The sequence below is a fragment of the Enterobacter cloacae complex sp. P14RS genome (genome assembly GCF_014895895.1).
GTDB lineage: Bacteria > Pseudomonadota > Gammaproteobacteria > Enterobacterales > Enterobacteriaceae > Enterobacter > Enterobacter bugandensis.
On sequence record NZ_JADBQM010000008.1, the window covers coordinates 1 to 57,671 of the forward strand.

Here is a 57,671-nt window from a genome sequence, read left to right on the forward strand (position 1 = left end):
ATAAATTGTTAAAGAGCAGTTGCAACGCGGCTTTCAGCTCACCGTTGCGAGGTCCCGTATATTACGTTTTCCTCATTCAGAGTCAAGCGATTATTTTCACTTTTCTCTGTTGGCGTTCATCTCTGAACCCCGCTAACCCGGCGGCCTGTAAGCCGTTGTTCCGTGTCAGTGGAGGCGCATTATAGGGAGTTCTCAGACGTTGACAACCCCTCTTTTAAAAAAAACTTTCAACCGTCTCTTTTTTGCTCAAAACCGTGCTACAGCGCCAGTTTTTCGAGCGTTTCAAAGCCATAACGGCGTAAAACGGGTAAAAGTTGCTCAGTCTCTTTCGTGATAGCCATGCAAAATGCGATATTTGCATCGGTAGATTTCGCATCCGGCGCTTCATGCTCCAGCAGCCAGGCCGTACGACGGGCGATCGCCGCACCAGAATCCACCAGCCGCGTCCCCTCCGGAAGCACTTCTAATAGCTCTTCCTGCAAGAGAGGGAAGTGGGTGCAGCCCAGCACAACCGTATCCGGTGGTTCGGGCATCCGCAGCCACGGACGAAGAATACGACGCAGCTCTTCGAGCGATACCGTCTCGCCGTGCAGTTTCGCTTCCGCCATCTCCACCAGCTCTGCGGAGCCAAGCATTGCAATCTGGCATTCGTTAGCAAAACGGTCGATCAGCTCGCGGGTATAAGGACGCTTCACCGTGCCACGCGTGGCCAGCAAGCCCACGATACCGTTCGCCGTCAGGCGCGCGGCAGGCTTTATGGCAGGAACAACGCCCACAACCGGGAACTGGAATTTTTCACGCAGGGCGGGAAGAGAAACGGTGCTCGCCGTATTACAGGCAATGACCGCCAGCGCAAGGGGATAGCGCTTTTGTACCGCGGTGACGATTTCAACCACGCGCTCAACGATAAAGTCCTCACTCTTTTCCCCATACGGAAAAGCGACGTTATCGAAGGCGTAGATGTAATGGAGATCCGGCAGGAGATGCCGAATCTCATCGTAGACCGAAAGCCCACCGACGCCGGAATCAAACACCAGCACGGTAGGGCGCGGATTAGAAGGTGTAGCTGCCAGACAAGGTGTATTCCCGTCCTGCAGTTTGGTAGCCATAAACTGTCTCGTAATCTTTATCGAACAGGTTGGCTATTTTACCACGAACTGTGAGGTGTGAGGTGACCGGATATGAAACTGCGACATCCCACAGGCTCACACCGCCCATTTTCACTTTTTCTGACGGATAAGAACCAAAGTCAGTGTCGTAACGCGTGCCGAGATAGTGATACGTCAGGCTCCAGTCGAAATCATAGATCTGCGTATCGAGCTGATATTTCACCTGCTGCTTAGCACGCCGGTCCAGAAGTTCGTTGGTCGCCGCATTTCGGGCATCCACATAGTCGTAGCCAACGGTATGCGTCAACGGACCTGTATCAAACGACGCCGTCGCTTCCACACCCTTAATGCGTGCTTTACCGACGTTGTAATATTCCTGAAGGTTATTATTGAAGTCGATGAGATTATCAACGTCATTACGATAGCCAGACACGCGCCAGCTCACGCCTGCCGTCAGGCCTTCAAACGCCCCTTCCCATTGCTTGCTCTCTTCTGGATCAAGATGGTCATTGCCATAGAAGCCATAGAGTTGACCCAGATTCGGGGCTTTGTAGGCCGTACCATAAGAAGCAATGAAGCGGTAGCCGTCCACGAACTCCCACGCTGCACTGCTTTGCCAGGTGCCATGGCGACCAAACTGAGAGTTGTCATCGCTGCGAACCGCCCCTTCCAGAGTGAAATCGCCCAGCTGCTGCAGCCCGGTCAGGTAGACGCCGGTGTTACGCAGGTTGTAGCCGTTGGTCACGTAGTTTGTACCCGGCTCGGTGCTCTGCTTCTGCCAGTCAACGCCTGCACCAATGTTCCCGTGCCCCACATCAACGGAGTTGAGCCACTGAACGTTGTACTGTTTGATTTCATCCAGCGTGGCCGTCGAATCGTAACGGCCCAAATTAGGGTCGTAGTTATAGTCTTTGCTGTGGCTATAGCTGGTGAGCAGCTGTGAATGGAAGATGTCCTCGTTGAAGCGTAATCCTGCGTCCCAGGTCTGGCTATAGAGCTGGCGGGTATCGACCAGAACGTCAGGGGTAAATGAGCTGTAGTAACCGTCATAGGCCGTACGGTTGCTGTAGCCAAAGCCGCGAACAAATCCGCTCCACTGGTCTGAGAATGCGTGATCCAGTGCGCCGTAGAGCGTTTTATTCATAAATCCGTCGCGATCGGTCTGGGCAAGGCCACCATTGTTGCCGTCCGCAACCACATCGAAACCTTTGGTATAGGTGTAATCCCCCGCCAGCGTGACGCGCGTGCTGTCGCCCAGCGTTTGCTGGGTACTGCCGCCATAATTCTGGTAACCGTGCGACCCTACGCCGGCATTCAGCGTCGTACCGTCCTTCGTGCGGGTGGTAATAATGTTGACTACACCGCCAATCGCATCCGAGCCGTAGACCGCCGAACGCGGTCCACGCACATATTCGATACGCTGCACCAGGGAGATCGGGAACTGGCTGAGATCGGATGACCCCGTGACGCCCGCCTGGTTAAGGCGGATGCCGTCAACGAGAATCAGGACGTGGCTGGAGTTGGTGCCACGGATAAAGAGAGAAGAGAGTTGCCCCATCCCGCCATTTTGCGCCGTGTCCACACCGGGCAGGCGACGCATAACGTCCAGCACCGAGGTTGATTGCCAGCGGTCAATATCGGCACGCGTAACCACCGACGTTGCTGCCAGAATAGTTTTTTCAGGTTGTTCAAAACGATTTGCCGTCACCACCAACGAGTCAGCGCTATCCTGCGCCCAGCCCGAAAATGCCGTGACGGACAGCGCCGTCAACAGCGATACTTTTTTAATCATTGTTAAAGCATCCACAATATAAGAAGGATGCCGCAGGCCTCATCTATAGCACGCGATGATGAAACCAAATGCGACGTGATCCCGGCAGGTCTTCGGGCTAGGTGGCGTTATACGGATGAAGACTTCCCATTTTCACAGTGTCTACAGCTCTCATCCCGCCAGTCTTTACCGCTGCGCGTCAGCTCCAGATTTTCACTGGATTCCCTTTTCACTCTCAGGAGACCGGAAACAGAATGCTACAATTAGACACGTATAGATGTCCAGACAGCTATTGGCCATTAAATCTGGACATCCCCTGAACAATCCCTACAATCCCCGCGTAATTCTTTATCACTCAGGACGCATCATGACCCCAGAACACCTCCCGACAGAACAGTACGACGCGCAGCTGGCCGAGAAAGTTGTCCGCCTGCAAAGTATGATGACGCCTTTCAACGCGCCCGTTCCCGAGGTGTTCCGCTCCCCTGTCAGCCACTACCGCATGCGCGCCGAGTTCCGCATCTGGCATGACGGCGACGACCTGTACCACATCATTTTCGATCAGCAGACCAAATCGCGCATTCGCGTGGACAGCTTCCCGGCAGCGAGCGAGCTTATCAACCAGCTGATGACGCTGATCATTGAAGGCGTACGCAACAATCCGGTGCTGCGCAACAAGCTGTTCCAGATTGACTATCTGACCACGCAAAGCAATCAGGCGATTGTCTCTCTGCTGTACCACAAAGCGCTGAACGACGAATGGCGCGAGCAGGCCGAAGCCCTGCGCGATGCGCTGCGTGCGCAGAACATCAACGTACACCTGATTGGCCGCGCGACCAAAACCAAAATCATGCTGGATCAGGATTACGTCGACGAGCGTCTGCCGGTGGCAGGTAAAGAGATGGTTTACCGTCAGGTGGAAAACAGCTTCACCCAGCCGAATGCCGCGATGAACGTGCAGATGCTGGAGTGGGCGCTGAAGGCGACGGAAGGGTCTAAGGGCGATCTGCTTGAGCTGTACTGCGGTAACGGCAACTTCTCGCTGGCGCTGGCGCGTAACTTCGAACGCGTGCTGGCAACGGAAATCGCCAAGCCGTCGGTAGCGGCCGCGCAGTACAACATCGCCGCTAACCATATCGATAACGTGCAGATCATTCGCATGGCGGCAGAAGAGTTCACCCAGGCCATGAACGGTGTACGCCAGTTTAACCGCCTGGAAGGGATCGATTTGAAGAGCTATCAGTGTGAGACGATTTTTGTCGACCCGCCGCGCAGCGGCCTGGACAGCGAAACCGAGAAGATGGTGCAGGCGTACCCGCGTATTTTGTACATCTCCTGTAACCCGGAGACGCTGTGCAAGAATCTGGAAACATTAAGCCAGACGCACAAGGTTGAACGTCTGGCGCTGTTCGATCAGTTCCCGTATACGCACCATATGGAGTGCGGTGTACTGCTCACGGCGAAGTAACTAGCCGGCGTTTTTGGCAGGTGGCGCTTCGCTTACCTGCCCTACTCAGACCTCATTACTCTGGCAGTTGACTCTTGCGGCTACGCATGCGCGAGCCAATCCAGAACACCAGCGCCACGGACAGTACCGCAGGGAAGAAGTTAGAGCCGATATCCGGATACTCCGCGCGCACCACGGTGCTATACAGCAATACGCCCAGAATAAAACAGGCAGCGGCCAGCCCCGGTAACCCAACCGGCATCGTACGGTTCAGGTAACGCTGATGCAGGCAGTAGACCGTCAGCACCAGCGCAATAAGCGGGAAAATCGAAAATGGCACGATGGAGCTAAAAATAGCGGCAAACGTGCCATTAATGGATAAGCCAGCGATCAATGCCAGCAACAGCGTCCCTTTATCCTGACCTGACTGTTTCATTACTCACCTTCACTCTTCGGTTTGATGTGCCAGTTTCTCTTGTTCACGGCGATACCAGTAGTACGCGCCTTTGGAGATCATCCTGAGCTGCAATACCAGTCGCTCTTCAAGCTGCTTGCGTTGTTCAATGCTGACGTCCAGCGCTTCGGCACCCGCGCTGAACACAATCGTCACCATCGCCTCGGCCTGTGCTTCAGTAAAGGCACGCGGCATATGGTTTTCGAGTTCAAGATAGTCGGCAAGTTCCGCGATGAAGTGCTGAATTTCCCGCGCGACGGCGGCACGAAACGCTGCCGATGTGCCCGAACGCTCGCGCAGAAGCAGACGAAACGCGTTGGGGTTATTGCCGATAAATTCCATAAACGTCGACACGGAGGTGCGGATCACGCTGCCGCCTTTGGCGATACGCTGACGCGCCTGGCGCATCAGCTGGCGCAGCATCAAACCGCTCTCGTCGACCATGGTCAGGCCCAGTTCATCCACATCACGGAAGTGACGATAGAAGGACGTTGGCGCAATCCCGGCCTCGCGTGCGACTTCGCGCAGGCTCAAACTGGCAAAACTCCGCTCAGCACTCAGTTGACTGAATGCGGCTTCCACCAGCGAACGCCGGGTTTTCTCTTTTTGTTGTGCTCTTACGCCCATCACGATAGTTGAATCCTTCCAAAGGCCTGATGGCACTATACCAGAGAATAAAATTAATCTGTTTGCTCAGCTTTGTGAATGATTGTTTACGTGCGGTTTGTGCTCCACTGCCGGAAAAAAGCACAACGATAATTGGGTTACCCTGGCAATGATGTTATGATTCTGTTGCTTTTATGTATAAGAACAGGTAAGCCTTGCCATGCCACATTCCTACGATTACGACGCAATAGTTATTGGTTCCGGCCCCGGCGGCGAAGGTGCTGCTATGGGTCTGGTGAAACAGGGAGCCAGAGTAGCGGTCATCGAGCGCTACCACAATGTCGGCGGCGGTTGCACCCACTGGGGCACCATCCCATCGAAAGCCCTCCGCCACGCCGTTAGCCGCATTATCGAATTTAACCAGAACCCTCTTTACAGCGACCACTCCCGACTTCTTCGTTCCTCCTTTGCCGACATCCTGAATCACGCGGATACCGTCATTAACCAGCAGACGCGCATGCGTCAGGGCTTTTATGAGCGTAACCATTGTGAAATCCTGCAGGGCAACGCGCATTTTGTGGATGAACACACCCTGGCACTCGAATGCCACGACGGTTCGATTGAGACGATCACCGCTGAAAAATTTGTGATTGCCTGCGGTTCACGCCCTTACCATCCGGCCGACGTCGACTTCTCACACCCACGCGTCTACGACAGCGACTCCATTCTGAGCCTGCACCATGAACCCCGCCACGTCATTATCTATGGCGCAGGGGTCATCGGCTGCGAATACGCGTCGATCTTCCGCGGAATGGATGTCAAAGTTGACCTGATTAACACCCGCGACCGCCTGCTGGCGTTCCTCGATCAGGAAATGTCAGACTCTCTCTCCTACCACTTCTGGAACAGCGGCGTGGTGATTCGCCACAACGAAGAGTACGAGAAAATAGAAGGCTGCGATGACGGTGTGATCATGCACCTGAAGTCCGGTAAGAAGCTGAAAGCCGACTGCCTGCTGTACGCCAACGGCCGTACCGGCAATACCGATTCACTGCGGCTGGAAAATATCGGGCTTGAAACAGACAGCCGCGGTCAGCTGAAGGTCAACAGCATGTATCAGACCGCGCTGCCGCACGTATACGCGGTGGGCGACGTAATTGGCTACCCGAGCCTGGCCTCCGCCGCTTACGATCAGGGCCGCATTGCCGCTCAGGCGTTGGTGAAAGGCGAAGCGACGGCGCATCTGATCGAAGATATCCCGACGGGGATCTACACCATTCCGGAAATCAGTTCTGTCGGGAAAACCGAGCAGCAGCTGACGTCAATGAAGGTGCCTTACGAGGTAGGTCGTGCCCAGTTTAAACATCTGGCGCGGGCGCAGATCGTGGGGATGAGCGTAGGTACGCTGAAAATTCTGTTCCATCGCGAGACGAAAGAGATCCTCGGGATTCACTGCTTTGGTGAACGCGCGGCGGAAATCATTCATATCGGCCAGGCAATCATGGAGCAGAAAGGCGGTGGTAACACCATTGAGTACTTCGTTAACACCACCTTTAACTACCCGACCATGGCAGAAGCCTATCGGGTAGCCGCGCTGAACGGCTTAAACCGCCTGTTTTAACGCGCTGTCGAAATGGCCATCCATCGCACCGCGGATGGCCTCTGCCAGCTGCTCATAGCGGCTGCGCAGCGGTGACCCTGGGCGATACACCAGGCCAATGGTGCGACGCGGCTCCGGCTTAATGCACGGAAGGTACACCACGCCATCACGCTTACGCTCGCGCGGCACGGCCAGCGCAGGCAGCAACGTAATACCGCTTCCCGCCGCCACCATATTACGCAGCGTTTCCAGACTGGTTGCGCGGAAGTGGGTATCTTCGTCAGCGCCCGCTTCGAAGCAGAAGCCCATCGCCTGATCGCGCAGGCAGTGACCGTCTTCCAGCATCAGAAGCTTTTCCCCGGCCAGATCGGCCATCGGCACGCGATCGCGGTTCGCCCACGGGTGATCTTCATAGATCGCCAGCATCATCGGCTCATCGAACAGCGGTACTTCAATAAACGCTTCGCTCTCTTTTACCAGCGCCAGAATGGCGCAGTCGAGCTTGCCGCTGTCCAGCTGCGCCAGCAGCTGATGGGTTTGCGCTTCGTGCAGATACATTTCGAGTTTCGGGAACGTCTGGTGCAGCATCGGAATGATGTGCGGTAACAGGTACGGGCCAACGGTTGGGATCAGGCCAATATGCAGCGGGCCGGACATGGCCTCTCCCTGCTGGCTTGCCATTTCCTTGAGCACTTTGACCTCGCGCAGCACGGTGCGCGCCTGATCCACCAGCAGAAGACCGGCCTGGGTGAACAGCACCTTACGGCTGGTGCGCTCCAGCAGCATCACGCCCAGCTCGTCTTCCAGCTTGCGGATCTGCCCGCTCAGCGTCGGCTGGCTGACGTGGCAGGAATCTGCCGCGCGGCGAAAGTGACGATGCTCGGCTAACGCTACCAGGTATTCAAGATCACGAATATTCATTATTCATCCTCCGTCGCCACGATAGTTCATGGCGATAGATAGCATAGCAATGAACGATTATCCCTATCAAGCATTCTGTTGAATAATACGCCACATAGACGAGGCGGCCGTGTTTGACCCTTGACGTCCCCGCACCGTCAGCGAGTTTCTCTCAAAACTCGAACAACTAAAGCCAACGTGAACTTTTGCGGACCCCGTGGTCCGCTTTTTTTTTGCGTAAAAAAGCCTGGCGCTAAGCCAGGCTCCGTTTTTCTCCCTCTCCCTGTGGGAGAGGGCCGGGGTGAGGGCACCAGCCCGCACGGTTCAAATCAGGCGGTTTTTCGCATCCGCAATCGCCTGCGCCACCTGCTTCGGCGACACGCCGCCTTTCGCCGCACGCTTATCCAGGCAGGACTGCAGCGCCAGAATCGGGTACACATCCTCCCCGATCGTCGCGCTGAATTTTTGCAGGTCGGCCAGCGCCAGATCTTCCAGCGGTTTACCCTGACGAATCGCTTCCACTACCGCTTCGCCCACAATATGGTGCGCCTCGCGGAACGGTACGCCCTTCGCGACAAGGTAGTCCGCCAGTTCGGTAGAGTTGGCATAGCCCTGCTGCGCCGCTTCCTGGCAGCGCGGACGTTTCACCTGAATGCCGTCCAGCACCAGCGCGCCCATGTGCAGACAGTCCAGCCAGGTGTCGAGCGCGTCGAACAGCCCTTCCTTGTCTTCCTGCATATCTTTGTTGTACGCCAGCGGCAGCCCTTTCAGGGTCATCATCATGCCGGTCAGCGCGCCCTGCACGCGACCGCACTTGCCGCGGATCAGCTCCAGCGCGTCCGGGTTTTTCTTCTGCGGCATCAGGGATGAGCCTGAGGTCACGCGGTCAGACAGCTCAACGAAGCCCGCTTCACCGGAGTTAAAGAAGATCAGGTCTTCGGCAAAGCGCGAAAGATGCACCATCCCGATAGAGGCATTGGAGAGCAGCTCCAGCACATGGTCACGGTCAGATACGCTGTCCAGGCTGTTGCGGGTGGCGGAAGCAAAGCCCAGCCATCCTGCCAGCTGCTCGCGGTCGATTTCATACGCCGTACCGGCCAGCGCGCCGCTGCCCAGCGGGCTGACGTCCAGACGCTTCAGGGTATCCTGCAGACGGCTTTCGTCACGCGCCAGCATCTCAACGTAGGCCAGACACCAGTGCGCAAAGGTCACCGGCTGCGCGCGCTGCAGGTGGGTATAACCCGGCATCACCGCGTCCTGATTGTTCTGCGCGGTCTCTACCAGCGCACTTTGAAGCTGACGGTTGGCCGCCAGTAGTTCGCCAACGGTCTCTTTACACCACAGCTTCAGGTCGGTGGCGACCTGGTCGTTACGGCTACGACCGGTGTGCAGCTTTTTACCCAGCTGGCCGACTTTGTCGATCAGCTTGCCTTCCACCCAGCTGTGAATATCTTCGGCATCGCTCTGCAGGATTTGCTGCGGATCCAGACGCACCTCTTCCAGCAGGTTGTTCAGCGCCTCTTCCAGCTGCTGCTGTTCGTCTGCGGTCAGTACGCCAACGGTCACCAGCGCTTTGGACCAGGCCACAGAGCCGACAATATCCTGTTCGGCCAGGCGGTAGTCGAAGCGCAAAGAGTCGTTGAACTGTTTGAACCGTTGATCCGCTGCCTGTGTAAAACGCCCACCCCAAAGTGCCATAACATCGTTCCTTTATTCGTTAGTTCCGCCGGGTGGCGCTTCGCTTACCCGGCCTACGGTCATTCACTAAAAACTTACGCTAAAATACGCGTGCCAATCGGCGTGCCGTTAAACAGCGCCGGGAGCTGCTCCGCGTGACGCCAGGAGGCGATATCCACCGGGCGGCCCAGCGTGCGCGCCGCATCCAGCGCGGCGTTCACTTTGACGATCATGCCGTCGGTAATAATGCCCTGAGCGATCAGCTGCTCGGCTTTGGCGGCGGTCATTTCCGCTATGCGCTGGCCTTTACCGTCGAGAATGCCGCTCACGTCGGAGAGCAGGATCAGGTCTGCGCCCAGCGTGGCCGCCAGCGCGGTTGCCGCCTGGTCCGCGTTAACGTTCATCAGCTCGCCCTCTTCGGTCACGCCGATAGAGCTCACCACCGGCAGGAAACCGCCTTCCAGCAGGGTGTTAATCAGCTTAGGCGAACCTGGCTGCGCCAGTCCAACATGGCCGAGCGCTTCGTCGAGCTGGGTCACTTTTACGCTGTCACCGTCGCCCAGGTAGAGGCCAACGGACGCAATATGGTGTTTCTTCGCCCATGCCAGCAGCGTTTTGTTCGCCGTGCCCGCCAGCGCGCCGGTAATGATGTCAATCTGGTCAGCAGGCGTGACGCGCAGGCCATTTTTCTTTTTCACCGGCAAATTCAGCCCTTTCATCAGCTCATCCACCACGCAGCCGCCGCCGTGCACAATCACCAGCGGACGCTGGTGCGATTCGCGATAGTTCACCAGCGCGGTAAACAGGCGCGCCAGCGCTTCTTCACTGTCCAGCAGTACACCACCGAGTTTGATAATTAATGGGTTCATCATCACACCTTAAATAAGAGCCTGCGTTTCAGGGAAGCCGAAACGAATATTTGCACACTGCATTGCCTGTGCGGCAGCGCCTTTGAGTAAGTTATCTTCTGCGGCGACCACAATCAGATGCTCGCCCTGTACGGCAAAGCCGATATCGCAGAACGGCAGGCCAACCACGTTTTTGAGCGCCGGCACGCCTTTGTCGTACAGACGCACCAGCGGCTTATCCGCATACGCCTGCGTGAAGGCCTCGCTCACCTGCTCTTTCGTCACGCCCGACTTCAGGCGACAGGTGATGGTTTCGAGGATCCCGCGCGGGAAGCTACCCAGGTGCGGGGTAAAAATCACCTCCGCGCCCAGATGGGTGGTGATTTCAGGATGATGGCGGTGATTAAACACGCCATACGGCTGAAGGCTCACTTCGCAGAAGCTGTTGGAGATAGCGGCCTTGCGCCCCGCACCGCTCACGCCGCTGGTGGCGTTGATCACCGGCCACTGGCTCAGATCCAGCAGACCGGCGTCGATCAGCGGCTTCAGGGAGAGCTGCGCCGCCGTCGGGTAGCAGCCCGGCACGGCAATCAGGTTCGCTTCTTTCAGTTTATCCGCACTCCACTCCGCCAGGCCGTACACCGCTTTTTCAAGCAGATCCGGATGCTGATGAGTGAAGCCGTAATATTTTTCGTAGAACGCGCCGTCGTTAACGCGGAACGCGCCGGAGAGGTCAAACACCACGCAGCCGGCCGCCAGGAACTGCGGCGCAAGGTCGTGGCTGACCTCGTGCGCGGTGGCTAAAAACACCACGTCGACGCCGTCGGTAAACTCGCTGATGTCAGACATCGGCTGCAGCGGCAGATCGACCATGCCCTTAAGCTGCGGATGCAAATCGGAAATTAACTTTCCTGCATCATTGCTTTGCGCTGACACGGTCAAAGCGGTTATGGTCATATGAGGGTGGCGATTTACGTAGCTTACAAGCTCTGCGCCCGCATAACCGCTAGCGCCTACAATCAGCGTATTCAACATCGGGTTCCTTTATGCTCAACGTTAATGTATTTTTATTCACATTTATTGCATGAATATTGATACTATCACGACCTAAGGTGTGTCAACAATGAAAATGAACTTACCGCCATTTATCGAGATCTACCGCGCCCTGATTGCCACACCGTCCATCAGTGCGACCGAAGAAGCGCTGGATCAGAGCAATGAGTCTTTAATCAATCTGCTGGCGGGTTGGTTTAGCGATCTTGGGTTTAACGTTGAGGTTCAGCCCGTCCCCGGAACACGCCACAAATTTAACCTGCTCGCCAGCACCGGAACCGGCGCGGGCGGCCTGCTGCTGGCCGGCCATACCGACACCGTACCGTTTGACGATGGCCGCTGGACGCGCGATCCGTTCACCCTGACCGAGCATGACAACAAGCTCTACGGTCTGGGCACCGCCGACATGAAAGGCTTCTTCGCCTTTATCCTCGACGCGCTGCGTGACGTGGACGTGACGAAGCTGAAAAAACCGCTCTACATTCTTGCAACCGCCGATGAAGAGACCAGCATGGCGGGCGCACGTTATTTCTCTGAAAACACGTCGATTCGTCCGGACTGCGCGATCATCGGTGAACCGACCTCTCTGCAGCCGATTCGTGCGCACAAAGGCCATATTTCTACCGCGGTGCGCGTGCTGGGCCAGTCCGGTCACTCCAGCGATCCGGCGCGCGGCGTGAACGCCATTGAGCTGATGCACGACGCCATCGGCCGCATTATGACCCTGCGCGACGACCTGAAAGAGCGGTATCACTACGAGGCTTTCACCGTGCCGTATCCGACGCTGAACCTCGGTAGCCTGCACGGCGGCGATGCGTCCAACCGCATCTGCGCCTGCTGCGAACTGCATATGGATATCCGTCCGCTGCCGGGCATGACGCTGAGCGATCTGGATGGCCTGCTGAATGAAGCGCTGGCCCCGGTGAGCGAGCGCTGGCCGGGACGCCTGACGGTCTCCGAACTGCATCCGCCAATCCCGGGCTACGAATGCCCGCCAGACCATCAGCTGGTTCAGGTGGTGGAAAAACTGCTCGGCGAGAAAACCGACGTGGTGAACTACTGCACCGAAGCGCCTTTTATTCAAACGCTTTGCCCGACGCTGGTCCTCGGCCCTGGCTCCATTAATCAGGCCCACCAGCCGGATGAATATCTGGAAACTCGCTTCATCAAGCCCACCCGCGAGCTGATTACCCAGGTTGTGCATCACTTCTGCTGGCATTAAAACCGCACCGAAAAGTCCCCTCTCCCTGTGGGAGAGGGTTAGGGTGAGGGCAACAAATCGCATGATCACCGTCACATTTCCATAAGCATCTCTTATCTGACGCAATGCGAATTAAATTTCGTAAATTGCCCGCATTTATTCGTTTGCTGAACCGTTTTCGCAGCAATTGACGACGGGGGTTTTACGTGGCTTTATAAAGGGAGATGACAAAATAATGTCCAGAAGATTTTCGCCTGGGCATAAACAAAAATGATGGGGTGACTGGGTTTTTATGAACGAACAATATTCCGCGTTGCGTAGTAATGTCAGCATGCTCGGCAAAGTGCTTGGAGATACCATCAAAGACGCGCTGGGGGAGAACATCCTCGACCGCGTTGAAACCATCCGCAAGCTGTCCAAATCTTCCCGTGCCGGTAACGAGGCCAGTCGTCAGGAGCTGCTCACCACCTTGCAGAACCTCTCTAACGATGAGCTGCTGCCCGTTGCCCGCGCCTTCAGCCAGTTCCTGAACCTGGCAAACACCGCTGAGCAATACCACAGCATTTCGCCAAACGGCGAAGCGGCCAGCAACCCGGAAGTCATTGCCCGCACCCTTCGTAAACTGAAAGACCAGCCAGACCTCAACGAAGCCACCATCAAAAAAGCGGTGGAGTCCCTTTCGCTGGAGCTGGTGCTGACCGCACACCCAACCGAAATCACCCGTCGTACGCTGATCCACAAGATGGTGGAAGTAAACAGCTGCCTGAAGCAGCTGGATAACAAAGACATTGCCGACTACGAGCGCAACCAGCTGATGCGCCGTCTGCGCCAGCTGATTGCCCAGTCCTGGCATACCGATGAAATTCGTAAGCATCGCCCAAGCCCGGTCGACGAAGCCAAATGGGGCTTTGCGGTGGTGGAAAACAGCCTGTGGGAAGGGGTACCAAACTACCTGCGCGAGCTGAACGAACAGCTGGAAGAAAACCTGGGCTATCGTCTGCCGGTAGACTTTGTGCCGGTGCGCTTCACCTCCTGGATGGGCGGTGACCGCGACGGCAACCCGAACGTGACCGCGGAAATCACCCGTCACGTCCTGTTGCTGAGCCGCTGGAAAGCGACCGACCTGTTCCTGAAGGATATTCAGGTGCTGATCTCCGAGCTGTCCATGGTTGAAGCGACGCCGGAACTGCGCGCGCTGGCCGGTGAAGAAGGTGCCAGCGAGCCGTACCGTTTCCTGATGAAAAAGCTGCGCGGTCAGCTGATGGCCACCCAGGCGTGGCTGGAAGCGCGCCTTAAAGGCCAGCGCCTGCCGAAGCCGGAAGGTCTGCTGAGCCAGAACGAACAGCTCTGGGAGCCGCTGTACGCCTGCTATAAATCACTCCAGGCCTGCGGGATGGGCATCATCGCCAACGGCGAACTGCTCGATACCCTGCGCCGCGTGAAGTGTTTCGGCGTACCGCTGGTGCGTATCGACGTGCGTCAGGAAAGTACCCGTCATACCGAAGCGCTGGGCGAGCTGACCCGCTATCTCGGCATTGGCGACTATGAAAGCTGGTCCGAAGCCGACAAGCAGGCGTTCCTGATCCGCGAATTGAACTCCAAGCGCCCTCTGCTGCCACGCAACTGGGAGCCAAGCAACGACACCCGCGAGGTGCTCAACACCTGTAAAGCGATCGTCGATGCGCCGAAAGGATCGGTGGCCGCCTATGTGATCTCTATGGCGAAAACCCCGTCCGACGTGCTGGGTGTTCATCTTCTGCTGAAAGAAGCGGGCATCGACTACGCCCTGCCAGTCGCCCCGCTGTTTGAGACCCTCGACGACCTGAACAACGCCAACGACGTCATGACCCAGCTGCTTAACATCGATTGGTATCGCGGCTTTATTCAGGGCAAGCAGATGGTGATGATTGGCTATTCCGACTCCGCGAAAGATGCGGGCGTGATGGCGGCGTCCTGGGCGCAGTATCAGGCTCAGGATGCGCTGATCAAAACCTGCGAGAAAGCCGGTATCGAGCTGACCCTGTTCCACGGTCGCGGTGGCTCCATTGGCCGCGGTGGCGCGCCTGCTCACGCGGCGCTGCTGTCACAGCCGCCGGGAAGCCTGAAAGGCGGCCTGCGCGTGACCGAGCAGGGCGAGATGATCCGCTTTAAGTACGGCCTGCCGGAAGTGACCATCAGCAGCCTGTCGCTCTATACCAGCGCGATCCTGGAAGCGAACCTGCTGCCGCCGCCGGAGCCAAAAGAGTCCTGGTGCCGCATCATGGACGAGCTGTCAGATATTTCCTGCGACCTGTACCGCGGCTACGTGCGTGAAAACAAAGACTTCGTGCCTTACTTCCGTTCAGCCACGCCTGAACAGGAGCTGGGTAAACTGCCGCTGGGCTCGCGTCCTGCAAAGCGTCGCCCGACCGGTGGCGTTGAATCCCTGCGCGCCATTCCATGGATCTTCGCCTGGACGCAGAACCGCCTGATGCTGCCCGCCTGGCTGGGTGCCGGTGCCGCGCTGCAAAAAGTGGTGGAAGACGGCAAACAGAACGAACTGGAAACCATGTGCCGCGACTGGCCCTTCTTCTCTACCCGTCTGGGCATGCTGGAGATGGTCTTCTCGAAGGCCGACCTGTGGCTGGCGGAATACTACGACCAGCGGCTGGTGAAACCAGAGCTGTGGGCGTTGGGTAAAGAACTGCGCGAACTGCTGGAAGGCGACATCAAAGTGGTGCTGGACATCGCCAACGACTCGCACCTGATGGCGGACCTGCCGTGGATCGCCGAGTCAATCCAGCTGCGTAACATCTACACCGACCCGCTGAACGTTTTACAGGCTGAACTGCTGCACCGTTCCCGCCTGGCGGAAGAGGAAGGTAAAGAGCCGGATCCTCGCGTTGAACAGGCGCTGATGGTGACGATTGCGGGCGTTGCGGCGGGTATGCGTAACACTGGGTAATGCTTTATGCCGGGCAGGCGTTTTTAGCGCCGCCCGGCACGTTTCGGTAGTCTTCTCATGTATTCCGATATCACCCGAATTTTGGCTGACCTGGTGAACCGTACGTTACCGCTGGGTAAGATTCATTTCTCAGCGCTGGCTGAACAGCATCCCCGAACATCTCCCTGCCTCGTCATTACCCTTGCTCCCCCCTGTGAGGCGATATTTTCATCCTTTGGACACATCACGCTTCCACCGCCTAACGCCCTGAGCATACATTTCGGTAAGCAGCAGCTGACTCTCGATTTACAGCGTGACAACGCGCTTTTGCAGCAGCTGCAGGTTCCCCGGCGTGGCCCGCGAACGGGTGCTTTTCTTCTGCAAGCGCTCACCGAATTACAGATGCAGCCAGACGAGCAAGACACAGCCATGCTGGTGGTATTAAGCTTGCTCAGCCACTGCCGGGATCTGCTTGGCAGTGACATCCACACCGCTAACCGCAGCCGGGCGCTATTCGAAGCCGTTCGTAGCTATATCGAAGAAAATTACGCCTCTTCTTTAACGCGCGAATCCGTGGCACAGGCGTTCTACATCTCGCCGAATTACCTTTCCCATCTCTTTCAGAAGATCGGCCACGTGGGGTTCAACGAGTATCTGACACAAACGCGGCTGGAACATGCGCGCCAGTTGCTAAAAGGCTACGATCTCAAAATTAAAGATATTGCCGCACGCTGCGGATTTCCTGACAGCAACTACTTTTGTCGCCTCTTTCGCAAGCACACCGAGCGTTCCCCTTCCGAATATCGTCGCCAGTATCACAGCCAGCTTATCGCCAAAAAATAGCATTGTGATCGCTATCGCACTTCGCTAATGACATTACATTTGTCCAGTATTTGGCAAAATTGACCTGTATCCGCCGCACTCAGCCGGGCCTTATCCTTTATTCAACCTTTCTGACTTAAGGAAAAATAATGGAACTGTATCTGGATACCGCGAACGTGGCGGAAGTGGAACGCCTTGCACGCATCTTCCCCATCGCGGGCGTCACCACCAACCCAAGCATCATTGCCGCCAGCCGTGAATCCATCTGGGACGTGCTGCCGCGGCTGCAAAAAGCCGTCGGGCCGAACGGTACGCTGTTTGCTCAAACCATGAGCCGCGACGCCGAAGGCATGGTGGCGGAGGCCAAACGCCTGAGTAACGCCATCCCGGGTATTGTGGTGAAAATTCCGGTCACCGCGCAGGGGCTTATCGCCATTAAAGGGCTGAAAAGAGAGGGTATCACCACGCTGGGCACCGCCGTTTACAGCGCCGCTCAGGGTTTACTGGCCGCGCTGGCAGGCGCGAAATACGTTGCGCCGTACGTCAACCGCGTCGACGCACAGGGCGGCGACGGTATTGGCATGGTACAGGAGCTGCAGTCCCTGCTGGAACTGCATGCGCCGGAAAGCATGGTGCTGGCTGCCAGCTTTAAAACACCGCGTCAGGCGCTGGACTGCCTGCTGGCCGGATGCGAGGCAATCACGCTCCCCTTAGACGTAGCGCAACAAATGCTCGGTACCCCAGCGGTAGAGTCGGCCATAGAAAAGTTCGAGCAGGACTGGAAAAACGCGTTTGGTAACCTCAATCTCTAAGGGAGAACTGTTATGGACCGTATCATTCAATCGCCGGGGAAATATATCCAGGGCGCGGATGTGCTGACCCGTCTCGGCGACTATCTGAAACCCCTGGCAAACCGCTGGCTGATCGTCGGCGATAAGTTTGTGCTGGGTTTTGCCGAAGACCCCCTGCGCCAGAGTTTTAAAAAAGCCGAACTGCATGCCGAAATCGCGCCGTTTGGCGGCGAATGTTCGCAAAATGAAATCGATCGCCTGAAAAAGTTGGCCGACAGCGCCGACTGCCTGGCAGTACTGGGGATTGGTGGCGGTAAAACGCTTGATACCGCGAAAGCGCTGGCTCACTTTATGGACGTACCGGTCGCCATTGCGCCGACTATCGCTTCCACCGACGCGCCGTGCAGCGCCCTTTCCGTTATTTACACCGACAGCGGCGAGTTCGATCGCTACCTGATGCTGCCGCACAACCCGAACATGGTCATTGTGGATACGAAAGTAGTAGCAGGTGCGCCTGCACGTCTGCTGGCCGCCGGGATTGGCGACGCGCTGGCGACCTGGTTTGAAGCACGCGCCTGCTCGCGCAGCGGCGCGACCACCATGGCCGGGGGTAAATGTACACAGGCGGCATTAGCGCTCGCCGAGCTGTGCTACAACACGCTGGTTGAAGAGGGTGAAAAAGCGATGCTGGCGGCGGAACAGCATGTGGTAACGCCTGCGCTGGAACGCATTATCGAAGCCAACACCTATCTCAGCGGCGTCGGCTTTGAAAGTGGCGGGCTGGCGGCTGCACACGCTATTCATAACGGCATGACGGCGGTGCCTGACGCGCATCACTTCTATCATGGGGAAAAAGTGGCGTTTGGTACGCTGACGCAGCTGGTGCTGGAAAACGCGCCGGTAGAAGAAATTGAGACCGTCGCGGCGCTTTGCCACAGCGTAGGGCTGCCGATCACCCTGGCACAGCTGAACATCAAAGAGGATATTCCGGCCAAAATGCGTCTGATTGCCGAAGCCTCTTGTGCGGAAGGAGAAACGATCCACAACATGCCGGGGGGCGTCACGCCGGATCAGGTGTATGCGGCGCTGCTGGTGGCAGACCAGTATGGACAGCGATTCCTGCAGGAGTGGGAGTAATAAAAAAGCCGGGTGGCGCTGCGCTTACCCGGCCTACATGGCACTTTAATTTGTAGGCCGGGTAAGGCGTAGCCGCCACCCGGCACAATGGCTACTTCACGTCAAACCGATCCAAATCCATCACCTTCGCCCATGCGGCAACGAAGTCACGGACAAACTTCTCGTGTGCGTCGCTGCTGGCGTAAACCTCGGCCAGCGCGCGTAGGACGGCGTTAGAACCGAAGACCAGGTCGGCGCGGGTAGCGGTGTATTTCACTTCACCGCTGGCGCGATCGCTACCGGCAAACAGCTCGTTTGAATCGTCGGTCGCTTTCCACTGCGTGTTCATGTCCAGCAGATTCACGAAGAAATCATTGCTCAGCACGCCTTCGCGGTTGGTGAACACGCCGTTCTTACTGCCATCAAAGTTCGTGCCCAGCACGCGCAGGCCGCCGATCAGCACCGTCAACTCAGGTGCGGTCAGGGTCAGTTGCTGGGCTTTGTCGATCAGCAGCGACTCGGTGGTAGACACATCCACCTGTGCGCGATAGTTGCGGAAGCCGTCGGCAATCGGTTCGAGCAGGTTAAACATCTCGATATCCGTCTGATCCTGACGTGCATCCACACGGCCCGGCGTGAACGGCACGTTGACGTAAACGCCCGCGGCTTTCGCCGCCTGCTCAACGCCCACAACGCCCGCCAGCACGATGATATCCGCCAGCGAGGCTTTATTGGTGGTGCGCTGAATAGCTTCCAGAGCCGGTAACGCACGTACCGCCGCAGCGTTCACGTCCCAGTCGCGCTGAGGCGCCAGCGCCAGACGCGCGCCGTTGGCGCCGCCGCGCTTGTCGCCACCGCGGAAGGTCGATGCAGACGCCCATGCCACGGAAACCAGCTCGCTCACGGAGAGGCCAGAGGCCGCGATTTCCGCTTTCAGGCTTTCAATGTCTTCCTGCGTTGGATGGAACACCGGCTGAGGCAGCGGATCCTGCCAAATCAGATCTTCTTTCGGCACTTCCGGGCCGATGTACCGCGCTTTTGGCCCCATATCACGGTGGGTCAGTTTGAACCACGCGCGCGCGAAGGCTTCGTTAAAGGCCTGCGGATCGTTCAGGAAGCGACGAGAAATTTTCTCGAATTCCGGGTCGAAACGCAGCGTCAGGTCGGTGACCAGCATGGTTGGCTTACGTTTTTTCGACGGGTCAAACGGGTCAGGCATGATTTCCGGCGCATCCACGGCTTCAAACTGAATCGCGCCTGCCGGGCTGCGGGTCTGCACCCATTCGTATTTGAACAGGTTCTCGAAGAAGTAGTTGCTCCACTGGGTCGGAGTTTGCGACCAGATGACTTCCAGCCCGGAGGTGATGGCGTCAGCGCCAATACCGGTGCCGTGCGTGCTGGCCCAGCCTAAGCCCTGCGCTTCAATCGGCGAGGCTTCCGGATCGGTACCTACGTGCGTGGCTTCACCCGCGCCGTGGGTTTTACCGAGCGTATGGCCGCCGGCAATCAGCGCGACGGTCTCTTCGTCGTTCATACCCATGTTGCCAAAGGTGGCGCGGATTGCCGCCGCAGCAGACAGCGGTTCACCGCTGGCGTTTGGCCCTTCCGGGTTCACGTAAATCAGCCCCATTTCGGTGGCCGCCAGCGGGCGCTTCGCCAGTGCTTCCGGGTCACGGTGGGTCAGCCAGGCTTTTTCATCACCCCAGTTCACGTCCAGATCCGGTTCCCAGACGTCTTCACGACCGGCGCCAAAACCAAAGGTGCGGAAGCCGGAGTTCTCCAGCGCCACGTTACCCGCGAGGATAAACAGGTCGGCCCAGGAGATTTTTTGTCCGTATTTTTGCTTGATTGGCCACAGCAGGCGGCGCGCTTTATCCAGGCTGACGTTATCAGGCCAGGAGTTCAGCGGCGCAAAGCGCTGTTGGCCGCGTCCGGCGCCGCCGCGTCCGTCAACGGAGCGGTAAGTACCTGCCCCGTGCCAGGCCATGCGAATAAACAGACCCGCGTAGCTGCCCCAGTCGGCAGGCCACCACGGTTGAGAATCGGTTAACAGGGCTTTGAGATCGCCCTTGAGGGCGGAATAGTCGAGCTTGCTGAATTCTTTGCGGTAGTCGAAGTCTTCACCCAGAGGGTTCGAACGGTTGGAATGTTGGTTTAGAAGATCGATGCGGAGTTGTTTAGGCCACCACTCTTTGCTGCCGGTACCTGCGCCCGCGCTGTGATCGACGCCGCCCTGATGGAACGGACATTTGCCGGCGGATGCCGCGTTATTGGTCTCGTCTGACGTGCTCATCGCTATGCTCCCTTTACAGTGATACCGTTACGATATACACCACTAGCAATAAGATATAGTTGAATTAATCCACAGATTCGATAGTTAATACCTTTTAACTTTTTATATGATTAAAAAGCCCTCACTTTATGAGGGCTTTTTGCTGATTACGCCGGACGAACGCCCAGCGTATGACAAATGGCGTAGCTCATCTCCGCGCGGTTAAGCGTGTAGAAGTGGAAGTCCTTCACCCCTTCGCGGCTTAAGATCTTCACCATGTCCATCGCGATATTGGCCCCCACCAGCTTGCGGGTTTCCGCGTCATCGTCCAGCCCTTCGTACATTTTGGACATCCACAGCGGAATGCGAACGTTGGTCATATCGGCGAACTTCTTCGCCTGTTTGAAGTTAGAGACTGGCAGAATGCCCGGGATAATTTCGACGTCGATACCTGCCGAGACGCAGCGGTCGCGGAAGCGCAGATAGCTTTCCACGTCAAAGAAGAACTGGGTGATGGCGCGGTTGGCACCGGCCTCCACCTTACGCTTCAGGTTAAGCAAATCCGCCTGGGCGCTTTTCGCTTCCGGGTGGACTTCAGGGTAGGCGGCCACGGAGATATCAAAATCAGCAACGTCTTTCAGCAGCGCGACCAGATCGGTAGCGTACATGTCCGGCTTGCCGCTTCCCGGCGGCAGATCGCCACGCAGGGCCACAATGTGGCGAATGCCATTATTCCAGTAGTCCTGAGCGATGGCGCGCAGCTCATCGCGGGTGGCGTCAATACAGGTCAGATGCGGCGCTGCTACCAGACCGGTTCTGTCCTTAATGCCTTTAATAATGCTGTGCGTGCGGTCGCGCTCGCCGGAGTTGGCGCCGTAGGTCACGGAGACAAACTTCGGCTTAAGGCTGCTCAGGCGATCGATAGAGCTCCACAGGGTTTGCTCCATTTCACTGGTGCGCGGCGGGAAAAATTCAAAAGAGACGTTAATCTGGCCGTTTACTTCGGCCAGGCTCTGATTCAGTGCTTCCCGCTGGTTGGCGTGAAAAAAGCTCATACCTTACCTCTATCTTTCGCGTGTCATTGTCTGTTGTGTTGTGAACTTCTATACGTTTAGACGTCCAGATGTAAAAATGACGGAAAAGCGGCGTGACGTCAACAGAAATAATCACAATAACGGTGAGGTTTGCTCAGGGAAGATGAGGGGAGTTCATGATGAGGGTGAGCGCGGTCTGATGCCCTCACCCTAACCCTCTCCCACAGGGAGAGGGAAATTCACTTTTTACAGCAGCTTAGCCAGACGGTTAATATCGGACTGGATAGCCCCAGCGGTGACATCGCGCCCCGCGCCCGGGCCGCGGATCACCAGCGGGTTATCGCGGTACCAGCGGCTTTCAATGGCGAAGACGTTATCGCACGGCAGCAGGGCCGCCAGCGGATGGTCAGGACGCACCGCCTCGACACCCACACGCGCTTTACCGTTCGCCTCGAAACGCGCCACGTAGCGCAGCACCAGCCCCATCTCGTTTGCCGCTTCCAGACGCTGCACCATCTGGTCATTCAGCTCGTCGCCGTTTTCGAAAAAGTGGTCAACAGAACCTTCTTCGCAGCCTGCAGGCACCAGCGACTCGACGCGGACGGAATCCGGTTCGATGTCATAACCGGCTTCACGCGCCAGGATCACCAGCTTGCGCATCACGTCTTTACCGGAGAGGTCAACGCGCGGATCGGGCTCGGTTAAGCCCTGCTGCCACGCCTGATCCACCAGGTCGGTGAACGGTACGGTGCCGTCAAACTGCAGGAACAGCCAGGAGAGCGTGCCGGAGAAGATCCCGCTCAGCGCCAGAATGCTGTCGCCGCTTTCAATCAGGTCACGCACGGTATGGTTAACCGGCAGGCCCGCGCCAACGGTGGCATTATAGAGCCAGTGGCGGCCCGTTTTTTCAAACGCGTCGTGGATCTGACGGTATTTATCGGTGCTGCTCGCCCCCGCCAGCTTGTTGGCGCTGATGACGTGGAAACCGTGGCTGGCGAAATCCAGATACTGATCGGCAAGCTGTTCGCTGGCGGTGACGTCCAGCACCACCAGATCGTCATACGGGTGCGCGCGCATCCACAGGAACAGTGACTCTTCATCCTGCTCAACCGCTTCATCGTTAAAGAAGGCAAGCGCCCGGCTGGCGTCCAGCCCTTCGTAGTTCAGCAGGCTGCGGCGGCTATCCACCACGCCCGCAAGAATAAATTCAAACCCGGTACGCGCCGAAAGCGTGACCTGTTCGCGGGCGAACAGCTCCAGCCAGCGGGAACCGATGTTACCCTTACCAAACAGCACCAGGCCGATGCGTTTTTCCGCGCGGAACAGCGAGGTGTGCAGACCCTGAATCAGGCTTTCAGTTGGGCCTTTACGCAGCACGGCGACCAGGCTGATGCCCTCTTCCGACTGCCAGGTGAACTCCACCGGCTGGCCCTTCAGCTGCTGCCAGAAGCGGTGGCAGTGCAGCGGGTTACGGGTGACGCCCGCGCCGACCATCGCCACCAGCGCCAGCCCCTGACGCAGGCGAAGCTCGCCCGGCAGGCCCGCTTCGTCGAGAATTTTCAGCGCGCTGTCCGCCACTTCGGCGGTATAGCAGAACTGCAGCAGCTGACGATCGTTATGCACGCCAACGGCCAGCGGACGCACCTGGGCGCGTTTCAGGATCGTGTCGATATCTTTATGCGCCAGCCTGAAGTCCTGACCCGCAGGGACCTGGAACTCAATCAGGCAGATGTCGTCGTGGCTGGTGACAATGCGCGCGCCCGTGCCGGACGCCAGCACGCGCTCAATGCGGGTAGACCCCTGATCCGGCGTATAGCTACAGCGCAGCTGCAGGTCAATATCGCTGCCGGAAACCGGCTGCAGCGTACGGGCGTGCAGCACCGGGGCCGCCAGACGCGCCAGCTCGCTCGCTTCGTCGAGACGCAGCAGCGGAAGCAGGCAGGCATCTTTCACTTTACGCGGGTCCGCGCTGTAGACACCGGCCACGTCGCTCCAGATGGTAACGCGGGACACGCCCGCCAGGGCACCGATCTGCGTTGCCGAGTAGTCCGAGCCGTTACGGCCCAGCAGCACGGTTTCACCGGCGTTGCTGCGGCTGATAAAGCCGGTGACGACAATACGTTTGCCCGGATGCTGCACCAGCAGCTGTTGCAGCAACGGATAGGACAACCCTTCGTCCACCTGCGGCTGCGCGGCGCGTTCCGCACGCAGGAAATCACGCGCGTCGAGCCAGGCCGCGTCTACGCCCAGGTGTTGCAGTACGGCGGCCATCAGGCGCGCGGACCACACTTCACCGTGGCCCACCACTTCGGCATACACCGCGTCGGTAATCCCGCTATCCAGCAGAGCAGCCAGACGCTCAAGGTCATGCGTGAAGGCGCTGATCAGCCCGTCCGCCACGTCCGCAGGCAGCAGGCCGGCAATCAGCTCGCTCTGGTAACGACGTAAGGACTGTTGCACCTGATGCGCAGAAAGGCGATCGGTCTGGCTCAGTTTCAGCCAGCTAATCAACTGGTTGGTGGTGCTGCCCGCCGCCGAGACAACCATCATGTCACCCGGCTGTGAATATTCGGTCATGATCCCTGCGACGCGCAGATAACATTTCACATCAGCAAGACTACTACCACCAAACTTGTGCAGCTGACGACCCTTCGCCCCTGCCTGCGCTATCACACTCATGATTACCCCTTGGCTGCGACCCGGAAGCCATTTTCCAGATCGGCAATTAAATCTTCAGAATCTTCAATACCGGTCGAGATACGCAGCAGCGTCTCGGAAATCCCGGCGGCGGCACGTGCTTCCGGTGCCATACCTGCATGCGTCATGGTCGCGGCGTGGGAGATCAAGCTTTCAACCCCACCTAAGGATTCCGCCAGCGTAAACAATGACAGCCCGCTCAGGAAGCGACGCAGCGTTTGCTCGTCACCGTCCAGTTCAAAACTTAACATCGCGCCAAATCCCTTCTGCTGGCGCGCGGCAATCTCATGCCCCTGGTTTTCCGGCAGCGACGGGTGATAAAGCTTCTTCACCAGCGGCTGGGTTTTCAGGAAATCGACAATCGCCTGGGCATTACGCTGCGCCACGTCCATGCGCGGCGAAAGCGTGCGGATGCCGCGCAACAGCAGGTAGCTGTCGAACGCGCCCGCGGTGACGCCGATATTATTAGCCCACCATGCCAGTTCCGTGACAACGTCGGGATCATTTGCAATCACCACGCCCGCCACCACGTCAGAATGGCCGTTCAGATATTTAGTGCATGAATGCAATACCAGATCCGCACCCAGTGCTAACGGGTTCTGAAGGGCCGGACTGAGGAAGGTATTATCCACTACACTTATCGCTCCCGCATCCCTTGCGAGCTGACAAATTTTCGCAATGTCGACAACGCGCAACAATGGGTTGCTTGGACTTTCCACCAGAACCAGCTTCGGCTTCTCTGCCAGCGCCTGTTTCAGCGCCTGTTCGTCGTTTTGATCGACAAACAGCACGCGGTAGCAGCCGCGCTTTGCCAGGCTATCAAACAGACGATAGCTGCCGCCGTAACAGTCGTGCGGCGCAACCAGCAGATCGCCAGGCTTCAGGAACACCGTGGTCACCAGGTGAATGGCAGACATACCGGTATTGGTTAATACCGCACCCGCGCCGCCTTCCAGTTCCGCCAGCGCGCGCTGGGTTACATCACGCGTAGGGTTGCCGCGACGCGAGTAGTCATGCGCGCGCGGTTCATTAAATCCGGTGAAATTGTAGGTGCTGGAAAGATGAATGGGCGGGACAACGCAGCCGTACTGCTCGTCATCATTTAATCCGCTACGCACTGCGATCGTGGCCTGTTTACGCGTCATGGTGAGGGCTTCCTGGCGAATGAGGTGAAAAGTCAGCCACCAGAGTAAACATTGAAAGTATGGACGTCAATACATCTGGACATCTAAACTTCTTTGCGTATAGATTGAGCAATGCGCAAATAGCCGTTAAAATTATATGCTTTAGTGCACGCTGCAGCGGCAATATCCGTGCCACGGTATCGTCTCTACGGTAAACTACGCAAGATTACGGTTCAAAACGGGCAGTGACCGGTTTGCACCTTTAGATTAATGACTGAGAGGATTAAAGGTATCTCATGGCTGAATGGAGCGGCGAATATATCAGCCCATACGCTGAGCACGGTAAGAAGAGTGAGCAAGTAAAGAAAATTACGGTTTCCATTCCTCTGAAGGTGTTGAAGATCCTCACCGATGAACGTACGCGTCGTCAGGTGAACAACCTGCGTCACGCGACCAACAGCGAACTGCTGTGCGAAGCGTTCCTGCATGCGTTTACCGGCCAACCGTTGCCGAACGATGACGATCTGCGCAAAGAGCGTAGCGACGAAATCCCGGAAGAGGCGAAGGTGATCATGCGTGAACTGGGTATTGACCCGGAGACGTGGGAATACTGAGAAGCGGATACAAAAAAGGCACCTTGCGGTGCCTTTTTTTCGGGAAACTTATTTAGCGCCCGGGATGCTGAAACGCTTGTTGAAGCGGTCAACACGGCCACCGGTTGCAACATCACGCTGCTTACCAGTGTAGAACGGGTGGCATTTGCCGCACACGTCCAGGTTCAGATCGTGACCCACGGTAGAGCGGATCTGGATAGAGTTACCGCAAGAGCAGTTTGCAGTAATCATTTCGTATTTCGGGTGAATATCTTTTTTCATGGGAGAACCTCAGTTAAGGCCGCGTCGCTCTTCCAGCCCTAACGCCAGACACCACGCGATGTTGAATGTAAGTTCTTTGGCGTAAAGTACACCAAAGGCGGCGAATCATACAGAATTTAACCAACGTATGCAAACTGATCCGCACGCCGCTTTTACTAATGTGTATACTAACGCGCCACTTTTCAAGTCAGGAAGATTCGATGCCCGTCGCTCACGTTGCCCTGCCCGTTCCGCTTCCCCGCACCTTTGACTACCAGCTGCCCGACAGCATGAGCGCCAAAGCGGGCTGTCGCGTGACCGTGCCGTTTGGCAAACAGCAGCGCGTGGGGATCGTCGTCTCCGTCAGCGATAAAAGCGAATTGCCCCTCAATGAACTGAAATCGGTGGTTGAGGTGCTGGACAGCGAGCCGGTTTACTCCATCAGCACCTGGCGACTGCTGCTGTGGGCGGCAGATTATTATCATCACCCGATTGGCGACGTTCTGTTCCACGCCCTGCCGATCCTGCTGCGCCAGGGCAAAAGCGCCAGCCACGCCCCGATGTGGTACTGGTTTGCCACCGAACAGGGGCAGGCCGTAGACATCAACAGCCTGAAGCGTTCGCAGAAACAGCAGCAGGCGCTGGCGGCGCTGCGTCAGGGAAAAATCTGGCGGCACCAGGTCGACGAGCTTGAGGTCAGCGAAACGGCGCTACAGGCATTAAGAAAGAAAGGGTTGAGCGAGCTGGCCAGCGAAGCGCCCGCCCTTCACGACTGGCGCGACGGCTTCTCCGTCTCGGGCGATCGCCTGCGCCTGAATACCGAGCAGGCTACCGCGGTAGGCGCCATTCATAGCGCCTCGGACCACTTTTCCGCCTGGCTGCTGGCGGGCGTGACGGGCTCCGGCAAGACCGAAGTCTATCTGAGCGTGCTGGAAAACGTGCTCGCGCAGGGCAAACAGGCGCTGGTGATGGTGCCGGAAATCGGCCTGACACCGCAGACCATTGCCCGCTTCCGCGAGCGCTTTAACGCGCCCGTTGAGGTGCTGCACTCCGGGCTGAACGACAGCGAGCGCCTCAGCGCCTGGCTGAAAGCGAAAAACGGCGAAGCGGCGATTGTGATCGGCACCCGCTCGTCGCTGTTTACGCCGTTTAAAAACCTCGGCGTTATCGTGATCGACGAAGAGCACGACAGCTCCTATAAACAGCAGGAAGGCTGGCGCTATCACGCCCGCGATCTGGCGGTCTACCGTGCACACAGCGAGCAAATTCCCATTATTCTCGGATCCGCCACGCCTGCGCTCGAAACGCTGCACAACGTGCGCCAGCGTAAATACCACATGCTGCGCCTGACGCGCCGCGCGGGGAATGCCCGCCCGGCCATTCAGCACGTGCTGGATCTCAAAGGCCAGCAGGTGCAGGCCGGCTTAGCGCCCGCCTTGATTTCCCGCATGCGCCAGCATTTGCAGGCGGGGAACCAGGTCATTCTGTTCCTCAACCGTCGCGGATTTGCCCCCGCCCTGCTGTGCCACGACTGCGGCTGGATTGCCGAGTGCCCGCGCTGCGACCACTACTACACCTTCCATCAGGCCCAGCGACACTTGCGCTGCCACCACTGCGACAGCCAGCGTCCGGTTCCTCGCCAGTGCCCGTCATGTGGTTCCACGCATATCGTGCCGGTGGGGCTGGGAACGGAACAGCTGGAACAGGCGCTTGGCCCTTTCTTCCCGGACGTGCCTATTTCCCGAATCGACCGGGACACCACCAGCCGCAAGGGGGCGCTGGAGCAGCAGCTGGCGGAAGTGCATCGCGGCGGCGCGCGCATCCTGATTGGCACCCAGATGCTGGCCAAAGGGCACCACTTCCCGGACGTGACGCTGGTCGCCCTGCTCGACGTCGACGGCGCGCTGTTCTCGGCAGATTTCCGCTCCGCCGAGCGCTTCGCCCAGCTTTATACTCAGGTGGCAGGGCGTGCCGGACGCGCGGGGAAACAGGGCGAGGTAGTACTGCAAACGCACCACCCTGAGCACCCGCTGCTACAGACTCTGCTGCACAAAGGCTATGACGCCTTTGCCGAGCAGGCGCTGGCCGAACGCCAGACCATGCAGCTGCCGCCGTGGACCAGCCACGTCATCATCCGCGCGGAGGATCATAACAACCAGCAGGCGCCGCTTTTCCTGCAACAGCTGAGGAATCTTCTGCAGGCCAGCCCGCTGGTGGATAACCAGCTGTGGATCCTGGGACCGGTGCCGGCGCTGGCGCCAAAACGCGGTGGACGTTTCCGCTGGCAAATTTTACTTCAGCACCCCTCGCGTATTCGCCTGCAGCACATCGTCAGCGGCACGCTGGCGCTCATCAATACCCTGCCGGAAGCGCGTAAAGTGAAGTGGGTACTGGACGTCGATCCCATCGAAGGCTGAAGACGGATCGAAAAATTTAACGCGCCTCACACTTTTTATGAAAATTCTGTAACCGATTCCATTAACTATCTGTAAAAATGGTGATGTCCGCAGTTCGGTGTTCAGGCGAGGAGAAGACGTTGAAGTCCAGGAAAGAGGTTGCCACGGCGACCATGAAAGACGTTGCCGAGAAAGCACAAGTCTCAACGGCAACCGTGTCCCGCGCATTAATGAACCCGGATAAAGTCTCCCAGGCGACCCGTAACAAGGTTGAACAGGCGGCGCTGGAAGTGGGGTATTTCCCGCAGGCGATGGGGCGGAACGTCAAGCGCAATGAATCGCGGACCATCCTGGTAATAGTGCCGGATATCTGCGATCCCTTCTTCAGCGAGATCATTCGCGGTATCGAAGTGACGGCGGCGGAGCAGGGCTATCTGGTGCTGATTGGCGACTGCGCTCACCAGAACCAGCAGGAAAAAACCTTTATCGACCTCATTATCACCAAGCAGATTGACGGCATGCTGCTGCTTGGCTCGCGCCTGCCGTTTGATGCCAGCATCGAAGAGCAGCGCAATTTACCGCCGATGGTAATGGCCAACGAATTTGCGCCAGAGCTTGAGCTGCCGACGGTCCACATTGATAACCTCACCGCCGCGTTCAACGCCGTAAACTATCTCCAGGAGCTGGGACATAAGCGGATTGGCTGCATTGCCGGGCCGGAAGAGATGCCGCTGTGCCACTACCGCCTGCAGGGCTATGTTCAGGCGCTGCGCCGTACCGGTGCGATTGTCGATCCGCACTATATTGCGCGCGGTGATTTTACCTTTGAAGCGGGCGGACAGGCGCTGGAGAAACTGCTGGCGCTGCCGGAACCGCCAACGGCGGTGTTCTGCCACAGCGACGTGATGGCGCTGGGTGCGCTTTCACACGCCAAGCGCCGTGGCTTACGCGTGCCGAAAGATTTGTCGATTATCGGATTCGATAACATTTCACTTTCAGAGTTTTGCGATCCACCGCTCTCCACCGTTTCACAACCGCGCTATCAGATTGGCCGCGAAGCGATGCTGCTTCTGCTGGATCAGCTGCAGGGTCAAACGGTTAGCAGCGGCTCGCGTTTGCTGGACTGCGAGCTGATTATTCGCGGCTCTACCCAGGCATTGACTTAAAGTAAACGCCTTTCGGACACCCTTATCTGGTCAAAGCCCCGCCGCTTAAGTAACATGGCGGGCTGACGAACGAATAAATACAGCGAAACGATAGTGGCACAACGAGATTATGTACGTCGCGGCCAGCCGGCACCTTCGCGACGCAAAAAGAGCAGTTCAAAAAGCAAGCAGCGTAATCTGCCTGCGGTCTCGCCAGCAATGGTCGCTATTGCTGCGGCCGTGCTGGTGGCCTTTATTGGCGGCCTGTACTTCATCACGCACCATAAAAAAGAAGAGTCCGAGGCCCTTCAGGGCAACAAAGTGGTGGGAAATGGTCTGCCGCCGAAACCTGAAGAGCGCTGGCGCTATATTAAAGAGCTGGAAAGTCGTCAGCCCGGCGTGCGTGCGCCTACTGAGCCCTCAGCCGGTGGCGAAGTGAAGAATGCCGATCAGCTGACGGACGAGCAGCGCCAGCTGCTGGCACAGATGCAGGCCGATATGCGCCAGCAGCCGACGCAGCTGAATGAAGTGCCGTGGAATGAACAAACGCCAGCGCAGCGTCAGCAAACGTTGCAGCTGCAGCGTCAGCGCCAGGCACAAATTCAACAGCAGCAACAGCAGCAACAGCAGCAGTGGACGCAAACTCAGCCGGTACAGCAGCCGAAGGCCCAGCCATACCAGCAACCGCAGCAGCAGACGCGTACGGTGCAGTCGCAGCCTGTTCAACAGCCAAAAGCGCAGCCGCCAAAGCAAGCGGCGCAGCCGTATCAGGATCTGCTCCAGACGCCAGCGCATACCACCGCGCAGCAGCCGAAAACGCAGCAGGCCGCGCCGGTGACCAAAGAGACCGAAGCGCCGAAGCAGACGGCAGAGAAAAAAGACGAGCGCCGCTGGATGGTGCAGTGCGGTTCGTTTAAAGGTGCCGAGCAGGCGGAAACGGTACGTGCTCAGCTGGCGTTCGAAGGATTTGATTCACGCATTACCACCAATAACGGCTGGAACCGCGTGGTGATCGGCCCGGTTAAAGGCAAAGAAAACGCAGACGGCACCATTTCCCGTTTGAAAGTGGCTGGGCACACAAACTGCATTCGACTCGCCTCCGGGGGTTGAAACCCCCAAAATCCCCCCCATCTATCATTTAATTCAGCCCTGAGCACAGGCTCAGGGCTTCTGTTTCCCGAATCTGTAACCAGGGGGTCTGCTCGTGACAACAATAGTAAGTGTACGCCGTAACGGCCAGGTGGTAATTGCCGGTGATGGCCAGGCCACGCTGGGTAATACCGTCATGAAAGGCAACGTGAAGAAAGTCCGTCGTCTCTACAACGACAAAGTGATCGCCGGTTTTGCAGGCGGCACGGCGGATGCCTTCACGCTGTTTGAACTGTTTGAACGCAAGCTGGAAATGCATCAGGGTCATCTGGTGAAAGCTGCCGTTGAGCTGGCAAAGGACTGGCGTACCGACCGTATGCTGCGCAAGCTCGAAGCGCTGCTGGCGGTCGCGGATGAAACCGCTTCGCTTATCATCACCGGTAACGGTGACGTGATTCAGCCGGAAAACGACCTGATTGCCATCGGCTCTGGCGGCCCTTATGCCCAGGCTGCAGCCCGCGCGCTGTTGGAAAATACCGACATGAACGCGCGTGATATCGCGGTGAAGGCGTTGGATATTGCAGGTGATATCTGCATCTATACCAACCACAACCACACCATCGAAGAATTGACCTCCAAAGCGTAAGGATCTCCCATGTCTGAAATGACCCCACGCGAAATTGTCAGCGAACTGAACAAACACATTATCGGCCAGGATAACGCCAAGCGCTCCGTGGCCATCGCGCTGCGTAACCGCTGGCGTCGTATGCAGCTTGACGAAGAGCTGCGTCACGAAGTCACCCCGAAAAACATTCTGATGATCGGCCCGACCGGCGTCGGTAAAACCGAAATCGCCCGTCGTCTGGCGAAGCTGGCGAACGCGCCGTTCATCAAAGTTGAAGCCACCAAGTTCACCGAAGTGGGCTATGTGGGTAAAGAAGTGGACTCTATCATCCGCGACCTGACCGATTCTGCGATTAAGATGGTGCGCGTCCAGGCGATTGAGAAAAACCGCTACCGCGCGGAAGAGATGGCCGAAGAGCGTATTCTCGACGTGCTGATCCCACCGGCGAAAAACAACTGGGGCCAGGCTGAACAGCAGGCTGAGCCTTCAGCCGCGCGTCAGGCGTTCCGCAAAAAACTGCGTGAAGGCCAGCTGGACGACAAAGAGATTGAGATCGACCTCGCGGCCGCGCCGATGGGCGTGGAAATCATGGCGCCTCCGGGCATGGAAGAGATGACCAGCCAGCTGCAGTCCATGTTCCAGAACCTGGGCGGCCAAAAGCAGAAAGCGCGTAAGCTGAAAATCAAAGACGCGATGAAGCTGCTGATTGAAGAAGAAGCGGCGAAGCTGGTCAATCCGGAAGAGCTGAAGCAGGACGCTATCGACGCGGTTGAGCAGCACGGTATCGTGTTTATCGACGAAATCGACAAAATTTGTAAGCGCGGCGGCAACAGCTCCGGTCCAGACGTGTCCCGCGAAGGCGTACAGCGCGATCTGCTGCCGCTGGTTGAAGGCTGCACCGTCTCTACCAAGCACGGCATGGTGAAAACGGACCACATTCTGTTTATCGCTTCCGGTGCATTCCAGGTAGCCAGCCCGTCGGATCTGATCCCGGAACTGCAGGGTCGTCTGCCTATCCGCGTTGAGCTGCAGGCACTGACCACCGAAGATTTCGAGCGCATCCTGACGGAGCCAAACGCCTCTGCTACCGTACAGTACAAGGCGCTGATGGCGACCGAAGGCGTGAACCTCGAGTTCACCGAAGACGGTATCAAGCGTATCGCCCAGGCCGCATGGCAGGTGAACGAAACCACCGAGAACATCGGTGCGCGTCGTCTGCACACCGTGCTGGAACGTCTGGTTGAAGACATCTCATATGACGCGAGCGACCTCAACGGTCAAACCATTACCATCGACGCAGACTATGTGAGCAAACATCTGGATGCGTTAGTGGCAGATGAAGATCTGAGCCGTTTTATCCTATAATCGCGGTTACTGCATTCTCATCACTGTTAATGGGGGCTAAGGCCCCCATTTTTATTGGCTAAATTACTATGACTGATATCAGCCGTACTCAGGCGTGGCTCGAAAGTCTTCGCCCTAAAACGCTTCCTCTGGCTTTTGCCGCCATTATTGTCGGCACCGCGCTTGCCTGGTGGCAAGGGCATTTCGATCCGCTGGTGGCAGGTCTGGCGCTCATTACCGCCGGGCTGCTGCAAATCCTCTCTAACCTCGCGAATGATTATGGCGATGCGGTAAAAGGCAGCGACAAGCCTGACCGTATCGGGCCGCTGCGCGGGATGCAAAAGGGGGTGATCACCCAGGCACAGATGAAGCGTGCGCTGATTATCACCGTGGTGCTGATTTGCTTATCTGGCCTGGCGCTGGTGACGGTCGCCTCGAAAACTACCAGCGACTTCATTGGCTTCCTGGTGTTGGGCCTGCTCGCCATCATCGCAGCCATCACCTACACCGTCGGCACGCGCCCTTACGGCTATATTGGCCTTGGGGATATCTCTGTACTGGTGTTCTTCGGCTGGCTGAGCGTAATGGGGAGCTGGTACTTACAGGCGCATACGGTGATCCCTGCCCTGTTCCTCCCGGCGACCGCCTGCGGCCTGCTGGCGACGGCGGTGCTCAATATCAATAATCTGCGCGATATCGACAGCGATCGTGAGAACGGCAAGAACACGCTGGCGGTGCGTCTGGGGCCGGTGAATGCGCGCCGCTATCATGCCTGCCTGCTTATTGGCGCGCTGGTTTGCCTGGCGCTGTTTAACCTAATTTCCCTGCACAGTCTGTGGGGCTGGCTGTTTGTGCTTGCCGCGCCGCTGCTGGTTAAGCAGGCCCGCTTTGTGATGCGTGAACTCAGCCCGGCAGCCATGCCGCCGATGCTGGAGCGAACGGTAAAAGGCGCGCTGCTGACTAACCTGTTGTTCGTCATTGGGATTGTGTTAAGCCAGACGCTCAGTTAGCTGATAAATATCAATTAACAATTGATGATTTTGCCAACAACGCATTTCGCACGATATACTGAACACATTCGCAGCAACTGAGCGTTAAACCTATGAAATACGATACCTCCGAGCTTTGTGACATCTACCAGGAAGATGTCAACGTCGTTGAACCGCTGTTCTCCAACTTTGGTGGGCGGTCGTCGTTTGGCGGTCAAATCGTCACGGTGAAATGTTTCGAGGACAACGGGTTGCTGTACGATCTGCTCGAACAGAACGGCCGTGGCCGCGTACTGGTGGTTGACGGCGGCGGGTCCGTGCGTCGCGCACTGATTGATGCTGAACTGGCCGGCATTGCCGTCCAGAACGAGTGGGAAGGCATCGTGGTGTACGGCTCCGTGCGTCAGGTGGACGATCTCGAAGACCTGGATATTGGAATTCAGGCCATCGCGGCCATACCGGTAGGCGCTGCGGGTGACGGCATCGGCGAAAGCGACGTGCGCGTTAACTTCGGCGGCGTGACCTTCTTCTCAGGCGATCATCTCTACGCCGATAATACCGGCATTATCCTTTCTGAAGATCCGCTGGATATTGAGTAATTTACCAGGCCATCTTTTATCGGATGGCCTTTGTTTTTATCATCACCCAAACCGTGAAGTTAACACAGGTTTAGATATCTCCTCTTTTTATACTGCAATAACACTCCCCCGTAGCGTCTCCTGATGGTTTCGGCGCTCCAGAATAACCGTTTATTCAATCGCCGTCGTTTGCCACATATTTTGCATATCACGTCGTACTTTCCCTGCACAGCAAATGCGCACTAACTGCTTACGAAATAAAGAAAATTTAGCTTAGGTTAACGTCTTTACGGTGTATTATGAGTAAATAACCACCACAATTTCAGGGTTACCTTTCCTGCTTACCGGACGGGCTTACCTGACAGAAGAAGAATGGATTCATCATGAGCAATGAAAAGGGATGTAAGTTCTGCCAGCGCGACGGTTTACCCGTCCTGCCGGTTCGTCCGGCAATCATGGAAAAAGGTGACGCGTTACCGGCTTTATCCGGCAGTATCACCGTACCGGTAACGGCCGAAGGAGGTGCAGACTATACCGCCCGTCTGCTGAGGCAGGGCTTTTTATACATCTGGGCGGAACGTTCACAACGCTGGATTAACTATTATGCTACCGGCGACGGCTATTTTTATCCTCTTCCAGAGGACGGCATCGTGCCGCCGCGCGTGGAAAGCGGGGACATTACCCCCTGTATTACCCGACCAGATGAACTGGCAACCGCTTCCCTGGTGACACTGCCGGTAAAGCCCGCCGGAATCCTTAACGGGGTGTACTGGTTTGCGTGGTCTGAAGAGTCGTGGACACCGGTGGTACGCAAACAGCATGAAGATGTCGCCTGGCGAAGCCAGTATATGCAGAAATTTGATATGGATGCCTGGCTTGCCAGCCACAACGGTCAGCAGGCCCTGCCCTTCAGTCAGCTCGTTAATTGCGTAGCTGAATACAGTCCAGGACTGCGCAACAGCACTCTTAAAGCCTGGACTCCCTCTCCCCTCAAAGCGGTCAGTAGTCATTCTGCGGCCGCTTTACGACAGGCGGCAGATAATCTGAACGCGGGCAACGGTGCGATTCTAATGTTGTCTGACCCGGTTGGGGTGGCGACGGAGATTTCAGCCCTGGCACGCTACCGGATGCAGCAGGCTATCGCCACGGATCCGGAGTTGAGCCGTGGCACTGCATTGCTGACCATGCTCGGCAGCGTCGAACTGGCAATGCGTAATTATTTTTACCTGCGGGCAGAAGCCGGGGATGAAAGCTATGAGCGCCAGATGCGCTATGGCAGGGACACGCCGGCAGGACCGAGATTTCCGGCTCCGGACATGGCTGACCGGATGCATGTCCTGAATGAGGCCAGCCGGAAGGACCGGGTGGACGAGGCATGGCAGACCGGCTACGAAAAATACATCGACCGGGCAAAGACACAGACATTCAGTCAGACACTGAAAGACTGGCTGACCGAGTATGACAAAAGTTCAGTCATTCCCATCACCCGGATGTATCTGGCCTGGCTGCAGGGACCGGCGATGGCGAATTACTTTGTGCAGCACTTTGATCCGACCTGCGCGCACAGCGGCGGACGCTATATCCAGACAGTAGCGAAAGTACTGGCAGGAATGAACGACAAAGGCGGAGTGATTACCCACATCGATCAGCAGCTGAATCAGGCTCCGCTGACGCCGGAAAACTTTCTTCAGCGGGCGGCCTTCTTTAATCATGACGGCTGGATTGCCGAGGCAAATGCACAGCTGAAAAGCGGCGGACCAGACTGGTGGCTGGGTATAAGCTGGGACCGTCTGGCGGACGGCGCGAAGGAGTACAGCGGCAACTATGCCAGCGCGATCCTGACGGGGCTGGAAAAGCTCAGCATGCTCTGGTCTGAGGCGATGATGAAATCGGTGGATCTGATGGTGAAAGGAACGCCGGTGCGCTTTGCTATCGGGATACTGGCGATGCAGGGTAAGGCGTTCTCTGCCGTCAGCGTGGTGCCGGGGACGAAAAACTTTGTCGGGGCGATGACCCGGGGGATGGCCGGGATGCTGGAAATGAGTGGACGCAGCGGCGGGCAATTATATACCGCGATGCAAAAGCTGACCGACCGACTGGTGAAGGAGCTACCGGAGCGCTCGCTGGAGAAAATATCTCTGCCGCGGATTATTGACGTGCATGAGGCGAAGGCACTGGCCGCCCTGCCGGTTAAAGAGCGGCTGGCGAAGCTCAGTACGGCAATGCTCACGGAGGACGAGCTGGCGCGAATGCTGTTCCCGAAATCGCTGGGCTCATCGGTGGCTCAACTGAGCGGGATGAAACCCGGCACGCTGGCGACGGAGATGGCGGCGAAAGGCATGACGTTTGGCGGGACGGTGTTCTCAGCGTACTTCCAGTGGATGGTGTTGGGGTACGGTGTGAAAGAGAGCGGCCTGCCGTCCGGTGGTAAAGCTGCGACGGTGTTCGCGGCGAACGCCAGCATGGCGGTGGCGTCAACGGCGGAAGCGCTGAAGCTGGCGATGACGTCACTGATGAAGCTGGAGCTGCCATCAACGCTGTCAGTGATAAGAAACGGGGCGATGAGGGTTCTCGGATCTGTTTTTTTTAAATGGTTAGGATTCGGAGGGGGGATGGTTTATACCCTGACAGAGGTTCTAGATGGACGGAAGGCATTAGAAAATGGAAAAACAGGTATCGGTATTGCACATTTGATTAACGCCCTCGGTGTCGGGATGATGACTGTCGGGGGCGGTAGCGAGATATCGGTTGCAATCCTTGCCCGCTTTGGTTTATCAGCAACAATTCTTGAAAGTTCAGAACTGGCGGCGTTTTTCCTAGGGCCGGCGGGGATATTTTTCGGGATGCTTCTGGTTGTCGGTGCGGGAGCCTGGCTGTTAAGTCAGACCCGAAACGATATCCAGACCTGGCTACTCAGTACACAGTGGCGGCGGGTTCCGCCGGGTGAGAGCGACATTCAGCCTATTTATCCGAATGCGCAAATGGAAAAGGAAGGCTATTTGGCCCTGAGCGCACAGGGAGGGACGCATGTTTAATCCCTTTAAACGGTTTCCGGCAGACCCATCCAAACGCTTCTATAAGGGTTTTCTCCGCCTCAGTGATGAACGTGTTTTTAAAATTTACTCGCAGAAAACAGGCAATCCGGATGTTCCAGGGGTCTCTGGGTTTAACAGCGTGGTGCGCCTGAACTCGACCTATCTGGAGCTAGTTGACCGTTTTTACAACTGGCGCGGAACATGGACGCTGGCCGGAGTTTTCTTTTTTTGTCTGTCTTTTTATGTGTTTTTACAGCCATTAATCACGTTGTTGCAAGATGGTTTTCATAGTGCAGCTCTCTGGATTGTTGACATCATTATCTGGGGGATTACGCTGCCGCTCTGTTTGGGATTATACCGGATGATGACCTCCGAGGTATTTTTCAGTACCTACTATCCGATCCGCTTTAACCGTAAAAACGGGATGGTGTATGTGTACCAGTCCGGCGGAAAAATCCTCTCCTTGCCGTGGCAGGATCTCAGATTTGTTCTGCGTTCAACGAAGGGACGGCTGGCAAAAGAATGGACAATTGTGGGATGCCTTACGGGTGAGGACGGGGACACTGTTACGGAATGTATCCCTCTCCCAATTAATCTGGAGAGTGACCCCGATGTGCTGTCCATGTACTGGGAGTTTATCCGCTGCTATATGGAAGAAGGAGATGAGTATCTCCCGGACCTGGCTGACTCCATTGCCTGGTGCCCGCCGGTGGAAAAACAGAAAGAGGGCTGGCTGTTCGGGCTGCTTTACTTCAGTAAGCAATGGTTCGGGCGGCTCGGGTTGCTGGTGAATGCGCTGCAGTTGCCTCTCTTTTTCGTGCTCAGTTTTCCGCGCTGGCTGGTGATGGCGACCAGTAAAATTCCGGTATGGCCGGCTGACGTGGTCGCGGCCTGTCAGCCGGCTGAGAATGACCCTGTCAACAAAGGCGCTGAGCATAATCCACCGCAGGTCTGGCGACCGATGCTGGGCTTGCAGGGCAAGGAGCGTTATGCCCGCACGTTTGCAAAAGAGCGCGGAGCAATGGACCGGGTTGTTGCCCGGCTGAAAGCCAAATATGGCGGGCAGAACCATGCGGACTGAGGGGCTTATCGGTCTGGCGGGAATATTTGTCGGGATGCTGCTGGTTCTGGGGGCCGGGGCCTGGCTGTTAAGCCATGCCCGGAACGACATACAGACCTGGCTGCTCAGTACGCAGTGGCGGCGGGTGCCGCCGGGTGAGAGCGATGTCCCGGCTATCTGGTCGGATGCACAAATGGAAAAGGAGGGCTATATGGCTCTGACCGACCAAGGAGGCGCGCATGTTTAATCCCTTTAAACGATTCCCTGCCGACCCGACAAAACGGTTCTATAAGGGATTTCTCCGCCTCAGTGATAAACGTGTTTTTAAGATTTACTCGCAGAAAACAGGCGATCCGGACGTTCCAGGCATATCCGGATTCGACAGCGTGGTGCGCATGAACTCAACCTATCTGGAGCTGGTTGACCGGTATTACAACTGGAGAGGTGTCTTAACTCTTGGGGCCGCAATAATATTCTATATTATGTTTATTCGCGGTTTTCTAGGGTTGTTAATCCCTATGCTCTGGGAGGGAGGATATCCGCTTAAGACCTGGATATATTTGATTGTTGTCTGGTGCTTAATATCACTTCCTCTTTCCTGGGCTGCATACAGGCTAATGGTTTCTGAGATATTTTTCAGTACCTACTATCCGATCCGCTTTAACCGTAAAAACAGGATGGTATATGTCTACCAGTCCGGTGGAACGGTGCTGTCCATTCCGTGGGAGGAACTCAAATTTGTCCTGTACCCAACGAAGGGGCGACTCTCAACGCAGTGGACCATTGTGGGATGTCTTACGGGTGATGACGGAGATACTGTCACGGGGGCGATTCCTCTCCCGATTAATGTGAACTGGGACCCGGAAGACCTGACCATGTACTGGGAATTTATCCGCTGCTATATGGAAGAGGGAGATGAGTATCTCCCGGACCTCGCGGACTCCATAGCCTGGTGCCCGCCGGTTGAAAAACAGAAAGAGGGCTGGCTGTTCGGACTGTTCTATCTCAGTAAGCAGTGGTTCGGGCGACTCGGTCTGATGGTGAATGCGCTGCAGCTTCCTGTGTTTTTCGTTCTCAGTTTTCCGCGCTGGCTGGTCATGCTGACCTGCAAAATCCCGGAATGGCCTGCGGAAGTGGTCGCGGCCTGTCAGCCGGACGAGAATGACCCTGTCAATAAAGGCGCTGAGCATAATCCACCGCAGGTCTGGCGACCGATGCTGGGCTTGCAGGGCAAGGAGCGTTATACCCGCACGTTTGCAAAAGAGCGCGGAGCAATGGACCGGATCGTTGCCCGACTGAAAGCCAAATATGGCGGTCAGGACCATGCGGACTGAGGGGCTTATCGGCCATGAACCGAATACTGGCGAAAGCGACGTACGCGTGAATTTCGGCGGCGTGACCTTCTTCTCCGGCGACCATCTTTATGCTGATAATACCGGCATTATCCGGTCGGAAGATGCGCTGGATATCGAGAAAAAAAACCGGGTAGCGGCGACGCTTACCCGGCTATTTCTGTTCAATCCCGACAGAATTAAACCTCTTCCATACGTCCCAGCAGCGCCTGCAGGCGATCCTGCCAGCCGTTCTGCTGTTCGCGCAGCTGGTTGTTTTCGCGCTCCAGTTCTTCGCGGCCGTGCTGAGCGTTCTGAACTTCCTGCGCCAGGCTGTTGTTCTTCTCTTTCAGCTCTTCAATTTCCATCTGCAGCAGCGTGATGGTGTCAATCGCCTGCTGTACTTTCGCTTCCAGTTTCTCAAACACTTCTAAAGACATGATCCTACCTCTCCTGAATTGCAAGGCGACGCTTTAACGTAAACGCGCACAACATATGTTCCGATTGTATGGAGCGCAGTCGCCCCTGTCCAGCGGCATGCCACGCAGATCGCGGTTTGCAACACTTTTCGGCCTCGTCCTGGTGCGTTCGCGGCATATACCTCTAAGTTGTTAACCCATTCGTTAAAAAAATGATTCAGCTCACCGTGCGCGACTGATGCAAAAACGCGCTTTATGGCGCGAAAACGCTCATTTTATTGACACAGACCACACATTTTAATTTCGATATTTCTCGTTTTTGCTCGTTAACGATAAATTAACACTATGTCTACAGGGCATCGTGGCTGTCACGGGCGGCCACGCTAACAATAAACATCAATTTCTTCAGGATTCCGATTATGAGTCAGACATCAACCTTAAAAGGCCAGTGCATTGCCGAGTTCCTTGGTACCGGGTTGTTGATATTCTTCGGAGTGGGCTGTGTCGCTGCACTGAAAGTGGCGGGTGCCAGTTTTGGTCAGTGGGAAATCAGTATCATCTGGGGTCTGGGCGTGGCGATGGCCATCTACCTGACTGCAGGGGTCTCTGGCGCACATCTTAACCCGGCGGTGACAATCGCACTGTGGCTGTTCGCGTGCTTCGACGGACGCAAAGTTGTTCCCTTCATTATTTCTCAATTTGCCGGCGCGTTTTGCGCAGCGGCGTTAGTTTACGGGCTTTATTACAATCTTTTCATCGACTTCGAACAGACGCATCATATGGTGCGCGGTAGCGTCGAAAGTCTGGATCTGGCAGGCATCTTCTCAACCTACCCTAACCCGCATATCAATTTTGTGCAGGCGTTCGCAGTTGAAATGGTGATTACCGCTATTCTGATGGGCGTCATTATGGCTTTGGGCGATGATGGTAACGGCATTCCGCGTGGCCCGCTGGCGCCATTGCTGATTGGCCTGCTGATCGCCGTCATCGGTGCGTCCATGGGGCCGTTAACAGGATTTGCGATGAACCCGGCGCGTGACCTGGGTCCAAAAACCTTCGCCTTCTTTGCAGGATGGGGCGACGTGGCTTTCACCGGCGGCAAAGATATTCCTTACTTCCTGGTACCGCTGTTCGGACCAGTCGTAGGGGCGGCACTGGGTGCATTTGGCTATCGCAAATTAATTGGTCGCCACTTACCGTGCGACACCTGTGTGGAAGAGGAGAAGGAAACGACTTCTACCGCACAACAAAAAGCTTCGCTGTAATCTGACTACGGGACACATACCATGACCGAAAAAAAATATATCGTTGCGCTCGACCAGGGCACTACCAGCTCCCGCGCTGTCGTAATGGATCATGACGCGAATATCGTCAGCGTGTCACAGCGCGAATTTGAGCAAATTTATCCGCGTCCAGGCTGGGTAGAACACGACCCGATGGAGATCTGGGCGTCACAAAGCTCCACGCTGGTGGAAGTGCTGGCGAAAGCCGACATCAGTTCCGACGAAATCGCCGCGATTGGTATCACCAACCAGCGTGAAACCACCGTGGTGTGGGAACGCGAAACCGGTAAGCCGATTTACAACGCCATCGTCTGGCAGTGCCGCCGTACGTCAGAGATCTGCGAACAGCTTAAGCGTGACGGGATGGAAGAGTACGTGCGCAGCGCCACCGGCCTGGTGGTTGACCCGTACTTCTCCGGCACCAAAGTGAAGTGGATCCTCGACCACGTGGAAGGTTCACGCGAGCGTGCAAAACGCGGCGAGCTGCTGTTCGGTACCGTTGATACCTGGCTTATCTGGAAGATGACTCAGGGACGTGTCCACGTTACTGACTACACTAACGCCTCGCGCACCATGCTGTTCAACATCAACACCCTGGAGTGGGATGACAAGATGCTGGACGCGCTGGATATTCCGCGCGCGATGCTGCCTGAAGTGCGTAAGTCGTCTGAAGTCTACGGCCAGACCAACATCGGCGGTAAAGGCGGCACCCGTATTCCTATCGCCGGTATCGCCGGTGACCAGCAGGCGGCGCTGTTCGGCCAGCTGTGCGTCAAGGAAGGGATGGCGAAGAACACCTACGGCACCGGCTGCTTTATGCTGATGAACACCGGCGAGAAAGCGGTGAAATCAGAAAACGGCCTGCTGACTACCATCGCCTGCGGCCCGCGCGGCGAGGTGAACTATGCCCTGGAAGGTGCGGTGTTTATGGCGGGCGCATCTATTCAGTGGCTGCGCGACGAGATGAAGCTGATCAGCGATGCGTTTGACTCCGAGTACTTCGCGACCAAAGTGAAAGACACCAACGGCGTGTACGTGGTGCCAGCGTTCACCGGTCTGGGCGCACCGTACTGGGACCCGTATGCCCGCGGCGCAATTTTCGGCCTGACGCGCGGTGTGAACTCAAACCACATCATTCGTGCGACCCTGGAATCCATCGCCTACCAGACGCGTGACGTGCTGGAAGCGATGCAGGCAGACTCCGGCATTCGTTTGCACGCCCTGCGCGTGGACGGTGGCGCGGTAGCCAACAACTTCCTGATGCAGTTCCAGTCCGACATTCTGGGCACCCGCGTTGAGCGCCCTGAAGTACGTGAAGTGACGGCACTGGGCGCGGCGTATCTTGCGGGTCTCGCGGTAGGCTTCTGGCAGAACCTGGACGAGCTGCAGGAGAAAGCGGTCATCGAACGCGAATTCCGCCCTGGCATCGAAACCACCGAGCGCAACTACCGCTACAGCGGCTGGAAGAAAGCGGTGAAACGTGCCCTGGCGTGGGAAGAACACGAAGAGTAAGCCTATATTCCCTCTCCCCTGGGGAGAGGGTTAGGGTGAGGGGCTCCAACCGCACCGGTCCCCTCACCCCTCCCCACTCTGTGATAAACTTCGTGCAATTCCTTTTGATTGTACGAGTCCCTCATGAAACGTGAACTTGCTATCGAGTTTTCCCGCGTCACCGAAGCAGCCGCCCTTGCAGGTTATAAATGGCTGGGTCGTGGCGACAAAAATACCGCAGACGGCGCGGCCGTCCACGCCATGCGCATTGTGCTTAACCAGGTCAACATCGACGGCACTATCGTCATCGGTGAAGGCGAAATCGACGAAGCGCCGATGCTCTACATCGGTGAAAAGGTCGGGACCGGCAAAGGCGATGCGGTGGATATCGCGGTGGACCCGATCGAAGGCACGCGCATGACGGCGATGGGCCAGGCCAACGCCCTGGCGGTGCTGGCCGTGGGCGATAAAGGCTGCTTCCTCAACGCGCCAGACATGTACATGGAAAAGCTGATTGTCGGCCCTGGTGCGAAAGGCGCAATCGATCTCAGCCTGCCGCTGGACGCCAACCTGCGCAATATCGCGGCGGCGCTGGCTAAACCGCTCAACGAACTCACCGTGACTATTCTGGCCAAACCGCGCCATGACGCCACTATCTCTTATCTGCAGGCACTCGGCGTGCGCGTGTTTGCCATTCCGGATGGCGACGTAGCCGCCTCTATTCTGACCTGCATGCCGGACAGCGAAGTGGACGTGCTTTACGGCATCGGCGGCGCGCCGGAAGGCGTGGTCTCTGCGGCGGTGATCCGCGCGCTGGACGGTGATATGCAGGCGCGCCTTCTGCCGCGCCATGAGGTGAAAGGCGACAGCGACGAAAACCGTCGTATCGGTGAGGACGAGCTGGCGCGCTGCGCAGCGATGGGCATCGAAGCCAATAAAGTACTGGCGCTGAACGACATGGCGCGCAGCGATAACGTCGTCTTCTCTGCAACCGGCATCACCAAAGGCGATCTGCTGGACGGCATCACCCGCAAGGGCAACATGGCGACCACTGAAACGCTGCTGATCCGCGGTAAATCGCGCACCATCCGACGCATTCAGTCCATTCACTATCTCGACCGTAAAGACCCGGACGTGCAGACGCATATTCTGTAAAACCGTTTGATCGATAGAGCTTTCCGGCCCGAAGGGGCTGGAAATGTTTCCCACAAGTACGGAAGATAGAACAGAGAAACAGCACAGGAGAAGATCATGGCGGACTGGGTAACAGGTAAAGTCACAAAGATAGAATTCTGGACCGATGCGCTATTTAGTCTCACCCTGCATGCTCCCGTTCACCCGTTTAAGGCCGGGCAATTTGCCAAGCTGGGTCTGGATGTCGACGGCGAGCGCGTGCAGCGCGCCTACTCTTACGTTAACGCGCCGGATAACCCGGATCTCGAGTTCTATCTGGTCACCGTTCCTGACGGTAAGCTCAGCCCGCGTCTTGCCGCCCTTCAGCCCGGCGACGATGTGCAGATTGTGAGCGAAGCGGCAGGCTTCTTTGTGCTCGAAGAGATCCCTGACTGTGACACGCTCTGGATGCTGGCAACCGGCACGGCCATCGGTCCGTATCTCTCTATCTTGCAGTACGGTAAGGATCTGGAGCGCTTCAAAAACATCGTGCTGGTGCACGCCGCGCGCTATGCCGCAGATTTAAGCTATCTCCCGCAGATGCAGGCGCTGGAACAGCAGTACGGCGGAAAGTTAAAGATTCAGACGGTAGTCAGCCGCGAAACCGTAGCAGGAGCGCTTACCGGTCGCGTACCGGCGTTAATTGAGAGCGGCGCACTGGAAGACGCGGTGGGTTTACCGATGACGGCCGAAACCAGCCACGTCATGCTGTGCGGTAACCCGCAGATGGTCCGGGACACGCAGCAGCTTCTGAAGGATACCCGGCAGATGACGAAACATCTTCGCCGCCGGCCGGGCCATATGACCGCCGAACACTACTGGTGATCAGCGGTATTTCACCTCGACGGTATCTTTACCGTATTTATTTTCGCTCTGGGTGCCGATAAACGCGCCCAGATCGACAATCATCATCACGAAGATGACCGACGGCAGCAGCCTGCCCACAACCCACGGCAGGATGGAAGGCAGCATCGCCCAGTTCCCTGCCACCAGCATCCACGCCAGTATGATCAAAAATGCCCACGCGCCGGAGCGGCCGCGATCGTGCAGGCGTTTCACCACGACGGCCGCCGTCGGCCATAGCAGGCAAGCCAGTGCAAATGCCGCCGTTTGCGTGCTCAGCCAGGCGTTATAAGCAACGAAAAAAAGAAGCAGCATGGCGACGACCCACGTCACCATCCAGACCCAGAAATCACGGCGTCCAATACGCCCTTTGAATGAAAACAGCCACTGCTGTATGGTCATGTAAGGTTCCTTATTATCGTTTAGCCCGCATTTTACCCTGGAGTTGTGACCTTTTGACAAGCCGACCAGATATCGTTTTAATCATGAGCACTTACGGCCAGGTGCAATGTTGATGAAAAATTCGGCACATTCTCTTTTCCTGTGTTTAGCGATGCTCGGCGCGGGTTTTCCGCTGCACGCCGCCAACACCGCGGCCCCCACCACTGCGCCGTATTTGCTGGCGGGCGCACCGTCTTTCGATCAGTCCATCAGCCAGTTTCGCGAAGCTTTCAATCAGGCCAACCCAGGGCTGCCGCTGGATGAGTTTCGCGCCATTGATAGCTCGCGCGATACCCCTACACTGACCCGTGCAGCGAGCAAGATAAACGAGAATTTGTATGCTTCCACGGCGCTGGAGCGCGGTACGTTAAAAATCAAAAGCATGCAAATCACCTGGTTGCCGATTCAGGGGCCAGAGCAGAAAGCGGCTAAATCGAAGGCGCTTGATTACATGAGCGCGGTGCTGCAGGCGTTTACACCTGCGCTGACGAAAAAGCAGAGCCAGCAAAAGCTGCAAAAGCTGCTGGCCGCCGGTAAAAACAAGCGGTACTACGCCACAACCGAAGGCGCGATTCGCTATGTAGTGGCGGATAACGGCGAAAAAGGACTGACCTTCGCCGTTGAACCGATTAAGCTGGCGCTATCTGACACCCTTGGCGGGGCCAATTAATGACAAAAAGCAAAGCCTTTCGAGGGAAAATCTCTATACTGATTCACAGACCATGCTGCCCGACAGGGCGGCCATATTCCTTAATTCGCTTATTTAGCGTGGAGAATTGAAATGCGACATCCTTTAGTGATGGGTAACTGGAAACTGAACGGCAGCCGCCACATGGTAAACGAACTGGTTGCAAACCTGCGTAAAGAGCTGGCTGGCGTGACCGGCTGCGCGGTTGCTATCGCTCCGCCGGATATGTACCTGGATCTGGCTAAACGTGCCGCTGACGGCAGCCACATCGTGCTGGGCGCGCAGAACGTTGACGTTAACCTGTCTGGCGCGTTCACCGGTGAAACTTCCGCTGAAATGCTGAAAGATATCGGCGCAAAATACATCATCATCGGCCACTCCGAGCGTCGCACCTACCACAAAGAATCTGACGAGTTCATCGCGAAGAAATTTGCCGTGCTGAAAGAGCAGGGTCTGATCCCGGTTCTGTGCATCGGTGAAACCGAAGCGGAAAACGAAGCGGGCAAAACCGAAGAAGTGTGTGCACGTCAGATCGACGCCGTGCTGAAAACGCAGGGCGCAGCAGCGTTCGAAGGCGCGGTTATCGCTTACGAGCCAGTCTGGGCGATCGGTACCGGCAAATCTGCTACCCCTGCGCAAGCTCAGGCAGTTCACAAATTCATCCGTGACCATATTGCTAAAGCCGACGCGAAAGTGGCTGAGCAAGTGATCATCCAGTACGGCGGCTCCGTAAACGCCTCCAACGCTGCTGAGCTGTTCACCCAGCCAGATATCGATGGCGCGCTGGTTGGCGGTGCATCCCTGAAAGCGGACGCTTTCGCGGTGATCGTTAAAGCGGCAGAAGCGGCTAAACAGGCGTAATGGCCTTTGTGGCGGGTGGCGCTTGCGCTTACCCGCCGCTACAAACGCCCTAACACGCTAAACCACAGATAATCCAGCGGCAGCAGCACCAGATATGTCGCAATCGCCAGCGCCAGGCAGAGCACCATCCCCGCCCTTGCAGGCACCTTTCCTAGCCCCATCGCCACCACAATCGGCGACGCCTGATACGGCAGCAGCGGCGTGGAATAGCCCAGCACCTGAATCATGATCACCGACAGCAGCGGGAAACCGGTCGCATCCGAGAAGCTCTGCGCCAGCGTGGTGTACAGCGCCGGAACGCCGTTGGCAGTCATAATGAAGTTGAGTGCCGTAGTAATTCCGGTTAGCGCCAGGAAGCTGGTGAATGGTTTGTCCGCATCCAGCGGCATTATGCGCAGCAGCGCCTCGCCTACGGCCGCTCCGATACCCGTTTGCGTCACGACGATCGCCAGCCCGAGAATACCCGCAACGTAAATGCAGGTGCGCATATTTACCCCCGCCGAGAACTCCTCGCCGGTGATAAAACCAATGCGCGGCAGCATAACGATAATCGAGGCCGCCAGCCCCGTCCACGCCGGCCCCACGCCGTGCCAGCTCTCCGTCACCCACATCATCAGCACCACCACCAGCAGCCAGGCGAGTCGTTTTTCGTCACGCCCCATCGGTTCAGACAGCGTGAAATCCTTCGCCGGTTTCGGGCTGCCGGGGAACAGCCAGCAGATGAGGCCAATCAGAATCAGGCCTTTGAGAATACCGAGCACCGGCGTGTGCAGCAGCAGATACGGGACATAGTTCAGGTGAATGCCGTACGAGCCTTCCGCCGCGCCGCTCATGACCAGGTTAGGCACGTTGGCGGGCAGAATGGTGGCCGAGAGCTGGAAGGTACCGAAGCCGACTGCCAGCGCAAGGCCGAACCAGGCGCGGGAGCCGTCGGCAATACCGGCGCGTTTCGCCATCGCCGCGACAATGGGCATCAGCAGCGCAATACGCCCCATGTTTGACGGCATAACAAACGCCAGCGCGTAGCTGAGCAATACCACGCTCGCCACCATCAGCATCCAGGAGTCAGTGAGCTTTGCCGACAGCGCCCGGGCGGCCCTGTCCGCCAGGCCGGTTTTACGGATCGCCACGCCGAGCACAAAGCCGCTGAAGACCAGCCAGAAAGCCGACGAGGCAAAACCGCCAAAAATCACCTCCGGCGGGGCGATTCTGGCGGTCATCGCCGCCGTGAAAAACAGCAGCGCGGTGATAAATTCCGGCAACAGCGACGTCGCCCACAGCACGATGGTGACGCCGACGATCAGCGAGGGCAGCAGCAGAGGATGCGTTAACCAGAGCGACATACCTGTCTCCTGTAGATTTTTTCAGCAAGTCTACGGTGACAGGCAGCCTGAGTAAACGCGATTTATAGTGGGGTTACTTCAGGATAGCGCATTGATGATCCTGCAATTCCTCTGCCGACGCGCGGTTAAGCATGAGCAGGTTACGCTCGGTCGCCAGCAAAACAAACGAACCATCCGACTGCTGCGCCATCGCCAGCGCGAAGCGTCCCATATGGTCGCGCGCCTCCGGCAGCTCTTCCGCCAGCATCATAAACGGACTGCGCTGGACCAGTTCATTCTCCGTCACCCGGCGTGCGAGGTACTCATGCCCTTCCAGCCCACCCGGGAACGGTAGCCACTGGGTGCTGATGTCTCCCTGCGCCGCGTTGAGCTTCTCGCGCACGTCCGGGCGCAGGCAGGAGATATGGATATGGAAATGGTTTTGCGTGCGTCCGGTCGGTGAGTTAATCGTCAGCGAAATAGCGCTGTCCGGCACTTCAGAGCCACGCTTCAGGGTCATAAAGCTGCGCGACTGCCACGCCAGCCAGAAGAAGTTTGGCGTATGAGGCTCGGTCAGGAGCGGGCTTTCGGTGCCGTTGATGCGGTACGTTGGCATCAGCAAATATTGCAGCGGCCCGTTGCGGTCCTTAAATACCACATAGCCCGCATCAGGCTTCACCTGCGCGCAGGGTGCCGGGTTACGGTGCTGCAGCTGATTAGGCAGACACTGGTCGAGGACGATATGGCGCAACGCATTCGGATTACCCGCTTTTATCCAGTACACGCCGCCTGCGGCAAGGGCGATGACAATCAGGATCAGTAAGATAATTTTTTTCACAACGCGTTCCCTGTTTTCAATAGAGGCAAAAGAGTAACGCAAAATGATGACCAAATAAAAAACCCGGTGGATTTCTCACACCGGGTCGCCGTGTCGTTTGCTAACCGTTAGCGCTGGCTAATCTGGTCGAAGGTGCCGCCATTAGAGAAGTGCTCTTTCTGCGCTTTCGTCCAGCCGCCGAACACATCATCAATGGTGAAGAGCTTCAGTTTCGGGAATTCGCTGTCGTATTTCTTCGCGACAGCCGCATCGCGTGGACGATAGAAGTTCTTCGCCGCGATTTCCTGGCCTTCCGGCGAGTAGAGATATTTCAGGTAGGCTTCCGCCACCGCTTTGGTGCCTTTCTTATCAACGACCTTATCGACCACGGAAACGGTCGGCTCGGCGAGGATGGATTCGCTCGGAGTCACGATCTCAAACTTGTCTTTACCCAGTTCGTGGGTCGCCAGCAGGGCTTCGTTTTCCCAGGCAATAAGCACGTCGCCAATTCCTCGCTCGACGAAGGTGTTAGTGGCACCGCGCGCGCCGGAGTCCAGCACTTCAACGTTTTTGTACAGGGATTTGACGAACTCCTGGGCTTTAGCCTGGTCACCGTTGTTGTGGTGCAGCGCGTAGCCCCAGGCCGCCAGGTAGTTCCAGCGTGCCCCGCCGGAGCTTTTCGGGTTCGGGGTAATCACAGAAACGCCCGGTTTGATCAGGTCGTTCCAGTCCTTAATCTGTTTCGGGTTGCCTTTACGCACCAGGAAGACGATGGTCGAGGTGTATGGCGCGGAGTTGTCCGGCAGGCGTTTGATCCAGTTTTTGTCGATACGGCCACGCTCGGCGATAGCGTCGACATCATAGGCCAGCGCCAGGGTAACCACGTCGGCTTCAATACCGTTAATCACCGATGTCGCCTGCTTACCAGAGCCACCGTGCGACTGGCGAACCACCACGTTATCGCCGGTTTCCTGCTTCCAGTGCGCCGCGAAGGCTTTGTTGTATTGATCGTACAGCTCACGCGTCGGATCGTACGACACGTTGAGAAGTTGAATGTCCTTTGCCAGCACGCTGGTCGATGCCAGCAATAACGTTAACCCCACGCCCCATTTATTCATCGCCCAGCTCTCTTGTGTAGTGTTTTGATGAATGCAGCGTGCCAGAAAGCGAATCGATGATTAAAGAATAAAAAAAGATTGGCTATAACGTGGAGGAATAAAAGCCCTCTTCAGAAAGAAGAGGGCTCGAAGGATCAGTACAGTTTTTTCGCGCAGTCCAGCCAGTCACCTTTGAACGGACGCTTCATGTTTTCAATGGCGTCGATGATGTCATGGTGCACCAGCTGTTCGTTCTGAATACCGACGCAGCGGCCGCCGTGGCCCTGCAGCAGCAGCTCGATAGCGTACGCGCCCATGCGGGACGCCAGAATACGGTCGTACGGGCCAGGGGAACCGCCGCGCTGGATGTGGCCCAGAACGGTCGCGCGGGTTTCGCGTTTGGTTTCGGTTTCGATGTACTTCGCCAGCTCGTCAACGTCACAGATGTGCTCGGTGATAGCCACAATCGCGTGTTTCTTACCTTTCGCGATACCGGCTTTGATTTCAGCAACCAGATCTTCGCGGCTGAATTCCACTTCAGGAACCACCACAAACTCACAACCACCGGCGATAGCCGCTGCCAGGGTCAGGTCACCGCAGTAACGGCCCATCACTTCAACGATAGAGATACGCTGGTGAGAAGAAGAGGTGTCACGCAGGCGGTCAATGGCTTCCACAACGGTGCCCAGCGCGGTGAAGTAACCGATGGTGTAGTCAGTGCCTTTGATGTCGTTGTCGATGGTGCCCGGCAGGCCGATGCACGGGAAGCCCATTTCGGTCAGACGTTTTGCACCCATGTACGAGCCGTCACCGCCGATAACGACCAGCGCGTCCAGACCACGCTTTTTCATGTTCTCGATAGCCACTTCACGGATGTGTTCGTCACGGAATTCCGGGAAGCGCGCAGACCCAAGGAAGGTACCGCCACGGTTGATCATGTCAGACACGCTGTAGCGGTCGAGCTGAACCATACGGTCTTCATACAGACCCAGGTAACCATCATAGATACCAAAAACTTCCAGACCTTCCGTCAGCGCTGCACGGACAACCCCACGAATTGCCGCGTTCATGCCCGGCGCATCACCGCCGCTTGTCAACACACCGATTTTCTTAATCATGACTACCTCTGAACTTAGGAATGCAAAATTGAAATCTGTTACCGGAAGAAACTTATCGACCAACGAATACTGCAAATAGTATATCAATCCCTTCTGGCTGAATTGATTCAGGTCAGACCAAATGGCGGTAATTTATACACAAAATGCTGGCCTGGCTCACTTTTTTACAACGAATTACGAAAGCCCAACATATCCGGGTACAACCGAGCAGGGATCCTGGTGAATGATGACGTCTGAACCAGGAAAACGCTGCAAAATCGCCTGCTCGACCTGCTCAGCAATAACGTGAGCCTGTACCAGTGGCAGGTTGTCTTCCATTTCAATATGAATCTGAATAAAGCGGGTCGGCCCTGACTGCCGCGTTCGAAGATCGTGTGCACCGCTGACGCCGGGCCAGGAGGTCACGATAGAAAAAATTTCGTTACGTTCTGAGTCCGGAAGAGCGCGATCGAGCAGTGATTGCACCGCGTCATACCCCATCCGCAGGGCGCTATATAAAATATAGATACCAATCCCTAACGCAAACAACGCATCGGCCCGATGCCAGCCATACCAGGCCAGACCGAGCGCAATAAGAATAGCCCCATTCATCATAACATCAGATTGATAATGAAGCATATCCGCCCGTACGGCCTGACTTTGCGTTTTGCGAACGACCCAGCGCTGGAACGTTACCAGAACAAGTGTGCTTATAAGTGCAATGACCGTGACGACCACGCCGACACCGGGATTGTTCATCGGTGAAGGTGAAACCAGATGCTGGATACCGGTCAAAAACAGGAACAGTGCAGAGCCAGAAATGAACATACTTTGCGCCAGCGCCGCGAGCGATTCCGCCTTACCGTGCCCAAACGTGTGCTCTTCATCCGCCGGCTGCAGCGAGTAGCGCACCACCAGAAGATTGGTCAGCGAGGCGGCGATATCGACCAGTGAATCCACCAGCGCCGCCAGAATACTGACCGAGCCGGTATACCACCAGGCAAAGATTTTGATCAGCAGCAGGCCAGAGGCCATGACGGTCGCCGCAATGGCGGCCCGGCTTACCAGCCTTCCATAGGATTGATTCATAAACGCTCCTGTCATGTCATGCCGCTAGTATAACGGAAGCATGGGGAGGCAAAGGATGAATAAACGGTTAACAAATCAGAATGCGGGGCAAAAAAAACCCCCACATCATGTGGGGGAAGACAGGGATGGTGTCTATGGCAAGGAAAACAGGGTTTACTGGTTACTACGGGTACTGCTATTGCTACTGAAAAACGTCGCTTCTGAGCTTCGCTGCATCCGTGCAACCTCACGCAGCTGGTCCATACGCTGCTGATGTTTGGCATTCAAAACCGCTTGCTGCTCGGGCGTTAGCAGGTGGAACATCTGGTTGCGGACCTTCGCCATTTCTACCTGGCGGGCAACCTGTTCCTGTGCCATTTTTTCGGCCTGAGCGCGAACAGCGCTTTCGTCAAAATTTTCTGCGGTGACAAGGCGATGCATTGTCTCCATTTCGCTAACATTAACAGGGGGCTGGTCGTGTCGTGCCCTCTGCATCAGATCTCGCATCTGTTGACGCTGATGTTCGGTTAAACTTATGCCGTCAAACATATGGCTTTGGCTGCTGTGCTGCGTTGCGCCCTCTTGCGAGGAACCGTTATCGCCGATGATAGCTACAGCAGCCTGGCTAAACGCACTGAACGCCAGCGTTGAGGCCATGACGGCAGCGGTAACTTTGCGCATCACTTGCTCCCAAAATCTTTCGTGTCGCGATTCAACGAGAGACAGTCTACGATTCAGGCTGCAAACATGCGTCAGGGGGTGTAAAACAACGTAAAGTCATGGATTAGATAGCCTTGATGTCGTAATTTCTGCCTCGGAGGTATTTAAACAATGAATAAAATCCTGTTAGTTGACGATGACCGAGAGCTCACATCCCTTTTAAAGGAGTTGCTCGACATGGAAGGTTTCAACGTCCTGGTTGCCCATGATGGCGAGCAGGCGCTGAGTCTCCTTGACGACAGCATCGATCTACTTTTGCTCGACGTAATGATGCCAAAGAAAAACGGTATTGATACGCTGAAAGAGCTTCGCCAGACACACCAGACCCCCGTTATCATGCTGACCGCCCGCGGCAGCGAGCTTGACCGCGTTCTCGGCCTTGAGCTGGGTGCGGATGACTATTTACCGAAGCCGTTCAACGACCGTGAACTGGTGGCCCGTATTCGCGCGATCCTGCGCCGTTCCCACTGGAGCGAGCAGCAGCAGAATACCGACAACAGCTCGCCAACGCTGGAAGTGGACTCCCTGAGCCTGAACCCGGGCCGTCAGGAAGCAAGCTTCGACGGCCAGACGCTGGAGCTTACTGGCACCGAGTTCACCCTGCTGTATCTACTGGCGCAACATCTTGGCCAGGTGGTATCGCGTGAACATTTAAGCCAGGAAGTGCTGGGCAAACGCCTCACGCCGTTTGACCGCGCCATCGACATGCACATCTCTAACCTGCGCCGCAAGCTGCCGGAGCGTAAAGACGGTCACCCATGGTTTAAAACCCTGCGTGGTCGCGGTTATCTGATGGTTTCTGCTTCATGATAGGCAGCTTAACCGCCCGCATCTTCGCCATCTTCTGGCTGACGCTGGCACTGGTTTTAATGCTCGTTTTGATGTTGCCAAAACTCGACTCACGCCAGATGACGGAGCTGCTCGACAGCGAGCAACGTCAGGGCGTGATGATCGAGCAGCACGTGGAAGCGGAGCTGGCAAACGATCCGCCGAACGATTTAATGTGGTGGCGCAGGCTGTTTCGCGCTATCGACAAGTGGGCGCCGCCAGGACAACGTCTTTTGCTGGTTACCAGCGAAGGCCGCGTGATTGGCGCCGATCGCAATGAAATGCAGATCATCCGCAACTTTATTGGCCAGGCGGATAACGCCGATCACCCACAGAAAAAGAAATATGGTCGGGTAGAGATGGTCGGCCCTTTCTCGGTACGGGATGGGGAAGATAACTACCAGCTCTACCTGATTCGCCCTGCGAGCAGTTCCCAGTCCGACTTCATCAACCTGCTGTTTGACCGTCCGCTTCTGCTGCTGATCGTCACGATGCTGGTCAGTTCCCCGCTGCTGTTATGGCTGGCGTGGAGCCTGGCGAAACCGGCGCGTAAGCTGAAAAACGCGGCGGACGAAGTGGCACAAGGCAATCTCAGGCAGCATCCGGAGCTGGAATCCGGGCCGCAGGAGTTTCTGGCCGCCGGCACCAGTTTTAACCAGATGGTCAGCGCGCTTGATCGGATGATGACGGCCCAGCAACGCCTGCTGTCGGACATTTCACACGAGCTGCGTACGCCGCTCACGCGCTTACAGCTGGGCACCGCCCTGCTGCGTCGCCGCAGCGGGGAAAGCAAAGAGCTGGAGCGTATTGAAACGGAAGCGCACCGTCTGGACAGCATGATCAACGATCTGCTGGTGATGTCGCGCAACCAGCAGAAAAACGCGCTGGTGAGCGAAACGGTGAAAGCCAATCACCTGTGGCACGAGGTGCTGGACAACGCGGCGTTCGAAGCGGAGCAGATGGGTAAATCGTTCACCGTCAACTTCCCGCCGGGCCCGTGGCCGCTGTACGGTAACCCCAACGCGCTGGAAAGCGCGCTGGAGAATATCGTGCGTAACGCCCTGCGCTACTCGCACACGAAGATTGAGGTGGCGTTCTCGGTGGATAAAGACGGGATCACCGTCATTGTCGATGACGATGGTCCAGGCGTCAGCCCGGAAGATCGCGAGCAGATTTTCCGTCCGTTCTACCGCACCGACGAAGCGCGCGACCGCGAATCTGGCGGCACGGGGCTGGGGCTGGCGATTGTAGAAACCGCCATGCAGCAGCACCGCGGCTGGGTGAAAGCCGACGACAGCCCGCTGGGCGGGCTGCGGTTAACGCTGTGGCTACCGCTGTATAAGCGTTCGTAACGGTATGTGCCGGGTGGCGGCTTCGCCTTACCCGGCCTACTTTCTACGGAACCTATTTCCCCCACAATCTCCGCGAACTACTCTCGATCTTCCCGCTTAAACGCCGCTTTTGCATCGTTCTGGTCCAACTGGTAGACAACCCCGCCGCCGACAGCAGGCGATGATACTGTTCATCGTCAAAAGGCATATGCCAGGCAATCGCGCAGGCGTCGTACACCGACACCTCACTCAGGCGCGACGCGAGCTCAAGCGGCGCGTCCGCCGAAACCTGTCCCGCCTGCACAACGCGATACAGCCAGCCGGTTTTACCCGCGTTTTGCAGCTGGGCCGACATATCCTGAATACCGAAATGGTAGTTGAGCTTAAAGCACGGCGAGCGCGGCTGGGTGACCTGAATCAGGGCATCGCCCCAGCGGTAAATATCGCCAATAAAGACGTTCTTTTCCGTCAGCCCTTCCGTTGAGAGATTTTCGCCAAACGCGGGCGCGACGAAGAGGTCCGCCTGCTCAGGAAATTCGGTTTTCCAGTGCTGATAGTGCTCGCGCGGATAGTGGCACAGCGCGCGATCGGGCCCGCCGTGGATTTTCTTTTCGGCCTGCTGGTCGCCCACAAGCCCGAGCTCGGTCAGCGACAGCTCACCGTCGACCTGCACTTTGGCGATGGCGCTCGGGCGGCTGCCGTCGTACTCCCTTACCTTGCCTGTAAACACGTTCACCGGGTAATGCATCGCTGCCTCCATTACGCAGATACAAAAAAAGCGAGTCATCAGACTCGCTTCTCACAGGCGTCAATGCAACCTTATTTTTTAGCGGCGAAACGCGCTGCTGCTTCGTCCCAGTTCACGACATCCCAGAACGCTTTGATGTAGTCAGGGCGACGGTTCTGGAACTTCAGGTAGTAAGCGTGTTCCCACACGTCCAGACCCAGGATTGGGAAACCGGATGCGCCAGAGATCGCTTCACCCATCAGCGGGGAGTCCTGGTTAGCAGTAGAAACCACTGCCAGCTTGTCACCTTTCAGAACCAGCCACGCCCAGCCAGAGCCGAAGCGGGTTGCAGCGGCTTTTTCGAATTCCGCTTTGAAGTTGTCTACGGAACCGAAGTCGCGCTCGATAGCCGCTTTCAGGTCGCCCTGCAGGGTGGTGCCGGTTTTCAGGCCTTTCCAGAACAGGCTGTGGTTAGCGTGACCGCCCGCGTTGTTACGCAGTACGGTTTTCTTGTCTGCTGGCAGCTGGTCCAGCTTGGTGATCAGCTCTTCAACAGGCAGATTAGCGAACTCTGGCAGGCTTTCCAGCGCAGCATTCGCGTTGTTCACGTAGGTCTGGTGGTGTTTAGTGTGATGGATTTCCATCGTCTGCTTGTCGAAATGCGGTTCCAGTGCGTCGTAGGCATACGGCAGGGATGGCAGTGTATAACTCATAATCCTCTCCATTATTGTCGGGCGGCACAGCTGTTAATGCCGCGTAAGCAGTTGGTTCATTATAGTTAATTAAATGATATTGAAAATGATTATCAATGCCGTAGTTTTTATATGGTTATTCGGTTTTTGAGAAATAAAGGAATTGTGAGTCTGCTCACGCGCTTAACGTGCTGATTGCCATTCAAAACAAAAGTGCGGCAACCTTCTGAAGGTTCCTGAACAGCCTAATTTTTACACTCATCAAGTCGGGGGGAAGCCTCCGGCTATAAAAACGATGAGGACGTAAAAATGAATCATGCGATTACGATGGGTATCTTCTGGCATTTAATAGGCGCAGCCAGTGCAGCCTGTTTCTATGCCCCGTTCAAAAAGGTGAAAGGCTGGTCGTGGGAAACCATGTGGTCCGTTGGCGGTACCGTGTCCTGGCTGATTTTGCCGTGGACAATCAGCGCCATGCTGCTGCCCGATTTCTGGGGCTACTTCTCCTCCTTCAACGCCTCCACCCTGCTGCCGGTATTCCTGTTCGGCGCGATGTGGGGCATCGGCAACACCAACTACGGCCTGACCATGCGCTACCTCGGGATGTCGATGGGTATCGGCATCGCGATTGGCATTACGCTGATCGTCGGCACGCTGATGACGCCCATTCTTAACGGCCATTTCGACGTGCTGATCAACACCCAGGGCGGGCGAATGACGCTGCTGGGCGTGCTGGTGGCGGTGATCGGCGTGGGGATCGTCACTCGCGCAGGCCAGCTAAAAGAACGCAAGATGGGCATCAGAGCCGAAGAGTTCAACCTGAAGAAAGGGCTGCTGCTGGCAGTGATGTGCGGGGTCTTCTCGGCGGGCATGTCGTTCGCC

51 protein-coding genes, 1 pseudogene and 1 riboswitch (1 of these 53 running past the window's edge) are annotated in these 57,671 nt (G+C 56.8%); of the genes and pseudogenes, 29 read left to right on the forward strand and 23 right to left on the reverse strand.

Annotated features, from left to right (window positions below; genetic code table 11):
* Positions 1-257 precede the first annotated feature (257 nt).
* Both murI and btuB read right to left on the reverse strand, forming a co-directional pair.
* Positions 258-1,109, reverse strand: coding sequence for a glutamate racemase (murI, locus tag IM295_RS07595; RefSeq protein ID WP_028014824.1), 852 nt, complete (start codon positions 1,107-1,109; stop codon positions 258-260).
* Positions 1,054-2,901 (reverse strand): TonB-dependent vitamin B12 receptor BtuB, encoded by a 1,848-nt coding sequence (gene btuB / locus IM295_RS07600; RefSeq protein ID WP_182034787.1) that lies wholly within the window; start codon positions 2,899-2,901, stop codon positions 1,054-1,056. The genes murI and btuB overlap by 56 nt, the downstream gene beginning before the upstream one ends.
* A 65-nt stretch (positions 2,902-2,966) precedes the next feature.
* Positions 2,967-3,143: riboswitch (cobalamin riboswitch) on the reverse strand.
* A 104-nt stretch (positions 3,144-3,247) separates the two neighbouring features.
* Here btuB and trmA point away from each other — a divergent pair.
* The gene (gene trmA / locus IM295_RS07605) at positions 3,248-4,348 is read left to right on the forward strand and encodes a tRNA (uridine(54)-C5)-methyltransferase TrmA (protein WP_028014826.1); all 1,101 of its coding nucleotides are present in this window, start codon (positions 3,248-3,250) and stop codon (positions 4,346-4,348) included.
* A 55-nt stretch (positions 4,349-4,403) separates the two neighbouring features.
* On the opposite strand, the gene IM295_RS07610 is transcribed toward trmA, so the two are convergent.
* Together IM295_RS07610 and fabR are read right to left on the reverse strand one after the other, a co-directional pair.
* Positions 4,404-4,763, reverse strand: a complete 360-nt coding sequence (locus tag IM295_RS07610) for a YijD family membrane protein (RefSeq protein WP_008501783.1) — start codon at positions 4,761-4,763, stop codon at positions 4,404-4,406.
* A 9-nt stretch (positions 4,764-4,772) separates the two neighbouring features.
* On the reverse strand, positions 4,773-5,411 hold the full coding sequence (fabR, locus tag IM295_RS07615; RefSeq protein ID WP_008501784.1) for an HTH-type transcriptional repressor FabR: 639 nt from the start codon (positions 5,409-5,411) through the stop codon (positions 4,773-4,775).
* A gap of 196 nt (positions 5,412-5,607) precedes the next feature.
* On the opposite strand from fabR, the gene sthA reads away from it, so the two are divergent.
* Complete coding sequence (gene sthA, locus IM295_RS07620; RefSeq protein WP_045260262.1) at positions 5,608-7,008, forward strand: Si-specific NAD(P)(+) transhydrogenase; 1,401 nt, start codon at positions 5,608-5,610, stop codon at positions 7,006-7,008.
* Here the strand turns inward: sthA and oxyR are convergent.
* The 4 genes from oxyR to argC all read right to left on the reverse strand — a co-directional run bounded on the left by oxyR (position 6,991) and on the right by argC (position 11,447).
* The gene (gene oxyR, locus IM295_RS07625; protein WP_025758848.1) at positions 6,991-7,908 is read right to left on the reverse strand and encodes a DNA-binding transcriptional regulator OxyR; all 918 of its coding nucleotides are present in this window, start codon (positions 7,906-7,908) and stop codon (positions 6,991-6,993) included. The genes sthA and oxyR overlap by 18 nt on opposite strands.
* Positions 7,909-8,211: 303 nt before the next feature.
* Positions 8,212-9,585, reverse strand: a complete 1,374-nt coding sequence (gene argH, locus IM295_RS07630; RefSeq protein WP_193066487.1) for an argininosuccinate lyase — start codon at positions 9,583-9,585, stop codon at positions 8,212-8,214.
* Positions 9,586-9,659: 74 nt separating this feature from the next.
* Positions 9,660-10,436, reverse strand: coding sequence for an acetylglutamate kinase (gene argB, locus IM295_RS07635; RefSeq protein ID WP_193066488.1), 777 nt, complete (start codon positions 10,434-10,436; stop codon positions 9,660-9,662).
* Between the two features lie 6 nt (positions 10,437-10,442).
* Complete coding sequence (gene argC / locus IM295_RS07640; RefSeq protein ID WP_049138075.1) at positions 10,443-11,447, reverse strand: N-acetyl-gamma-glutamyl-phosphate reductase; 1,005 nt, start codon at positions 11,445-11,447, stop codon at positions 10,443-10,445.
* Positions 11,448-11,535: 88 nt separating this feature from the next.
* Here argC and argE point away from each other — a divergent pair, with 88 nt between their 5' ends.
* From argE to IM295_RS07665, 5 genes are all read left to right on the forward strand, one after another.
* Positions 11,536-12,687, forward strand: a complete 1,152-nt coding sequence (gene argE / locus IM295_RS07645; protein WP_028014830.1) for an acetylornithine deacetylase — start codon at positions 11,536-11,538, stop codon at positions 12,685-12,687.
* Positions 12,688-12,958: 271 nt separating this feature from the next.
* The gene (ppc, locus tag IM295_RS07650) at positions 12,959-15,610 is read left to right on the forward strand and encodes a phosphoenolpyruvate carboxylase (RefSeq protein WP_041911805.1); all 2,652 of its coding nucleotides are present in this window, start codon (positions 12,959-12,961) and stop codon (positions 15,608-15,610) included.
* Positions 15,611-15,667: 57 nt separating this feature from the next.
* Positions 15,668-16,432: an AraC family transcriptional regulator gene (locus IM295_RS07655; protein WP_063944046.1), complete on the forward strand. Its 765-nt coding sequence runs from the start codon at positions 15,668-15,670 to the stop codon at positions 16,430-16,432.
* A gap of 128 nt (positions 16,433-16,560) precedes the next feature.
* Complete coding sequence (gene fsa, locus IM295_RS07660) at positions 16,561-17,223, forward strand: fructose-6-phosphate aldolase (RefSeq protein ID WP_193066489.1); 663 nt, start codon at positions 16,561-16,563, stop codon at positions 17,221-17,223.
* A 12-nt stretch (positions 17,224-17,235) separates the two neighbouring features.
* Positions 17,236-18,339 carry a glycerol dehydrogenase gene (locus IM295_RS07665; protein ID WP_193066490.1) on the forward strand — a complete coding sequence of 368 codons (1,104 nt, stop codon included), beginning with the start codon at positions 17,236-17,238 and terminating at the stop codon, positions 18,337-18,339.
* A gap of 91 nt (positions 18,340-18,430) precedes the next feature.
* On the opposite strand, the gene katG is transcribed toward IM295_RS07665, so the two are convergent.
* From katG to metB, 4 genes are all read right to left on the reverse strand, one after another.
* Positions 18,431-20,611, reverse strand: a complete 2,181-nt coding sequence (katG, locus tag IM295_RS07670) for a catalase/peroxidase HPI (RefSeq protein WP_028014834.1) — start codon at positions 20,609-20,611, stop codon at positions 18,431-18,433.
* Between the two features lie 146 nt (positions 20,612-20,757).
* Complete coding sequence (gene metF, locus IM295_RS07675) at positions 20,758-21,645, reverse strand: methylenetetrahydrofolate reductase (RefSeq protein WP_193066491.1); 888 nt, start codon at positions 21,643-21,645, stop codon at positions 20,758-20,760.
* A gap of 225 nt (positions 21,646-21,870) precedes the next feature.
* A complete protein-coding gene (locus IM295_RS07680; RefSeq protein ID WP_041911800.1) occupies positions 21,871-24,303 on the reverse strand; it encodes a bifunctional aspartate kinase/homoserine dehydrogenase II in 2,433 nt (810 codons plus the stop codon).
* Between the two features lie 2 nt (positions 24,304-24,305).
* The gene (gene metB, locus IM295_RS07685) at positions 24,306-25,466 is read right to left on the reverse strand and encodes a cystathionine gamma-synthase (protein ID WP_193066492.1); all 1,161 of its coding nucleotides are present in this window, start codon (positions 25,464-25,466) and stop codon (positions 24,306-24,308) included.
* Between the two features lie 275 nt (positions 25,467-25,741).
* On the opposite strand from metB, the gene metJ reads away from it, so the two are divergent.
* Positions 25,742-26,059, forward strand: a complete 318-nt coding sequence (metJ, locus tag IM295_RS07690; protein ID WP_003862042.1) for a met regulon transcriptional regulator MetJ — start codon at positions 25,742-25,744, stop codon at positions 26,057-26,059.
* 48 nt (positions 26,060-26,107) lie between these two features.
* Here metJ and rpmE read toward each other — a convergent pair whose 3' ends face one another.
* The gene (rpmE, locus tag IM295_RS07695) at positions 26,108-26,320 is read right to left on the reverse strand and encodes a 50S ribosomal protein L31 (RefSeq protein WP_003862040.1); all 213 of its coding nucleotides are present in this window, start codon (positions 26,318-26,320) and stop codon (positions 26,108-26,110) included.
* 200 nt (positions 26,321-26,520) lie between these two features.
* Between rpmE and priA the strand changes: the two genes are divergently transcribed.
* The 12 genes and pseudogenes from priA to IM295_RS07755 all read left to right on the forward strand — a co-directional run.
* A complete protein-coding gene (priA, locus tag IM295_RS07700; protein WP_193066493.1) occupies positions 26,521-28,716 on the forward strand; it encodes a primosomal protein N' in 2,196 nt (731 codons plus the stop codon).
* 119 nt (positions 28,717-28,835) lie between these two features.
* Positions 28,836-29,861 (forward strand): DNA-binding transcriptional regulator CytR, encoded by a 1,026-nt coding sequence (cytR, locus tag IM295_RS07705; RefSeq protein ID WP_041911797.1) that lies wholly within the window; start codon positions 28,836-28,838, stop codon positions 29,859-29,861.
* Positions 29,862-29,954: 93 nt separating this feature from the next.
* Positions 29,955-30,950 (forward strand): cell division protein FtsN, encoded by a 996-nt coding sequence (ftsN, locus tag IM295_RS07710; protein ID WP_136484728.1) that lies wholly within the window; start codon positions 29,955-29,957, stop codon positions 30,948-30,950.
* Between the two features lie 94 nt (positions 30,951-31,044).
* On the forward strand, positions 31,045-31,575 hold the full coding sequence (hslV, locus tag IM295_RS07715) for an ATP-dependent protease subunit HslV (RefSeq protein WP_014072345.1): 531 nt from the start codon (positions 31,045-31,047) through the stop codon (positions 31,573-31,575).
* 9 nt (positions 31,576-31,584) lie between these two features.
* Entirely contained in the window at positions 31,585-32,919 is a 1,335-nt protein-coding gene (gene hslU / locus IM295_RS07720) for an HslU--HslV peptidase ATPase subunit (protein WP_028014840.1), read from the forward strand.
* A 62-nt stretch (positions 32,920-32,981) separates the two neighbouring features.
* On the forward strand, positions 32,982-33,908 hold the full coding sequence (gene menA, locus IM295_RS07725; RefSeq protein ID WP_100171285.1) for a 1,4-dihydroxy-2-naphthoate polyprenyltransferase: 927 nt from the start codon (positions 32,982-32,984) through the stop codon (positions 33,906-33,908).
* A gap of 92 nt (positions 33,909-34,000) precedes the next feature.
* Entirely contained in the window at positions 34,001-34,486 is a 486-nt protein-coding gene (gene rraA / locus IM295_RS07730) for a ribonuclease E activity regulator RraA (protein ID WP_014885702.1), read from the forward strand.
* A gap of 362 nt (positions 34,487-34,848) precedes the next feature.
* Entirely contained in the window at positions 34,849-37,500 is a 2,652-nt protein-coding gene (locus IM295_RS07735; protein ID WP_193066494.1) for a T6SS effector BTH_I2691 family protein, read from the forward strand.
* Positions 37,493-38,581, forward strand: a complete 1,089-nt coding sequence (locus tag IM295_RS07740) for a DUF6708 domain-containing protein (protein WP_193066495.1) — start codon at positions 37,493-37,495, stop codon at positions 38,579-38,581. Before IM295_RS07735 ends, IM295_RS07740 begins: the two co-directional genes overlap by 8 nt.
* A complete protein-coding gene (locus IM295_RS07745) occupies positions 38,571-38,807 on the forward strand; it encodes a hypothetical protein (protein ID WP_193066496.1) in 237 nt (78 codons plus the stop codon). The genes IM295_RS07740 and IM295_RS07745 overlap by 11 nt, the downstream gene beginning before the upstream one ends.
* Before the next feature lie 370 nt (positions 38,808-39,177).
* A complete protein-coding gene (locus IM295_RS07750; protein ID WP_193066497.1) occupies positions 39,178-39,894 on the forward strand; it encodes a DUF6708 domain-containing protein in 717 nt (238 codons plus the stop codon).
* Between the two features lie 28 nt (positions 39,895-39,922).
* Positions 39,923-40,033, forward strand: a pseudogene (locus tag IM295_RS07755) (hypothetical protein); the annotation flags it as partial.
* Between the two features lie 58 nt (positions 40,034-40,091).
* Here IM295_RS07755 and zapB read toward each other — a convergent pair.
* The gene (gene zapB, locus IM295_RS07760; RefSeq protein ID WP_028014842.1) at positions 40,092-40,331 is read right to left on the reverse strand and encodes a septal ring assembly protein ZapB; all 240 of its coding nucleotides are present in this window, start codon (positions 40,329-40,331) and stop codon (positions 40,092-40,094) included.
* Positions 40,332-40,729: 398 nt separating this feature from the next.
* Here zapB and IM295_RS07765 point away from each other — a divergent pair, with 398 nt between their 5' ends.
* From IM295_RS07765 to fpr, 4 genes are all read left to right on the forward strand, one after another.
* A complete protein-coding gene (locus IM295_RS07765) occupies positions 40,730-41,575 on the forward strand; it encodes an MIP/aquaporin family protein (protein WP_028014843.1) in 846 nt (281 codons plus the stop codon).
* A 21-nt stretch (positions 41,576-41,596) separates the two neighbouring features.
* The gene (glpK, locus tag IM295_RS07770) at positions 41,597-43,105 is read left to right on the forward strand and encodes a glycerol kinase GlpK (protein WP_028014844.1); all 1,509 of its coding nucleotides are present in this window, start codon (positions 41,597-41,599) and stop codon (positions 43,103-43,105) included.
* Between the two features lie 123 nt (positions 43,106-43,228).
* Positions 43,229-44,239, forward strand: coding sequence for a class II fructose-bisphosphatase (glpX, locus tag IM295_RS07775; protein WP_028014845.1), 1,011 nt, complete (start codon positions 43,229-43,231; stop codon positions 44,237-44,239).
* Between the two features lie 96 nt (positions 44,240-44,335).
* Positions 44,336-45,082 (forward strand): ferredoxin--NADP(+) reductase, encoded by a 747-nt coding sequence (fpr, locus tag IM295_RS07780; protein WP_045260252.1) that lies wholly within the window; start codon positions 44,336-44,338, stop codon positions 45,080-45,082.
* Here the strand turns inward: fpr and IM295_RS07785 are convergent, their stop codons facing one another.
* Entirely contained in the window at positions 45,083-45,502 is a 420-nt protein-coding gene (locus tag IM295_RS07785; RefSeq protein ID WP_193066498.1) for a DUF805 domain-containing protein, read from the reverse strand. It lies immediately after the preceding gene.
* A 112-nt stretch (positions 45,503-45,614) separates the two neighbouring features.
* On the opposite strand from IM295_RS07785, the gene IM295_RS07790 reads away from it, so the two are divergent.
* Complete coding sequence (locus tag IM295_RS07790; protein ID WP_041911791.1) at positions 45,615-46,211, forward strand: DUF1454 family protein; 597 nt, start codon at positions 45,615-45,617, stop codon at positions 46,209-46,211.
* Between the two features lie 111 nt (positions 46,212-46,322).
* A complete protein-coding gene (gene tpiA, locus IM295_RS07795; protein WP_006808674.1) occupies positions 46,323-47,090 on the forward strand; it encodes a triose-phosphate isomerase in 768 nt (255 codons plus the stop codon).
* A gap of 38 nt (positions 47,091-47,128) precedes the next feature.
* Here tpiA and IM295_RS07800 read toward each other — a convergent pair whose 3' ends face one another.
* The 6 genes from IM295_RS07800 to cpxP form a co-directional block, all read right to left on the reverse strand.
* The gene (locus tag IM295_RS07800) at positions 47,129-48,433 is read right to left on the reverse strand and encodes an SLC13 family permease (protein ID WP_028014849.1); all 1,305 of its coding nucleotides are present in this window, start codon (positions 48,431-48,433) and stop codon (positions 47,129-47,131) included.
* A gap of 73 nt (positions 48,434-48,506) precedes the next feature.
* Entirely contained in the window at positions 48,507-49,250 is a 744-nt protein-coding gene (locus IM295_RS07805) for a CDP-diacylglycerol diphosphatase (protein WP_028014850.1), read from the reverse strand.
* 107 nt (positions 49,251-49,357) lie between these two features.
* Positions 49,358-50,347, reverse strand: a complete 990-nt coding sequence (locus IM295_RS07810; RefSeq protein ID WP_028014851.1) for a sulfate ABC transporter substrate-binding protein — start codon at positions 50,345-50,347, stop codon at positions 49,358-49,360.
* Positions 50,348-50,481: 134 nt separating this feature from the next.
* A complete protein-coding gene (gene pfkA / locus IM295_RS07815) occupies positions 50,482-51,444 on the reverse strand; it encodes a 6-phosphofructokinase (protein WP_028014852.1) in 963 nt (320 codons plus the stop codon).
* 174 nt (positions 51,445-51,618) lie between these two features.
* A complete protein-coding gene (gene fieF, locus IM295_RS07820; RefSeq protein ID WP_193066499.1) occupies positions 51,619-52,512 on the reverse strand; it encodes a CDF family cation-efflux transporter FieF in 894 nt (297 codons plus the stop codon).
* Positions 52,513-52,665: 153 nt separating this feature from the next.
* Complete coding sequence (gene cpxP / locus IM295_RS07825) at positions 52,666-53,172, reverse strand: cell-envelope stress modulator CpxP (RefSeq protein WP_028014854.1); 507 nt, start codon at positions 53,170-53,172, stop codon at positions 52,666-52,668.
* 150 nt (positions 53,173-53,322) lie between these two features.
* Here cpxP and cpxR point away from each other — a divergent pair, with 150 nt between their 5' ends.
* Positions 53,323-54,021: an envelope stress response regulator transcription factor CpxR gene (gene cpxR, locus IM295_RS07830; protein ID WP_006179159.1), complete on the forward strand. Its 699-nt coding sequence runs from the start codon at positions 53,323-53,325 to the stop codon at positions 54,019-54,021.
* On the forward strand, positions 54,018-55,391 hold the full coding sequence (gene cpxA, locus IM295_RS07835; protein ID WP_003862003.1) for an envelope stress sensor histidine kinase CpxA: 1,374 nt from the start codon (positions 54,018-54,020) through the stop codon (positions 55,389-55,391). The genes cpxR and cpxA overlap by 4 nt, the downstream gene beginning before the upstream one ends.
* Before the next feature lie 52 nt (positions 55,392-55,443).
* Here cpxA and yiiM read toward each other — a convergent pair whose 3' ends face one another.
* Positions 55,444-56,118 carry a 6-hydroxyaminopurine reductase gene (yiiM, locus tag IM295_RS07840; RefSeq protein ID WP_192987496.1) on the reverse strand — a complete coding sequence of 225 codons (675 nt, stop codon included), beginning with the start codon at positions 56,116-56,118 and terminating at the stop codon, positions 55,444-55,446.
* Positions 56,119-56,189: 71 nt separating this feature from the next.
* A complete protein-coding gene (gene sodA / locus IM295_RS07845) occupies positions 56,190-56,810 on the reverse strand; it encodes a superoxide dismutase [Mn] (RefSeq protein ID WP_003861999.1) in 621 nt (206 codons plus the stop codon).
* 288 nt (positions 56,811-57,098) lie between these two features.
* Here sodA and rhaT point away from each other — a divergent pair, with 288 nt between their 5' ends.
* Positions 57,099-57,671 carry the 5' portion of an L-rhamnose/proton symporter RhaT gene (gene rhaT, locus IM295_RS07850; protein ID WP_193066500.1) on the forward strand. 462 nt of this gene lie beyond the right edge of the window, so only the first 573 of its 1,035 coding nucleotides appear in the window; the start codon lies at positions 57,099-57,101; its stop codon lies beyond the right edge, outside the window.

What these genes read in the sequence shown, in the direction of transcription:
- IM295_RS07740 (WP_193066495.1), top strand. Translation starts at nt 37,493, where the DNA reads ATGTTTAATCCCTTTAAACGGTTTCCGGCAGACCCATCCAAACGCTTC.
- priA (WP_193066493.1), top strand. Translation starts at nt 26,521, where the DNA reads ATGCCCGTCGCTCACGTTGCCCTGCCCGTTCCGCTTCCCCGCACCTTT.
- trmA (WP_028014826.1), top strand. Translation starts at nt 3,248, where the DNA reads ATGACCCCAGAACACCTCCCGACAGAACAGTACGACGCGCAGCTGGCC.
- argB (WP_193066488.1), bottom strand. Translation starts at nt 10,436, where the DNA reads ATGATGAACCCATTAATTATCAAACTCGGTGGTGTACTGCTGGACAGT.
- sthA (WP_045260262.1), top strand. Translation starts at nt 5,608, where the DNA reads ATGCCACATTCCTACGATTACGACGCAATAGTTATTGGTTCCGGCCCC.
- glpK (WP_028014844.1), top strand. Translation starts at nt 41,597, where the DNA reads ATGACCGAAAAAAAATATATCGTTGCGCTCGACCAGGGCACTACCAGC.
- IM295_RS07800 (WP_028014849.1), bottom strand. Translation starts at nt 48,433, where the DNA reads ATGTCGCTCTGGTTAACGCATCCTCTGCTGCTGCCCTCGCTGATCGTC.
- fpr (WP_045260252.1), top strand. Translation starts at nt 44,336, where the DNA reads ATGGCGGACTGGGTAACAGGTAAAGTCACAAAGATAGAATTCTGGACC.
- cpxP (WP_028014854.1), bottom strand. Translation starts at nt 53,172, where the DNA reads ATGCGCAAAGTTACCGCTGCCGTCATGGCCTCAACGCTGGCGTTCAGT.
- IM295_RS07750 (WP_193066497.1), top strand. Translation starts at nt 39,178, where the DNA reads ATGGTTTCTGAGATATTTTTCAGTACCTACTATCCGATCCGCTTTAAC.
- glpX (WP_028014845.1), top strand. Translation starts at nt 43,229, where the DNA reads ATGAAACGTGAACTTGCTATCGAGTTTTCCCGCGTCACCGAAGCAGCC.
- hslU (WP_028014840.1), top strand. Translation starts at nt 31,585, where the DNA reads ATGTCTGAAATGACCCCACGCGAAATTGTCAGCGAACTGAACAAACAC.
- IM295_RS07735 (WP_193066494.1), top strand. Translation starts at nt 34,849, where the DNA reads ATGAGCAATGAAAAGGGATGTAAGTTCTGCCAGCGCGACGGTTTACCC.
- rraA (WP_014885702.1), top strand. Translation starts at nt 34,001, where the DNA reads ATGAAATACGATACCTCCGAGCTTTGTGACATCTACCAGGAAGATGTC.
- cpxR (WP_006179159.1), top strand. Translation starts at nt 53,323, where the DNA reads ATGAATAAAATCCTGTTAGTTGACGATGACCGAGAGCTCACATCCCTT.
- zapB (WP_028014842.1), bottom strand. Translation starts at nt 40,331, where the DNA reads ATGTCTTTAGAAGTGTTTGAGAAACTGGAAGCGAAAGTACAGCAGGCG.
- argE (WP_028014830.1), top strand. Translation starts at nt 11,536, where the DNA reads ATGAAAATGAACTTACCGCCATTTATCGAGATCTACCGCGCCCTGATT.
- ppc (WP_041911805.1), top strand. Translation starts at nt 12,959, where the DNA reads ATGAACGAACAATATTCCGCGTTGCGTAGTAATGTCAGCATGCTCGGC.
- metB (WP_193066492.1), bottom strand. Translation starts at nt 25,466, where the DNA reads ATGACGCGTAAACAGGCCACGATCGCAGTGCGTAGCGGATTAAATGAT.
- tpiA (WP_006808674.1), top strand. Translation starts at nt 46,323, where the DNA reads ATGCGACATCCTTTAGTGATGGGTAACTGGAAACTGAACGGCAGCCGC.
- metF (WP_193066491.1), bottom strand. Translation starts at nt 21,645, where the DNA reads ATGAGCTTTTTTCACGCCAACCAGCGGGAAGCACTGAATCAGAGCCTG.
- metJ (WP_003862042.1), top strand. Translation starts at nt 25,742, where the DNA reads ATGGCTGAATGGAGCGGCGAATATATCAGCCCATACGCTGAGCACGGT.
- murI (WP_028014824.1), bottom strand. Translation starts at nt 1,109, where the DNA reads ATGGCTACCAAACTGCAGGACGGGAATACACCTTGTCTGGCAGCTACA.
- oxyR (WP_025758848.1), bottom strand. Translation starts at nt 7,908, where the DNA reads ATGAATATTCGTGATCTTGAATACCTGGTAGCGTTAGCCGAGCATCGT.
- cpxA (WP_003862003.1), top strand. Translation starts at nt 54,018, where the DNA reads ATGATAGGCAGCTTAACCGCCCGCATCTTCGCCATCTTCTGGCTGACG.
- IM295_RS07785 (WP_193066498.1), bottom strand. Translation starts at nt 45,502, where the DNA reads ATGACCATACAGCAGTGGCTGTTTTCATTCAAAGGGCGTATTGGACGC.
- yiiM (WP_192987496.1), bottom strand. Translation starts at nt 56,118, where the DNA reads ATGCATTACCCGGTGAACGTGTTTACAGGCAAGGTAAGGGAGTACGAC.
- IM295_RS07790 (WP_041911791.1), top strand. Translation starts at nt 45,615, where the DNA reads ATGAAAAATTCGGCACATTCTCTTTTCCTGTGTTTAGCGATGCTCGGC.
- IM295_RS07810 (WP_028014851.1), bottom strand. Translation starts at nt 50,347, where the DNA reads ATGAATAAATGGGGCGTGGGGTTAACGTTATTGCTGGCATCGACCAGC.
- katG (WP_028014834.1), bottom strand. Translation starts at nt 20,611, where the DNA reads ATGAGCACGTCAGACGAGACCAATAACGCGGCATCCGCCGGCAAATGT.
- argC (WP_049138075.1), bottom strand. Translation starts at nt 11,447, where the DNA reads ATGTTGAATACGCTGATTGTAGGCGCTAGCGGTTATGCGGGCGCAGAG.
- rpmE (WP_003862040.1), bottom strand. Translation starts at nt 26,320, where the DNA reads ATGAAAAAAGATATTCACCCGAAATACGAAATGATTACTGCAAACTGC.
- fsa (WP_193066489.1), top strand. Translation starts at nt 16,561, where the DNA reads ATGGAACTGTATCTGGATACCGCGAACGTGGCGGAAGTGGAACGCCTT.
- fieF (WP_193066499.1), bottom strand. Translation starts at nt 52,512, where the DNA reads ATGAATCAATCCTATGGAAGGCTGGTAAGCCGGGCCGCCATTGCGGCG.
- IM295_RS07765 (WP_028014843.1), top strand. Translation starts at nt 40,730, where the DNA reads ATGAGTCAGACATCAACCTTAAAAGGCCAGTGCATTGCCGAGTTCCTT.
- btuB (WP_182034787.1), bottom strand. Translation starts at nt 2,901, where the DNA reads ATGATTAAAAAAGTATCGCTGTTGACGGCGCTGTCCGTCACGGCATTT.
- IM295_RS07680 (WP_041911800.1), bottom strand. Translation starts at nt 24,303, where the DNA reads ATGAGTGTGATAGCGCAGGCAGGGGCGAAGGGTCGTCAGCTGCACAAG.
- sodA (WP_003861999.1), bottom strand. Translation starts at nt 56,810, where the DNA reads ATGAGTTATACACTGCCATCCCTGCCGTATGCCTACGACGCACTGGAA.
- pfkA (WP_028014852.1), bottom strand. Translation starts at nt 51,444, where the DNA reads ATGATTAAGAAAATCGGTGTGTTGACAAGCGGCGGTGATGCGCCGGGC.
- IM295_RS07745 (WP_193066496.1), top strand. Translation starts at nt 38,571, where the DNA reads ATGCGGACTGAGGGGCTTATCGGTCTGGCGGGAATATTTGTCGGGATG.
- IM295_RS07665 (WP_193066490.1), top strand. Translation starts at nt 17,236, where the DNA reads ATGGACCGTATCATTCAATCGCCGGGGAAATATATCCAGGGCGCGGAT.
- IM295_RS07610 (WP_008501783.1), bottom strand. Translation starts at nt 4,763, where the DNA reads ATGAAACAGTCAGGTCAGGATAAAGGGACGCTGTTGCTGGCATTGATC.
- argH (WP_193066487.1), bottom strand. Translation starts at nt 9,585, where the DNA reads ATGGCACTTTGGGGTGGGCGTTTTACACAGGCAGCGGATCAACGGTTC.
- IM295_RS07655 (WP_063944046.1), top strand. Translation starts at nt 15,668, where the DNA reads ATGTATTCCGATATCACCCGAATTTTGGCTGACCTGGTGAACCGTACG.